Here is a 55,152-nt window from a genome sequence, read left to right as displayed (position 1 = left end):
GTGTAATCTTTTGTTGCTGGGTCGGTCTTGTCGCGGGGTGCAGCCCGTTTCAGTTGAAGCTGTTATTCACGCACGGCGCAGGTGCGCGCGCAAGGCCATGGTGGCAACCATCCGTGACAGGCCCATTGCCGGATTGGCCTTCAGCGACCCGAGAAGCGGGCAGGGCGCTTCTCGACGAAGGCGCGCACGCCCTCCGCCGCATCCTCGCTGTTGGCCAACTGCTTCTGCACCGGGATGAAATCGGCCACCGCGGCCGCCTGGCCCTGCTCGATGGCCTTGAGCACGTTGAGCCGGGTGGCCACCACGGCCATCGGGGCCTGGGCCTCGATGCGCCGGGCGATGGCCAGGGCTTCGTCAAGCACCTGGGCTGCTGGCACCACTTTCTGTACGAAGTTCAGGCGCAGCGCCTCGGCGCTGCCGAATTCGTCGGCGGTCAGCAGGTGCAGCAGGGCATTGCCGGTGCCGGCGCGCTCGGCCATGCGCAGCGTGGCGCCGCCCGTGGCCATGATGCCGCGCTGCACCTCCATCTGCGCAAAGCGGCAGTCATCCGCCGCAACCACGATGTCGGCGCCCAGCATGAGCTCGATGCCCACCGTGAAGCAGATGCCCTTGACCGCCACCACCATGGGCTTGGTGCGGCGCCGGTAGCCTGGCAGGCCGTAGTCGTGGGGCTCCACCATGCCTTCGGGAATGGCTTTTTCGCCGCGCTGCATGTAGGCGCTCACGGCCGGCAGGTCCAGCCCCGCCGTGAAGTGGTCGCCAAAGGCATGCAGCACACCCACGCGCAGTGCCGGGTCGTCGTCCAGCCGGGTATAGGCCTCGGCCAGCTGGCGGAACATGGGCGGTGTCCAGCCATTGCGCTTGGCCGGCCGGTTGATGCCGATCAGCAGGACATGGCCGAGCACCTGGGTATCGATGCAGCCTTCGGCCGGGGGCGTGGTGGGGGTGATGCTGGTCATGGGCGCGAATGTCTCCTTGCCCCTGATTGAAAACCCGATGGAATGGTTGCGCCGTCGCCGCGGGGACAGCGCGCCCGGGACCGTCAGTAGGTATAGACGCCCTGGCCCGTCTTGCGGCCCAGGCGGCCGGCGGCCACCATTTCCTTGAGCAGCGGGCAGGGGCGGTACTTGCTGTCGCCGAATTCGGTGAGGTAGACGTCCATCACGGCCAGGCACACGTCCAGGCCGATCATGTCGGCCAGCGCCAGCGGGCCGATGGGCTGGTTGCAGCCGAGCTTCATGCCGGCGTCGATGTCCTCGGGCGTGGCCAGGCCTTCGGCCAGCACGAAGAAGGCCTCGTTGATCATGGGCACCAGGATGCGGTTGACCACGAAGCCGGGCGCGTTCTTCACGGTGATGGGGCTCTTGCCAAGGGCTTCCGCCAGCGCCTTCACGGCGTCGTGCGTGGCATCGCTGGTCTGCAGGCCACGGATGATCTCCACCAGCGCCATCATGGGCACGGGGTTGAAGAAGTGCATGCCGATGAAGCGGTCCGCACGCGAGGTGGCGGCGGCCAGCTTGGTGATGGAGATCGACGAGGTGTTCGACGCGATCAGCACCTCGGGCGCCAACAGCGCATCCACCTGCTTCAAGATCTTGAGCTTGAGCTCGTAGTTCTCGGTGGCGGCCTCGATCACCAGTTGCGCTGCCTTGAGGTCCTCGTAGCTGGTGGAGACCTTGATGCGCGCCAGCGCCGCAGCCTTGTCGGCTGCCGTGATCTTGTCCTTCTTGATCAGGCGGTCCAGGCTGCCGGCCACGGTGGCCAGGCCTTTTTGCACTGCAGCATCGGAGATGTCCACCATCACCACGTCGATGCCCGAGACCGCGCAGGCCTGTGCAATGCCGTTGCCCATGGTGCCCGCGCCGATGATGCCAACCGTTTGAATCGTCATATAGAGAGCTCTCTTCAAAGTGAAACAGACGGGCAGCATGGTAAGCCGAATCGCACGCCCGTTCGGTTATGGTCTGTCGGGTCCCGGCGCGGCAAAGGCTTTGCGCAGGGCCTGGAGACAAAAACATGTTGTTCGACTACATCGTGATCGGGGGCGGCTCCGCCGGCTCCGTGCTGGCCGGCCGGCTCACCGAAGACCCCGCCGTGCGCGTATGCCTGCTCGAAGCCGGCCCCGCCGACAAGAGCGTGCTCATCCACTGCCCGGCGGGCCTGGCCGTGATGGCCAAGTTCGAGCTCAACGGCTGGGGCCAGAACACCACCCCACAGGCCGCGCTCAATGGCCGCCAGGGCTACCAGCCGCGCGGCAAGGTGCTGGGGGGATCGAGCTCCATCAACGCCATGGTCTACATCCGCGGCCAGCATGCCGACTACGACCACTGGGCTGCGCAGGGCAACCCCGGCTGGGGCTGGGAGGACGTCAAACCCTATTTTCTCAAGGCCGAGCACAACGAGCGCGGTACCGATGCCTGGCATGCACAGGGCGGGCCGCTCAACGTGGCCGACCTGCGCTCGCCCAACCGGTTCAGCCAGTTCTTCAACGAGGCCGGCGTGCAGGCCGGCCACCCGCACAACACCGACTTCAACGGCGCCACGCAGGAAGGCGTGGGCATGTATCAGGTGACGCACAAGAACGGCGAGCGCCACAGCGTGGCCAAGGGCTACCTCACGCCCCACCTGGCGCGCAGCAACCTGCAGGTGGTCACCGGCGCGCACGCCACGCGCATTCTGTTCGAGGGCCAGCGTGCCGTGGGTGTGGAGTACCGCCAGGCCGGGGCGCTGCACAAGGTGCGCGCCAGCCGCGAGGTGCTGCTCAGCGCCGGCGCGCTGCTCTCGCCGCAACTGCTCATGCTCTCGGGCGTGGGGCCAGGCGCGCACCTGCAGCGCCATGGCATCCCGGTGCTGCACGACCTGCCGGGCGTGGGCCAGCACCTGCATGACCATCCTGACGTGGTGCAGGTGTTCAATGCGCCAGAGCTCAAGGACCTGTTCGGCATTTCACCTGCGGGCATGTGGAGCCAGTTGCTCGGCGTGCTCGAATGGCGCCGCAGCCGCACCGGCATGCTGACCACCAACTTCGCCGAGGCCGGGGGCTTTATCAAGAGCGAGCCGGCCGAGACCGCACCCGACCTGCAACTGCACTTCGTGATCGGCAAGCTGGTGGACCATGGCCGCAAGACGGTGCTGGGCCATGGCTATTCAGCCCACGTGTGCCTGCTGCAACCGCGCAGCCGGGGCACGGTGGCGCTGGCGACCAAGGACCCGGTGGCCCTGCCGCTGGTGGACCCGCGCTTCCTGGAGGACGCGGACGACATGCAGCGCATGGTGCGCGGCTTTCAGCGCCTGCGCGACATCCTGGCGCAGCCGGCGCTGGCACGCTTCGGCGCGCGCGAGCTGCCGGCATCGGCCGGTGCGCAGACCCCCGCGCAGATCGAGCAGTTCATCCGCCAGTACGCCGACACCATCTACCACCCGGTGGGCACCTGCCGCATGGGGCCAGGGCCGCTCGATGTGGTGGATGCGCAGCTGCGCGTGCACGGACTGCAGGGCCTGCGCGTGGTGGACGCCTCCATCATGCCGCGCATCGTGAGCGGCAACACCAACGCGCCCACGGTGATGATCGCCGAGAAGGCCGTGGACATGCTGCGCGCTGCGGCGTGATGGATGTCACGCCCTGGATTGGCGCAGGGCGCTGAAAGCGGAAATTCTTCACAGGCGAAATCGCAGTGCTTTCCTAGACTTCTTTCATCGGCTGCGGATGCATGGTGCATCCGGCCGGACACCGCCAGAACTCTCCTGCAGGCGGTGTGGCAACGCCCCGCAAGGGCAGCATGAAAGAAGAGCAAAGCGATGAACATCGACCCCCGCGAAATCTCGGCCCTGATCTCGGCCCATACCGACCCTTCGGCACAACCCGGCGCGCCGCGCATGGACATGTATGCCGGCATCCACAAGGCCCTGCGCGCCGTGATGGCCCACACCCTGCTGGCCCTGGGCCGCATGGACGTGACCGATGAGGAGGAATTCGCCAGCCACTGCGAACGTGTGATGGACCTGCTGGACCTGTGCCGCTCGCACCTGCAGCACGAAAACACCTTCGTGCACACGGCCATCGAAGCCCGTGCACCGGGCGCGGCCCGCGTGCTCGAAAGCGAGCATGTTGAGCACGAGGCCGCCATCGCCGCATTGGCTGCTGGCATCACGCAGCTGCTGGGCTGTGCGCGTGCCGCGCGGCCCGTGGCCACCCAGGCGCTGTACCGCCAGCTGGCGCTGTTCATCGCCCACAACTTCGAGCACATGCATGCCGAGGAAACCGCCCACAACAGCGTGCTCTGGGCGCACTACAGCGACTCGGAACTGGTGGAGGTGCACAACGCCCTGGTCGCCTCCATCCCGCCCGAGGAGATGATGGCCATCCTGCGCTGGCTGGTGCCCTTCATGTCGCCGCCCGAGCGCACGGCCCTGCTGGCCGACATGCGCGCCCACGCCCCGGCACCTGTGTTCACCGGCGTGCTCCACAGCGTGAAGCCCCATCTCACGCCCTACGAATGGATCAAGCTGATGCGCAGCCTGGGCATGTCCTGCGAGATCGCGCCGCCGTACTGAGCCCGGCGGTGCGGGGCGGTCAGTCCGCTGCGGCTTCGGTCGGCGCGTAGCACCAGCGGTTGCGGCCGTTGCGCTTGGCCTCGTACAGGCCGGCGTCGGCGTGGGCGATCAGCTCATCCACGCCTCGCCCGTGGTCAGGGAAATGCGACAGGCCGATGCTGGTGCCGATGTCCGCGCCGCCGACGGCGAGCTGAAAGCGGTCGGTCAGCGCCGCCACCATGCGGTTTGCCACGCTCTGTGCGTCTTCGGCGCTGGCGCCGGGCAAGACGCACAGGAACTCGTCGCCGCCCAGGCGTGCCAGGGTGTCGCCTTCGCGCAGGCAGCCGCGCAGGCGCTGCGTCACCAGGCACAGCAGTTCGTCGCCCGCTGCATGGCCCATGGTGTCGTTGACATGCTTGAACTTGTCCAGGTCAAGGAACAGCACCGTGAGCAGCCCCTGGCGCGTGTTGGCATCGGTCAGCGCCTGGCGCAGCCGGTCGCGCGCAATCATGCGGTTGGGCAGGCCGGTCAGCGGGTCCAGGTTGGCGGCCTCCAACTCGCGGCGGGTCTCGTCCAGGTCGGAGATGCGGCATTCGAGTTCGAACTCGCGCGCCTCCAGCTTGACCACCATATGGGCGAAGGCCTCGGTCAGTCGGGCCTGAACGCTTTCCTCGGGGCGCTCGCCGGTCATGTCCATGAGCGGCCCGATGGCGCGCAGGTCCCCCTGCTGGGCGATGCGCTGCATGATGTCGCACAGGCGTTGCAGGAAGGCGTCGTCGGTCTCGGCAGGGGTCACAGGGTGTTCTCCTCGTGGCGGCAGGCAGCATGTGCGTGGCTGCTGCAGGCGCGTGCCAGCGCAAAAAATCACAGCAACAACGGCATGTTTGGGTGTTACAAAAAGCGCAAAGCGAGGCGCACAAACGACAGCCCCGCGACGGACACGATGATACGCTCGTACACTTGTTAACAATCTAGGGCCTGTCAGCAGGCCCTACCGTGACTGCGCCGCCCCAGCGGCCGGCAGGCAACGCGATACCGTGACCTCGTTGACCTCACCGTCGCGCCGATACTCGAAACGATCTGCCAACCTCTGCACGAAATGCACGCCCAGGCCACCTATGTCCCGATCATCGAGCGAGGCCCCCACGTCGGGCGCCGCCAAGGTGGTGGGATCGAATGCCCGCCCATGGTCGCGCAACACGGCCTGCAGCCGGGCCGGCGCATCAAAGCGCACATGCACCTCCACCAGGCCGCCCTGTCCCGCATAGCCATGCATGGCCACATTGGTCAGCAATTCGTCGAGCATCAGTCCAAAGGACGAAGCCAGGGGCATCGGCACCCCATTGTCATCCGCCCAGGCCTCCAGCCGCTCGAAGAAAAAGGGAAGCTCGGCAACGGTGCCGTGCAGGGTCTGCTGCCATTCGAGCGGTGGATTCATAGATGTCTGCGCGCTGAAACCTTGGGCTGCTTCTGCGGGCGCTGTCTGCGCCGCAGTCCGGTGGGTCGCCGAAGCATTGTGGCATGAGCCGGACCATGCCAACGCTTTCGTCGCCCTCAGCACCCCAGGCCGCCGGCACCGCCGTCGCGGCAAGGCCCACACTCGCTGCGCTGTGGGAACTCGCCGGACTGTGGCTGCTCATCGTGCTGGCCGGCATCGCACTGATCACCAGCCTGCTGCTGGACGTGCGCGCGCAAGAAGAAGCGCAGATAGAGCGCTCGCGCCTGTCGCTGACGCTGGTGGAACTGCAGGAGGCCATCGAGGGCGACCTCGGGCTGGGCTTTGACCTGCCCGACCACCGCGGCGTCCAGCCCCGGCTGGAGCGTGCCTTGGCCAGCGACACCCAGCTTTACGCCATCGACGTGGTAGACCGCGCGGGCATTGCCCTCTTCAGCACGGACCAGGGTGCCATCGGTGAGGCGCTACAGCCCCGTGCGGCACGCGCGGCCGAGGCCGGCGCGCGCCAGGACCGCATCTGGAGCGCAGCGCTCCCGGGAGAGGCCATCATGGGCCTTCCCCTGCACAACGCCTTCGGCGAGGTCGTGGGCCACATCAGCGCCACGTATGCGACCCAGCCCGTGCGCTTTCGGCTCGCGGTGTGGCAGCCCGATGGGCAAACCCTCACGCTGGGCGCCATCGCGGTGCTGGTGCTGGCCATCGCAGGCCTGCTGGGCTGGCTGGCCACGCTCTGGGCCCTGCAACCGCAGTCGGCCCGGTTGCGCATCGAATGCCAGCGCTCGCAGACGCGGGCACTGGGGCGCAGTGCCCAGGTTCGCCAGCGCATGGACGAATGCCTGGTGCGCCTGGACGAAAGCGAGCGCTCCGAATGACCGCGCGCCGCGCTTTCGACCCCGCGACCCGCCTGGGCATCGCGGCCTTGGTGCTGCTGCTGCTGGCTGCCTGCGTCCTGTCCATCTACACCTATGACCAGTTGCGCGACCTGCGGGCCGCAAGCGACCGAACGCGTTCGCAGCTGATGGCCCAGTCGCTGAGCGTGCGCATCAGCCACGCCGTCGAATCCGGCATCCCGCTGCGCGGCCTGGTGGGCGTAGAGGCGCTGTTCCAGCAGCGCATGGCGTCGCAGCCCGACATCCATGCCGTGGCACTGGTGCTGCCCGACGGCAAGGTGCTCTGGGAGGTCACGCGCGACGCAGCCGCGGCAGGTGCCACGGCCGAGGCGCCTGTGCAGGTCCGTGGCGCTTCCGTGGCCACCCTGCGCCTGGCTTTGCGCGACAGCGGTGCCGCCGCCTTCGCCCGTGCCACGGCCGCCCTGCTGCTGCCTGCCATCGGGGTGCTGGCACTGCTGGCCTATCTGGCCGCGCGCTTTTCGCAGGCCCAGGGCATCGAGCTGCGCAACCATGCCGCCTGGCGCGCGCGCCGCGCCATCGCCCAGGGTCGCTACGACAACACCGTGGTGCTGCCGCAACGGCGCGGGTTCGACCTGCGGGTGCAGCAATTGGGCCATGCGGTGCGCGAGGTGCACGAAGGGCTGGTGCGCGTGCGCCGCCTCATCGCCTCGCTGCGCCAGACCGAACCCCAGCACGCGCGGCGCGAACGCCTGGACCAGTTGCTGGCCAAGGCCGAGGCCCATGACCGCTTCGCCGAACACGGTATTGCCCAGGTGCGGGTGGTCGCAGCAGAAGCGCAGGCGTTCTGGATCGCCCTGCTCGTGGCCTTGAGCGCGCTGGCGCTGCAGACCCTGTGGCTGCGCAGCCTGCACCTGCAAGGCGAAACACCCTGGCAGTGGCAGGGCCTGGCACCGGCCACTGCCGCCAGCCTGGCCGCCTTCTTCGTGGCGGGCACGGCGGCCTGGTCCGTGACACGCTGGCGCCGCTGGCCAGCGCCCACCGTGGTGCTGCCCGCCTGCATCGCCCTGTTGGCTACAGCCATGGCCTGCGCCAGCGGCCTGCCAGCGAGCCTGCCCTGGACCTTCGCCATGGCGGCGGGTGCCTGGCATGGCCTGGTGGTGGGCGCCGTGCTGGCCGCCTGCCAGGCCGTCGAACACGTGCCACGCACCCGGCCCGAATACGCGCACGCCCGACCCCGCTGGCGCGCCGCGACCTGGAGCGCCTGGACCGTCGCTGCCGTCTGGCTGGGCCCGGCGCTGGGCAGCCTGGCTCTGGACGCCTTGGGCATGCTGCAGGGAGCCTATGCGCTGCTGCTGCCCGCCGTGTGCGCGGGCTTTTTTGTGGTGCGCTGGAACGGACCGCGCAGCCCCTGGCGCAGCCGCACGGGGGTGCACGGCAACGCCCTGCCCGCAGCGGCCCGGCCCGCGGCCGACCGCACCAGGGCATTGGGCCAGTCCGGTGCCGCCGGCTTGCTGCTGGGCCTGGCGCTGGCCGCACATGCGCTGGGGCAGCCCCCCATTTGGGCACCCCTGCTGGGGCTGGGCGTGGCGGCCGGGCTGTTCCTGCGCGGGCGCATGCCGTCCCCGAGCATCCTGACCGCCGTGGCCGCCGTAGCCACCCTGCTGGCCTTGGCCATCGCCTCGGGTTGGCTGCCCACGGGCTGGTATCTGCAGGATGCGGCGCTGGTGCTGGCCGCCCTGCTGACCGGCGTCGCGCTGGGCCGCCTGGCGCGCACAGCCGAGGGCCAGGGCCGGCTGCCCGAGCTGTCGGCGGCCCAATGGGCCGCGATGGGCCTCGGCGCCGTGGTTGCCAGTGGCGCTCTGGGCGCCCACCTGCACGGCGGCTGGCCCTTGCTAGCGGCCGCGTTGCTGCTGCTGGTTTGCAGCAGGCACGCTCAGCGCGCCGCTGCGAGTGCGGTCCGCGCCTGGGGGCACCATGCACCTTAAGCACCGGCTGATCGCCATCCTGCTGGCCGCCATGGCCATGTTGGTCGCAGCCTTCGCCACGATGGGCTGGCTCAGCGACCAGCGCTGGTCGCAGCGTTACGACGAAGTGCTGCTGCAGAACCAGCGCATCGCCTGGGACAAGCTGCAGAACGAAAACCTTGACCGCCAGGACGTGCTGGCCCAGCAGCTGCTGGAGGATGCTGCTATCCGCGACCTTGCAGCGCAGGGTGCCGGGGCCCGCATCGACGCGCTGCTGGCAGCCGCGACTCGGCGCGCACCGGGCTTGCGCATCGATGTCTTCGACCGCCAGGGCACGCTGGTGGCCACCACCGAGCCCGGCATCGATCCGCAGCCGATGGCCGAAGTCCGGTGGGTGACCACCGCCAGTGGCCAGACCGGCACCGTGCGCGGGCTCAGCCAGGTGGCGGTGCGCCAGTACCAGTGGGTGGTGGTGCGCGGCTTCGACGGCGGCGCGCTGGCCGTGGGCCAGGACGTCGCCCCCAAGCTGTCCGAGCTGGCCACCTACCTGGGAGGTGACATCTTCCTGGCCAACATGCGCGGCGCCGAATCCGTAGGCACCCACGCGGGCGTGCTGGCCGCCACCGAGACGCCGATCCCCGTGCGCTCCAACCAGGCCGTCACCGTGCAGCTGGAAGACCACAACCGTGAACCACGCGCCCTGCGCATCGTCAGCCAGCCCGTGCGCAACCCCGATGCGCGCATCGTCGGCGCTCTGGTCTGGATGCAGGACGTGAGCGACAGGCACTACGCCGACCAGCTGTTCTCGCGCACCGCGCTGGCGGCGGCGCTGGCCTTCGCAGCGATGCTGGCGGCAGGCCTCGTGGTCTACCTGCGCCACGCGATGGAGCCGCTGGCGCGCTCGGTCGGCGTGCTCAACGCGCTGGCGCGCGGCGCCACCGATGCCTCGCTGGACCAGGGCGAGGAAGACGCCGAGGACGAGTCCGGAGAGATCGCGCGCGGCGTGGTGGCCATCCGCTCGGAACTGCTGAACCTCGAAACCCTGCGCCAGGAGCGCATCCGCACCCGCCAGCAACAGGAGCGCCTGATCCGCGACCAACTGCGCACCCTGGCCGACAGCCTGGACCTGGCCTCGCGCGAGGAGATCCTCGCGGCGCTCGGTTCGAGCGCCGAAACGCCGGTCAGCCACGCCTCGGCCGATGCCAGTGCCACGCCAACCAACCATTTGGCCGAACTCGCGGGGATCCTGGGCCGCATGTCCGGCCTGGTCACCAACCAGCAAAGCCGCCTGCTCAAGCTGCTGCGCGAGCTGCAGGCGGCGGTGGTGACCCAGGCCACCCTGGCCAGCCTGCAACAGGAGCTGGAGATCGCCCGCCAGATGCAGCTGTCCATCCTGCCGCGTTCGGCGCCCGACGTGGGGGAGGTCGACATCGCGGCCACCATGATCCCGGCCAAGGAAGTAGGGGGCGACTTCTACGACTATTTCCCGATCGACGACGAGCACCTGGCGGTGGTCGTGGCCGACGTATCGGGCAAGGGCGTGCCGGCCGCATTCTTCATGGCGATCTCGCGCACCCTGCTCAAGAGCAACGCACTGTTCCTGCGCGAACCCGGTGCCACCATCCGGGCCCTCAACGACCAGCTGTGCGCCGAAAACGACCAGATGATGTTCGTCACCGTGTTCTACGGCGTGCTGCACCTGCCTACCGGGCGGCTGGTTTACGTGAATGCGGGCCACAACCCGCCGGTGCGCCTGACCGGCACCAGCGCCGCGCTGTTCCCGCGCGGCAGGAACATGGCGCTGGCCGTGATGGAAGAGCAGGAATACACCGAGGGCGAGGTCACGCTGGCCCCCGGCGAAACCGTGGTGCTCTATACCGACGGCGTGACCGAAGCGACCAATGCGGAGAATGCGCTTTTTGGGGACGCCGCCCTGCTTGCGGCCATGAAAGCCATTGTCAGCGACCCCCGAGAGGTGGTCACGGCGCGCATTCCCGAGCAGCTCGTGCGTGCCGTGCGCGGCTTCGAGAACGGCGCCGCGCAGGCCGACGACATCACGGTGGTGGCAATGACCTACCGGGGGCGGCGGTTGTGACCGAGATGGCGCGCGTAGCGCAACGACACCGCACCGTCGGGTGCGCGCACTTCGCCCACGCAGGCGTAGCCGGCCAGCGCCGCCGCGCGCAGGGCCTCGTAGTCCAGGCTGGGCAGCAGCAACTCCCCCTCGGCCGCAAAGTCCATGCCCTGCTCAAGATCGATCATGGCCACGTGGCGGTGCAGGCCGTCGATCATGCCGGTCCAGACGACACGCAGGCCCTGGCGCAGCATGTTGTGGCGGCTGCGGTGGTTGAGCAGGGAGACCAGGGCCATGCACAAGGGACGTCCGCAGGCCTGTGCCAGGCCCAGGCGCGCCGACAGCAGCGTGCGCTGCAACTGGCGACCACGCCACTGCGGCAGCACCATGCAGCTCGACAGATGCGCCACCATGCCCTGCTGTGCCGGCTCCAGGCCGATCACGTGGCCCAGGTTATGGGCCTCCTGTTCGCCCGGCAGTTCGATCATGGCGTAGGCGATCAGGGCGTCGTCCACAAACACCCCGATGACTTCGCCGCTCGGAGAGAGGTGGGCCTGGAAGAAGTTCTCCTCGTGGTCCTCGCGCACATAGAGGTCAGGGTCGGGCAGCGTGGCCAGCACGGTGTTGCGCAAGGCCACCCACGCCTCGAAATCTTGCGACTCCAACAAGCGGGTGTGCGCCTGGGGCAGTTGGCCCAGTCCCACTTCAGGCAGCAGGACGCGCGGTATGGGGGACAGGGAGCTGAGCACGGTGGACGGGGTGGCGCAAACAGCGCGCAACGGGTCGAAAGGGTTGAAAGGGTTCGTAACGACGCCCCGACTATAGAACAGCTCCATGACATTCGACGAAACCGGCATACCAAGGAAGCACTTCCATGACCGACACGACCAACCCCACGCCCGGCACCGAGATCGATGTGGCCGCACTGCAGCGACGCCTGCGGCGCGAATCCCTGGTATTCGCTGCGATCTTTGCGCTGGTTCTGTTTGGCCTGTCCCTGGTGCTGATCGCCTGGCGGACCGAGCAGTTGCTGACCCAGCTCACGCAGGACCGTACCGTGCGCCTGCTGCGCCAGGTGGCCGACGAGACCGAGTCCGGGCTGCGCTTCGGCGTTTCCGTGGCCGACCAGACCGTGCTTTCCGAGCGGGTCGCGCGCCTGGGCGCAGCGGGCAGCCCGCTGCGCGGGGTGTTCATCGACACCGATAGGGGCGAGGCCGTTTTGCGCTCGGGCGACCCTGAGCTGCATGCCACCATCGCGCCGCGCTGGCGGCAGGCGGTGATCGACGCCGGGCCGGGCCATGCCCCGGCGGTACGCAACACGGGCCGCTATGCGTGGGTTGGCGCGGCCATTTTCGATTCCACCGGCGTCCCGGCGGCCACCCTGTGGGGGGCGCTCGACCTGGCCGAGGTGCGCGCCCAGGCGCGGGGCGTCGCGCTGGACATGGTGCTGCGCGCCCTGCCGCTGATGCTGCTGGCCCTGTTGATCACCTGGTGGCTGCTGCTGCGCTGGAGCAGCCGCGTCATCACCTCCATGCGCGGCATCGGCAGTGGCGTTGGCGCACGGGCCATCCAGGGCTCCGCCAAACAACTCTGGCTGGCCGTGGTCTTCAGCGCGGTGGTGGCGCCCGCCGCGATGCTGTGGATCGCGCGCGAGGCAGCACGTCCGGCCGTCACGGCGCAGATCCAGGAAAACGCCGACGCTGTGGGCCGCGCGCTGTCGGGCCAGGTCGCGCGCGCGCTGTCGCTCGGCGTGCCCTGGAGCGCGATGAATGGGGTGGACGAACTGTTTCGGCAGCAGCTTGTCGAAGCGCCCGAGCTGAACTACCTGGCACTGCAGCCCCCCAGCGGCCCGGCGCAAAATGCCACCTGGAGCGGCGACGCGCCTGCGCAGGCACGCGAAGATGCGTCCGACTTCCCGCGGCGCAAGCTCACGGCCGGCGATGGCGCCGTGGTCGTCGGCTACCCGGCCGACTTCGTGGACCGCCAGCTCGCGGGCATGTTGATCGACCTGGTGCTGGCCCTGGTGATCGCCGCCGTGCTGGTGCGCGAACTCGCGCGCGGCCTGTGGCGCCGCTCGCTGCTGTTCCCGCTGGCCGCCTATGTGCAGGCCCGGTTGTGGCAAGGGCTGCAGCGGCGCTGGCAAAAAAACCACACCATCGACCAGGAAAGCGCCCAGGCCCATGAGCGCGACGCCGCCGAATGCCGGGCACAGCTGATTCGCGCTGCGCGCAGTGGCAGCGCCACGGCCGAAACGCCCCAGGTCGGCGCCCAGCTCACCTTGCTGCGCCTGACCGTGTTCCTGGTGGCCCTGTCCGAAGAGCTGCTGCGCCCCTTCTTTACCGTGTTCGCCAGCGAGGTGCGGCCCATCGATGCCGCCCTGTCGCCCACCATGGTGGCCGGATTGCCCGTCGCCGCCTTCATGGCCACGCTGGCCCTGGCCCAGCCCGCCGGCCCGGCACTGGCGCGGCGCTTCGACCTGCGCTGGAGCCTGATGCTGGCGGCCCTGGTCGGCACCCTCGCGCTGACCGCCACCGCCTGGGCGACCGACGCGTGGACCCTGATCGGCCTGCGCGCCCTGGGTGGTGCGGCCTACGGCCTGGCGCTGATCCTGGTGCAGACGGCCATCGTGCGCATCACGCCGCCGCAACAGCGCGCGCGAGGTCTGGCCGAAGTGGCTGCGGCCATTGTGGCGGCAGGCATCGTCGGCCCGCCCTTCGGCGGCATGATCGCCGCCCGCGCTGGCGACGGCATCGGTTTCCTGGCCTGCGCGCTGTGCATGGTCGGCGCCCTGCTGGCCGCCCTGCGCCTGTCGCTGCCGGTGCCCGAGGGCAGCGCCGCAGCCCAGCGCGGCCTGGCCACCTCCGGCGGCTGGCGCGGCTACATGGCGGTGCTGCGCGAGCCACGCGCCATCTGGGTGATCCTGGGTGCGGCCCTGCCGGGCCGCCTGGTGGCCGTGACCATTCTCTCGGTGGTGGTGCCCCTGTACATGAACGAGCTGCAGCAGCCGCCTGCGGTCGCGGGCCGGGTGCTGCTGCTGTACTTCCTGTGCTTTGCGCTCACCGCCTCGCTGGCGGCGCACTGGTCGGACCTGCTCGGGCAGCGCAAGCCCTTCATCGTGGCGGGCGGCGTGCTCAGCGTGCTGGCCTGCCTGTCGCTGCCGGCCCTGGGCGGCGTCTGGGGCATGGCCGCCTGCTGCGCCCTGCTGGGCTTTGGCCAGGCGATGCAGTCGTCACCGCAGATCGCGCTGACGACCGAGGCCTTCGAGGGCGTGGCTGCGAGCCGCGCGAGCGCCACACCCGAGCAGGCACTGGCCGCGTTCCGGCTGATCGAGCGCGGCGGCAGCATCGTTGCGCCCTTTGTCACGGCGGTCGCCGTGACCGCCTTCGGCTATGCCGGCGCAGTGGTGGCCGTGGGCCTGCTGCTGTCGGTGTCCACCTTGAGCCTGGCCGCCGGCCTGCGCAACCCCCGCACCCAGGCCGCTGCGGCGGCCTGATGACCCTCTGGAGAATTACGATGAATCTGCGCCGCATCCTCATCGCCGCCGGGGCCGCCTGCGCCCTGCTGGGCAGCTCGGCTGCCATGGCCCAGAGCGCCGCCAACGCGGCGGCCTCTGGCGTGGCGGCCGCCACCAAGCGCTTCACCATCGCCATGGTGCTGCCGCGCGACGACCAGAACATCGAGGCGGGCTTCACCGGCTACCTGCAGCGCCAGGACGTGCCCGTGCAGTACGTGAGCATCCGCTTCTCGGGCCGCAGTGAGGACATTCCCGAGCTGCGCGCCAAGGTGCGCGCGGCACGCCCGGACCTGATCTATGCCTGGGGCACACCCACCACCCTCGCCCTGGCGGGCCGGGATGACCAGGCAGGCAAAGACGATGCGATTCGCGACCTGCCCATCGTCTTCACCGAAGTGACCGACCCGGTGGGCGCCGGTCTGCTGCGCACGCTGGAGGGCCATGGCCGCAACGTCACGGGCGTGAGCCACGTGGCACCGCTGCCGGTGCAACTCAACGCCATCCGTGCCTACCGCCCTTTCACGCGCCTGGGCTACCTGCACAACCCGGCCGAGCCCAACTCCGGCCTGATCCGCGACCGGCTCAAGGAGCTGGCGCGCACGCAGAATTTCGAGGTGGTCGAGGCCAGCCTGCCCCTGCTGCCACAAGGCGGACCCGACCCCACGCAGATCGCCCCGCAGATCCAGACCCTGGCCGAACGCAAGGTCGACTTCCTCTATGTCGGCCCCATCACCTTCCTGGCCTTCACGCACCGCGACGCCGTCACCACCGCCGCGCTCCAGAACAAGCTGCCGACCTTCTGCGCAACCGAGAGCATCGTGCGCCAGTCGGGCTGCCTGTTCGGGCTGTTCTCCAATGGCGCCAACATCGGCCGCTATGCCGGCTCCATGGCGCGCCAGATCCTGGTCGAGAAAAAACCGCCCCAGGCCATCGCGGCCTCTACGCTGCAGCGCTTCTCGCTGCTGGTCAACATGCGCACGGTGCAGGCGCTGGACCTGTATCCGCCCATGCTGCTGCTGAATGTGGCCGAAGTGATCAACGTGCCCAAGCAGGCCGCCGCCAACTGAAGCGCCGGCCGCGAACTGCGGTGCGGCCCCTACAATGGGCCGAACCGGAGTTCCAGGACTCCTTTTCTACAGCCACGATTCCAAGGATTGCGCCCATGAACCTCGAACAGGAGCGCCGCGACGACATCTTGATCCTGCGCCCACGCGGCCGCCTCGACAGCAACAGCTCGCCCGAACTCGAGCGCGTGGTCGCCGAGCAGCTCGAAGCGGGCACGCAGCGCGTGGTGTTTGACCTCTCTGCTCTAGACTACATCAGTTCCGCCGGACTGCGCGTGGTGCTGCTCGCGGGCAAGAAGCTGCGTGCCAGCAAGGGCAAGCTGGTGCTGGTCGGCCTGAGCGACATGGTGCGCGAGGTGTTTGACATGAGCGGCTTCCTGACCCTGTTCGCTGTGACCCATACCCTGGACGAAGGACTGGCCAAAGTCTGATTGGTCCACCGCCCTGGGTTTAGCTGCGAAAGCGCCGCCGCGTCAGCGCCAATGCCACCCAGAAGGCCGCCACCGTGGTCACCACCAGCACCAGGCCATGGCGCAAGGGGTGGGCGGGCCACTGGTCCATGAACAGCGGGCGCACCAGCTCGACAGCGTTCGTCAATGGCAACCAGTCGGAGATGGCGCGCACGATGGGCGGCAACTGCTCGCGCGGGAAGAACACGCCCGACAGGAACATCATCGGCGTGAGCACCAGTGTGAAATAGTAGGTGAAGAAGTCGTAGCCCTTGGCCAGCGCGTTGAAGATCAGCGCGATGCTCGAGAACATGATGCCCACGCCCAGCAGCACGGGCCAGGCCACCAGCAGCTTGGGGCTGTGGCTGATGCCCAGCGCCAGCATCACCCCGAGGATGGCCGTCACGGTGAACAGGGCCTTGAAGGCGGCCCAGAGCATTTCGGCCAGTACCACGTCGTCGAGCCGCACGGGCGCGTTCATGATGCCGTCCCAGGTCTTTTGCACGTGCATGCGCGAGAAGGCCGAGTACAACGCCTCGAAACTCGCCGCATTCATGGCGCTCATGCAGATCGATCCGCTGGCCAGGAACAGGATGTAGGGCACCTTGGTCATGCCACCCTCTGCGGCCACGTTCACCTGGCCCACCAGCGCGCCCATGCCGTAGCCGAAGGCCACCAGCCACATCAGCGGTTCGGCGATGTTGCCCACCAGGCTGGGGATGGCCAGCTTGCGCCAGACCAGCAGATTGCGCAGGAACACGGGCCACCAGCGCGAGGACAGCGAAGGCGGCATCCATACGGACGGGGTGGGTGGCGGCGCCTGGGGCGAAGGGGGAGCGGTTTGCATGGCCCTATTGTGCTGCGGCTTGCCCGGGCATGGCCATTGCTTGCGCCCTGGCGCATGTCCGCCAGCGCACTGCACCTGCCCCCCAACGCCCCCGCCCTCTGGCGCGAGCGGCTGGGCCTGTTGCTCGAATCCACGGGCGAGGGCGTGTTCGGCATCGATCTGGCGGGCGATTGCGTCTTCATCAACCGGGCCGGCGCGCGCATGCTGGGGCTGGCCACCGGGGAGGTGATGGGGCGCAACATGCATGCGCTGACCCACCACTCCCACCCCGACGGCAGCCCCTATGCCGACAGCGACTGCCCGATCTTCAATGCCTTCCGCTCGGGCCTGCCTTGCCGGGTGGACAGCGAGGTCTTCTGGCGCGCGGACGGCACGGCCTTTGCCGTGGAGTATTCGAGCCACCCCATCGTCGAGGCCGGCCAGGTGCAGGGCGCGGTGGTCACCTTCGTGGACATCACCGAGCGCCGGCGCGCGGCCGGCGAACTGCAGCGCGCGCACGACGAACTGGCCCGCGCCAACGACGAACTGGAGCGCCGGGTGGCCGCGCGCACACAGGAGCTGTCACAGGCGCTGGGCCAGTTGCGCGAACTCTCGGCGTATTCCGAGCAGGTGCGCGAGGATGAGCGCACGCGCATCGCGCGCGAGGTGCACGACGAGCTGGGCAGCCTGCTCGTGGCTTTGAAGATGGACGTCAACTGGCTGCACAAGCGCCTGGGCGAGCAGGGCGAGCGCGCCCCCGAGGCGGCCATAGACATGCGCCAGCAGATGCGCTGCAAGTGCCAGAACATGAGCCGCCTGATCGAGAATGCGGTGGACAATGTGGGCCGCATCATCACCGACCTGCGCCCGAGCATCCTGGACCACCAGGGCCTGTGGGCGGCGCTGGAGTGGCAGGCGCAGGAGTTCGTGCAGTCGGCAGAATTGCAGCTCCACTGGCAGATGGAGGTGCCCGAGGCGCTGCACCTGCCCGAGCCAGCCGCCATCGCGGTGTTCCGCATCTTCCAGGAGATGCTGAGCAACGTCGGGCGGCATGCACAGGCCAGCGCTATTCGCATCGACATCGACATCAAGGACGATCACTTGCAGTTGCGTGTGCAGGACAACGGGGTGGGCGCCACGCGCCAGGCGCTTGAGGCGCCCACGGCCTATGGCGTCATGGGCATGCGCGAGCGTGCGCGGCAACTTGGTGGCCACCTGCACATCAGCAGCGAGCCCGGCGATGGCTCGTGCCTGAAGTTGCGCATCCCGCTGGAGGCTACGCCATGAGCGCTCCGGTGCGCGTGCTCATTGGCGACGACCACCGCATCGTGCGCGAGGGCCTCAAACAGGTGCTGGGCGACCCGGCCAACGGCCTGCCCGACATCGTGGTGGCAGGCGAGGCCACCCATGGTCAGGAGGTGCTCGACCAGGTGGCGGCGCTCTCCGGTCCGGCCGGCATCGACCTGGTGCTGCTCGATATCGCCATGCCGGGCATGGATGGCCTGGAGGTGCTGCAGGCCCTGCGCAAGGCCTGGCCGGTGCTGCCGGTGCTGATGCTCAGCACCTACCCCGAGCGGCAGTACGCGGTGCGCTGCATCCAGATGGGCGCGGCCGGCTACCTGCACAAGAGCGCCGACCCCGACGACATGGTGGCTGCCGTGCGCAAGGTGGCTGCCGGTGGCCGCTACCTCACGGAGGCCACGGCCCAGGCGCTGGCGGGCGCGGTAGAGCGCACCGGGGTGGTGCGGGTGACCCAGCAGGGCATGCCAGCCGGGGTGGACGCGCTATCGTACCGGGAGCACCAGGTGTTCCGATTGCTCACGGCGGGGCAGAGCGTGGGCGAAATTGGTGCGCAGCTCAAGCTTGCGCCCAATACGGTGAGTACCTACCGCGCGCGCATCCTCGAAAAAACCGGCGCGCGCAACGACGTGGAGCTGGCGCTGCTGGCACGCGGCACGCCGGCGGAGTGATTTCCGGGCAATGCAGGCCCGGTTTGTAGTGCTGCCCCTACATGCTGTAGACATCGCCCCCACGAATTCATGGCGGCGGGGCGGGTGAGGGTGCAACTGGCCCGCGCTTTGCGTAGTGCATGGCATCAACTTCTCCGAGGTGTGCCATGTCCGAATTCTTCTCGCCTTTCGATGCCGACCGCCCGTTGATGCTCAAGTGCAGCTGCGGCCGCGACCATACGGCCGCAGACCACCATGCCGAGGTGTCGGCCGACGCTGCCGCCGCCACCCTGCGCCAGCGCAGCCTCACCAGCGAGTTCGAGGCCTACAGCAACGAATTCATCGAAGCCACCCTGGTCAAGGCGCTGTTCCCGCAGGACGCGGTGCGCCGGCGCTTCATCAAGGCGGTGGGCAAGGGGACGGCCATGGCGGCCATTGCCAGTGTGCTGCCAGTGGCCAGCATGCAGGCCATGGCACAGGAGAAAGGCGCGCTGGAGAAGACCAATCTCAAGATCGGCTTCATTCCGATCACCTGCGCCACACCGCTGATCATGGCCCACCCGCTGGGCTTCTACAGCAAGCAGGGCCTGACCGTGGAGGTCACCAAGACGGCCGGCTGGGCGCTGATCCGCGACAAGATGATCAACAAGGAGTACGACGCCACGCACTTCCTGTCGCCCATGCCGCTGGCGATCTCGATGGGCCTCGGCTCCAACGCCACGCCGATGAATGTGGCCACCATCCAGAACGTGAACGGCCAGGCCATCACGCTGGCCCTGAAGCACAAGGACAACCGCGACCCGAAGAACTGGAAGGGATTCAAGTTCGCGATCCCCTTCGAGTACAGCATGCACAACTTCCTGCTGCGCTACTACCTGGCCGAGGCAGGGCTGAACCCCGACACCGACGTGCAGCTGCGCGTGGTCCCGCCGGCCGAGATGGTGGCCAACCTGCGCGCCGGCAATATCGACGGCTTCCTGGGCCCCGACCCGTTCAACCAGCGTGCCGTGTTCGAGGAGGTGGGCTTCATCCACCTGCTCACCAAGGACCTGTGGAACGGCCACCCCTGCTGCGCCTTCGGCACCAGCACCGAGTTCATCCAGAAGAACCCCAACACCTTCGCCGCGCTGTACCGCGCCGTGCTCACCTCGGCCGCCATGGCGCGCGACCCGGCCAACCGCGAGCTCATCGCCAAGGTGATCGCGCCCCAGGCCTACCTGAACCAGCCCGAAGCCGTGATCAACCAGGTGCTCACCGGCAAGTTCGCCGACGGCCTGGGCAAGATCCAGAACGTGCCCGACCGCGCCGACTTCGACCCCATGCCCTGGCAGAGCATGGCCGTGTGGATGCTCACGCAGATGCAGCGCTGGGGCTATGTCAAGGGCGACGTGGACTACAAGCAGATCGCCGAGAAGGTCTTCCTGATCACCGACGCCAAGAAGCAGATGAAAGCGCTGGACCAGAAGGTGCCCGAGGGCGCCTACCCCAAGTTCAAGATCATGGGCCGCGAGTTCGATGCCGCCAAGGCCGCCGAGTACGCGAAAAGTTTCCCGATCCGCAAGGTGACATGAAATGAAGCACCCCCTGAGTCGCTTCGCGCCTTCACCCCTCTCTCGCATTGCTGCGCAGTGCGGGAGGGGGACGCCCCCAGCGCACGCCAGCGAAGCGCCGCCTACGCGGGGTGGCGGCCCTTGCGCGGGGGCGCTGGCTTCGGCCCTGCCCGTTTCGCGGGCTGGTGGATTTGTGAAGCAAGGAGATTTGACATGACAAGTTCCAAGAGTCTGAACCTGCGCGCGGGCCTGTTGTCCGTGCTGATCTTCCTGGCCATTCTGGGCATCTGGTATGCGGCCACGGCGTCGTCGGGCCCCGCCAACAGCACGGCGGGCATGACGGCGGAGCAGATCGAATACGCCAAGATGATGGGCAAGGACCCGGGTGCCAGCACCAAGAGCAGCGGTTTCCCCTCGCTGGGCGAAATGGGCGCCACGGTGTGGAGCCATATGTCCAACCCGTTCTACGACAACGGGCCCAACGACAAGGGCATCGCCATCCAGCTGGCGCATTCGCTGGGCCGCGTGGCGCTGGGTTTTGGCCTGGCCTGCCTGGTGGCGATACCGCTGGGCTTCATCATCGGCATGTCGCCATTGCTGCGCCGTGCGTTCGATCCGTTCATTCAGGTGCTCAAGCCCATCAGCCCGCTGGCGTGGATGCCGCTGGCGCTCTACACCATCAAGGATTCGTCGATCTCGGGCATCTTCGTGATCTTCATCTGCTCGGTGTGGCCCATGTTGGTGAACACGGCCTTCGGCGTGGCCTCGGTCAAGCGCGAATGGCTCAACGTCTCGGCCACGCTGCAGGTCAACCCGCTGCGCAAGGCTTTCCTGGTGATCCTGCCGGCTGCGGCGCCCACCATCCTCACAGGCATGCGCATCAGCATGGGTATCGCCTGGCTGGTGATCGTGGCCGCCGAGATGCTGGTGGGCGGCACGGGCATCGGCTACTTCGTGTGGAACGAGTGGAACAACCTGTCGCTGACCAACGTGATCTTCGCCATCCTGGTGATCGGCGTGGTCGGCATGTTGCTCGACCTGGCCTTCGGCCAACTGCAGAAGGTGGTGACCTATGTGGAGTGATGTCGCCCAGCGCCCGGCCGCCACTGCCCCCGACGCCCCGCAACGAAAGGCCTCCCCTGTGACCTCCGGTTTTCTCCAGATCGATCGTCTCAGCAAGGCCTATGTGGCCGCCAAGCCGGTGTTCGCCGACGTGTCGTTCACGCTCGACAAGGGCGAGTTCGTCTGCATCATCGGCCACTCGGGCTGCGGCAAGACCACCATCCTCAACGTGCTGGCGGGGCTCGACACGGCCACCTCGGGCACCGTCATCATGGACGGCCGCGAAGTGGCCGGCCCCAGCCTGGACCGGGGCGTGGTATTCCAGAGCCATGCGCTCCTGCCCTGGCTCACCGTGCGCCAGAACATCGCCTTTGCCGTCAAATCACGCTGGCCCGACTGGAAGAGGCCCCAAGTCGACGCGCATGTGGAGAAGTTTGTCGCGCTGGTGGGCCTGTCGCCGGCCATCGACAAGAAGCCCTCGCAGCTGTCGGGCGGCATGAAGCAGCGCGTGGGCATTGCGCGCGCCTTCTCCATCCAGCCCAAGATGCTGCTGCTCGACGAGCCCTTCGGCGCGCTCGATGCGCTCACGCGCGGCACCATCCAGGACGAGCTCATGGCCATCGTGCGCCAGACGCAGCAGACGGTGTTCATGATCACCCACGACGTGGACGAGGCCATCCTGCTGGCCGACCGCATCCTGCTCATGAGCAACGGCAACGAGTCACCCGCGGGCTACCACCCGGGCGGCATCGCCGAGGTGGTGGTGAACCCGCTGCCGCGCGAACGCACGCGCAGCAGCCTGCACCACCTGGACGGCTACTACGCGCTGCGCAACCACATCGTGGACTTTCTCGTGACCCGGGCCAAGGCCCACTGACCTCGCCAGAGACCACCCCGCCGGGTCGCCTGCATGGGTGGCCGGGGAGATCTGCACCCTGAATTTTTGCCCCCTGTTCCAACGTCCAAACCCAAAGGAGCCAACATGAACCGCAACGACGTCACCGAAAAGATCATCAGCACCAAAGTTTCGAAGGGCCTGCAATGGGATGCCATTGCCAAGAAGGTCGGCCAGTCCAAGGAGTGGACCACCGCCCTGTGCCTGGGGCAGATGACCGCATCGCCCGAGCAGGCCAAGGTGCTGGGCAAAATCTTCGGCCTCACGGCCGAAGAGCAGAAGTGGCTGCAGGTCGTGCCCTACAAGGGTTCGCTGCCCACGCCCGTGCCCACCGACCCGCTGATCTACCGCTGGTACGAGATCGTGAGCGTCTACGGCACGACCATCAAGGAGCTGATCCACGAGGAGTTCGGCGACGGCATCATGAGCGCCATCGACTTCAGCATGGACATCACGCGTGAAGCCGACCCCAAGGGCGACCGCGTCAATGTGGTTCTCTCGGGCAAGTTCCTTCCCTATAAGCAGTACTGAGTCTGCTCGCTTCGCCGGCAGCAGCGCTCAGAGTACCTGGACGGCCCGGCCGATGAACTGGATAGGCCCTGTTGGCTTGCCGATGGGCGAGCCCGTGGGTGGCTCCAGCGTCAGCTCGAAGAGCTGGTTGGGCTGCAGTGGCGGCAGCTTGTCGAGGGCCAGTTGCAGCGGCTGGCCGGGCTTGACCAGGCCCAGCGAGACGGGGCCGTTCCAGCCGTCGGCCTTGGTCCAGAACTCGAGCGCCTTGTCGGCCGGCACTTCGGCCACGCCCAGCGGTATCAGGCTGATCTGCCGGGTCGAGCTGGCCTGCACCACCCAGCCGGGCGCCTTGTCCTGCGGCGCCACCAGCACGACCATGAATTTCGGTGGTGCTGCCACCGGTGCCGTGCGGGTGACCAGCACCGCTGCCAGCACGGCCGCCATGGCAAAGCCCGACCCCGCGAGCGCGCGCCACAGGCCCAGGTGGTTCCACCAGCCACCGGAAGTGTTGCGCGGGCGCATTGTTGCTGCAGGTGCGGCCGGCGCCCTGGCCTGCTGGCGCGTGCCCTGTAGCGATGCCTCGATGCGAGAAGCCAGGTGCGCAGGCAGTGGCACGGGCTCGGCCAGTTGGGTCAGCGGCAGCAGCCGATCCTCCCAGTCGTTCACCGCCTGCTGCAGCGCAGGCTCGGTGGCCAGGCGCTGAGAGACGGCCAGGCGCTCGGCTGCGGGCAACGTGCCCAGCACGTACTCGCCGGCCACCACCTGCAGGTCGTCGTTCGGGTCTTCGGGGTAGGGCGTGCTCATGCCATGCACTCCCGCAGCGAGGTCAGGCTGCGCCGTATCCAGGCCTTCACGGTGCCCAGGGGCGCGCCCAGGCGTTCGGCGATCTCGCCGTGCGAGCAGCCTTCGACATAGGCATGCAGCACGCAATTGCGGCGCGCCGGCTCCAGTGCCTCCAGGCAGTGCTGCAGGCGGCCCAGGCTGGTGTTCAGCTCGAAGCTGCTGGCGGCGTCATGGAAGGCCTGCACGGACATGTCGGCCTCCAGGGTGTGGGTGGTTTCCTCGTCGATATCGACGTGGCGGCGCGCGTTGCGCACGGCGTTCAGCGCCAGGTGGCGCACCACGCTGTAGATCCAGCCGCGCGCACTGCCGCGCGCCGCGTCGTAGCCCGTGGCCCGGCTCCAGATGTTCACGCAGGCGTCGTGCACGATGTCCTCGGCCAATGCCCGCTGGCGCACGATGCGCAGCGCTACGCCCAGCATGCGTGGGCCCTCGTGCTCGTACAGCCGGCGCATGGCCTGGCGGTCGCCGGCAGCGCAGCCGGCCAGGGCCGCTTCGTAGTCAAAATCGCCAGGGGTGTCAGGCACAGGTTGCGAGGGGCTTGGCACGGTCGGTTCTGTGGCTGGGCACCGCGCAGCGCGCGGGCCCAGAGCGTGGATGCATCGTAGCCGAGAAGCTACTGAATCCACGCGCAATCCCCTGTGTCCCAGGGGATTGCGTACACGCCTGCAATGGCAGGCGGCGTCTTACGCTGCCTTCCAGAAGATGTAGTCGGCCTGGTACTTCACGATCTGGCGCTCGCCCTTGTTGGCGGCGCTGCAGGCGGCAGCGGGTGCCGCGCCGCCCTTCAAGGCCACACGCTGGATGTAGGTCACGCCCGTCATGGCGCCCGAACCCATGGCCGGGTTGGCCTTGACCAGTTGGTAGGGGATGTTGCCGGCACCGGCCGGGGCCACGGCCACCTGCGTGGCGGTCAGCTTGGAGCCGTCCTTCGACTCCCAGGTGGCAGGTGGGCCGTAGTAGGTGCCCACTTGCTTGCCGGCGCGGTCGTTGAGCACGGCCTTGGGGCCCACGAAGAACCATTCGGTCTGGCCGGGCGCGTTGGCCTTGTCGCGGCATTCGTAGGTGATCTCGCCCACGCCCACGGTTTCCATGGCGACCTTGTTGCCGCCGGGCACCTTCACGGTGTCGGGCAGGCTGTCCTGCGAGAACATGGGCCCGCTGCTGGAGCCCATCATCGAGCCGCAGGCCGTCAGCAGGGCTGCGGCGGCGAGGGCGCCGGCCAGGGGGATGAGGCGGGAGATCGTTGGCTGGGTGGTCGTCATGGCGTTCCTCTTCTTCAAATGGGTTGAATGGACAGCAGCAAAAAAGTGGGCTGCTGCAGGTACTACCCACGAGGACGCCGTTTGGATGCAGGCCCGCAGAAAAATAGTTGAAATATTTTTTGCGTGCCCGGGTTTCACCGATCAGAGGCTCATGGGCCAGGAGCTGGTCTTGACCCGGATGGAGGCGGGCCGGGGCTCATACGGCACATCGCCCGCCCCGGCAATCGCCGCCGCGATGGTGCGCGCCTGCCGGGCGATGGGCTCGATGAAGCGGCTGGCCTGCCCGCCGATGGTGATGCAGTCGCCCAGGGCGTGGATGCCCTGGACGCTGGTCTGCAATTGCGCGGGTGTCACGGCAATGCCGCCATCCCAGGCCAGGCCGGCACTCTGGGCCAGGCGCGGCGGGGTCTGCAGGCCGGCGGCCACGATCACCTGGTCGGCCGTGAACTGCCGGCCGTCGGTGGTGGTCAGCTGCAGGGCTCCGTCCGGACTGTGCACTGCGAGGGGATCAAGCGAAGCCACGCGCACGCTACCCACGAACGCGATGGGCAGCTGCCCCCATGCCGCCAGCAGTTCACTGGCGCGGGCTTCGCCAGCGCAGCGCGCCAGCGGCAGGGGCTCGGTATCGAGCAGGGTGATGCTGTGGCCGCCCAGCGCCAGGTCGTTGGCCAGTTCGCAGCCGATCAGACCGGCGCCCACGATGAGCACCCGGCGCGGGCTGTGTCCCAGTGCGGCGCGCAGGCGCTGGTAGGCCTGCAGGTGGTTGATGCGCCAGCACAGCGCGGCCGGCAGCCCCGGGGGCAGGGCAGCGCGCGCGCCATGGGCCAGCACCAGGTGCTGGTAGCGCAGCGGGCCGCGCGTGGTGCGCAACGTGCCACCGTTCGCAGATGTGTCGATGCGCACGGCATGCGTGTGTGCCAGCAGCCGCAGGTTCAGGCGCGCCGCCGCGGCGGTGCCGGTTTCGCGCACCAGGCGCTCGGCGGGCAGGTGCTTGGCCATGGCGATGGACAGCTGCGGCTTGTCGTACAGATCGCCGCTGCAGTCCGTCACCAGGGTGATGGGGCGCTGCGCGTTCAGGGCGCGCAGGGCTTCGGCGACCAGCCAGCCGGCCCGGCCCGCGCCAACGATGACCACGCCAGGGGCCGCATGGCGGCTGACCGCGGGGGCGCTGGCCGTGCGGCTGCGGGCCTGGGCCTGGAGCGCCTCCAGGCTGGGTGCCAGGTAGGGCTCGAAATCGCCCTTGGTCACGCCGCACAGCGGGCAGGCCCAGTCCTCGGGGATGTCGGCAAACCGTGTACCGGGCGGCAGGCCGCCGTCGGGGTCGCCCTGTGCCTCATCGTAGATGTAGCCGCAGGCGTGGCAGATGTACTGCAGCCAGGGGTCGTCGGCCAGCGTGGAGTGGGTGATGGCGGCAGCGCTCATGCCGGCATCTCCTCGGTGGACAGGCGCGCGATCTCCTTGCGCAAGTGCTTGATGGCCGGGGTGACGATGGCCACGAAGTGCGATTCGCGCACCCGGCGCTGCACGTCCGAGCTCATGAGATAGCCGCGCGCGCCCTGGTGCATCAGGGCCGACTGGGCTGCGCGCAGGCACAGCTCGGCGCCATGGGCGCGGGCGTCCAGCACGTCGATGAAGAAATCGGTGCGGGTGTCGAAGGGCGTCTCGGCCAGCCGCATCACGCGCGCGGTCAGCGCGTCGAGTTCGGCCTGCAGGGCGTCGGGCCGGTCTTCGAGGAACTGATTCACGTGGCCGAGCTGGGCCTCCACGGCCCACATCGAGTCGATGGCCCCCTGCGTGACGCCCACGGCCATGCCGCACTGCAGCATGACAAAGGCGGCGCGGATGCGCGCGATGGTCGGCCGTGTCGGGTCGGCCAGGGTGTTGTCCGCACCGACGAAGTGGTCCTTGAGGCGCAGCGCATAGGTACCCGTGCCCTCCATGCCCGAGAAGCTCGGGCACTCGCGCATCTCCACACCCGGCGCGCCGCAGCGCAGCAAAAACATCAGCTCGCGCGGCGCGCTTCCTTCGGGCTGGGCGATGGCGGCCACGGCCCCGCAGTAGTGGTCGGGCCCCAGGTTGCTGACCCAGGGCAGGGTGCCATTCACCAAGTAGCCGCCGTCCACCGGCGTGGCCTTGAGCAGCAGGGCCTCGATCTGGGCATAGCTCTTCATGGGGTTGGACAGGGCCGTGCCGCCCAGGCCGACCCCGCTGGCATGGCGCTGTAGCACCTCGCCCATCAGCGCGGGGTTGCCCGAATGCTGCAGGTACAGCCCGCACACTGCCTGGCACCACAGCATGAAGCCAGTGGCGCCGCACACGCGCGAGACCTCGGCCATGGCGCGGATGGCCAGGCCGTAGTCTGCTGGGCCGGCCGTGCTGTCTAGGTGCACCCCCATCGCGCCCACGGCGCCCAGTTGCTGCAGCTCGGCGCGCGGGTAGTAGCCCACGCGGTCGATGGCCTCGGCCTGCGCGGCCAGCGGGCCCTGGGCGATGGCGCGCACGGCGGCGAGCAGTGCATCGCCCTGCAGGGCGCCTTCCAGGTGGAGTTGGGGAGGGAGGTCGGCGGGTTTCATGGGGCGAGGTCCTTGGGTGTGCGCGGCTGGGCCAAGACGGGGACGGGCGGGCAGTTCAGTCGGCCAGGCTGATCTCGAACGGGATCGGGTTGCGCATGCTGTTGGCCACGGGCGAGTAGAAGTTGGCGTGCTGCACGATCTCGTCGAGCACTTCGCGCGGTGCGTCGCCCTCGATCAGCACCTTCACGCGGATCGCCTGGAAGCCCATCTCGGGGGGCAGCTTCTGCAGCGCGCCCCCGGCGCCCCAGGCAGCGGGGTTGCCGATGTCGCCCTCCATGAAGATCTCGATCTTGCTGAGCGTGACCTGCTTCCAGGTGGCCACGGCGGTGATGCCCACGGCCAGGCAGCCGCCCAGGCCCGAGAGCACGATCTCGCCCGGGGCGGGTGCCGTGTCCTGGCCGAACAGGTGCAGTGGCTCGTCCACCACCACCGGCGTGTGCTGGCCCACGGTGCTCAGCGAGCGGTACTGCCCCTCCATCACCGTGTGGACCTTGTTGGTGCCGCGGCTGGCGGGGTTGTTGCGGCCTTTTTCGGCAAAGGCCATCAGGCCATCGCGGTCGATGGGACGCAACGCGGTGTGGACGGTGGTGACGGGGGCGGTGGGTTCCAGCAGGTCGGTGGACATGGGTTTCCTTGGTGCAGTGATGAAAGATGGAGAAATGAGAAGGGGCACATGGGGGCGCCCGCCAGTGCCTCAGGCGGCCAGGGCCAGCGCGGGTTTGCGCGCCGTGCGCAGCAGGGGCAAGCCGCTTTCGATGGGCAGCTTGTCGTCACGCGACCATTCGTTCCACGAGCCGAAGTACATGCGCACGTCGGCAAAGCCGGCCTGCTTCAGGGCCAGGAAGGTGTTGGACGCACGTGCGCCCTTGAAGCAGTACAGGTACACCGTGTCGCTCGGGGCAATGCCTGCGGTGGCGCACTCGGCGCGCACCTCGTCCGGCGATTTGAAGACCGGGCCTTGCGCTGAGGGCTTCATGAAGCGGTACCACTCCACCCACTTGGCGCCCGGCAGGCGGCCCTTGCGCGGTGCGAAGTCCTTGCCGTAGGGGCTGGAGCTTTCGCCGATCCACTCGTCCACGTCGCGCACGTCCAGCAGCACGGTGTCGGTGCCCAGGGCCTCGGCGACGTTGTCCTTGGTCAGCATCACATCGGCGGTGGCCAGGCTGGTCGGGAAGATCGCGGGAGTGGGCACCACGGCTTCGGTGGAAACCGGCAGCTCGGCCGCCTTCCAGGCCGAATAGCCGCCGTTCAATACCTTGACCTTGGGGTAGCCCAGCCAGGTCAGCAGGTAGTAGCCGCGGCAGGACTGGCCGTAGCCGCTGTTCAGTGCGTCTTCGTAGAACACCGCCGTCTCGGCGCCCGACAGGCCGATGGCCCCCAGGTGCGCGGCAAAGGTGTCCTTGAGTTCCTGCAGGCCTTCGGGGCTGGAGGTGGCCAGGAAGGTGAAGGTCTCGCGCAGGTTCACCGCACCCGGGATGTGGCCCAGGGCATAGGTGTCGGCGTCGCGGGTGTCGATCAGGACGACGGGCTCTGCGGCCTGCAGGGCCTGCAATTGGGTGGGCGAGATCAGGACGGCGTCGGAATCGGTGCTCATGGGAAACCTTTCGATGCGGTGGTGGGCAGGATGGCCTGCTTCCCTTACTGCAACAGGTGTGCCAGCGCGGCCGATTCAGCGTGAAATCCCATGAAGTCGTTTCCCATGCTATTTCGGGTGCTACTCAATAGATAGCAAAAATGGGCTTCATGGCCTCGATTGCAGGGACTGTTGGCGACTGCCCTGAACACTGTGTCGACAAATTGTCGACACAGTGGCGGGCCTGCCACCAGCCTCAGCGCAGACCCGCCTTGCGCAGGCGGTAGCTGAACTGGCGCAACGTGAGCCCCAGGCTTTGCGCCGCGCGCGACTGGTTGCCGTGGTGCTCGGCCAGGGCCGCCTGCAGGGTGTGGGCGCTGTGGGAATGCGCCGGGGCGTAGTCGCGCACCAGGGGCGCCTCGGCTGGCGCCTGCGCCGGGGGGGCTGCCACGGGGGCCGGCTGGGTGGCCATGGCGCCAGGAAGGAAGCGGTCCAGCTCCGCACCGGTCACCAGCGTGCCTTCGGCCAGCAGCACCATCCGTTCGATCAGGTTGCCCAGTTCGCGGATGTTGCCGGGCCAGGGGTGGGCCTCCAGCCGCGCCAGGGCATCTGCCGCCAGGTTCACGTTGCGCTGGTGGGCCTGGTTGGCGCGGCTCACAAAGTGCAGCGCCAGTGCGCGGATGTCCTCGCGCCGCTCGGCCAGCGAGGGCAGGCGGATCGGGATCACGTTGAGCCGGTAGTACAGGTCCTGGCGGAACTGCCCGGCCTCCACTTCGCGCGCCAGGTCGCGGTTGGTGGCGGCCACCAGGCGCACGTTGACCTTCACCTCGCGCTGCCCGCCCAGGCGCACCAGCGTGCCCTCCTGCAAGGTGCGCAGCAGCTTCGATTGCATGGCCAGCGGCAACTCGCCGATCTCGTCGAGGAAGATGGTGCCGCTGTCGGCCTGCTCGAACCAGCCCGCGCGCGCGGTGCTGGCGCCCGTGAAGGCGCCCCGCTCGTAGCCGAACAGCTCCGACTCGAACAGCGCATCCGGTATGGCCGAGCAGTTGACCTTGATGAAGGGCCGGTCGCGCCGGCCGCTGGCCAGGTGCACGGCGCGCGCGAACAGTTCCTTGCCCGTGCCCGACTCGCCCAGCAGCAGCACCGTGGCCTGGGTCTGCGAGACGCGTTCGAGCTCGCCCAGCGCCTGCAGCAGCGGCGGCGAGTTGCCGATCAGCCCGTAGCGCGCGCTCTTGGTGTTGAGCGCGTTGGCCAGCACGGCGTTGCGTGCCTCCAACTGGCGCGTTTGCTCGGCCACCAAGGCCTCGAGCTGCAGCAACTGGCCTACCAGCGTGGCCAGCACGCGCAGCACGGCCAAGTCGTCGTTCAGGTGGCGCTGGCGGCTGCGGATGCGGTGGCAGGCCAGCACGCCGATGGGCGCGTGGTTGAGTTCGATGGGCAGGGCGATGAAGGCTACCGTCTCGGGCGGCAGGTGGCTGCGCTGCACCGCGCGCGCCAGGAACAGCGGCTCGGCATCGATGTCCTGCACGATGGCGGGTTGCCCTGTAGACAGCACACGCCCGGTGATGCCCTCGCCCCAGGCGTAGCGCCCGCGCTCCACCTCGGCCTGTGTGAGGCCATAGGCGTGCTGGATGGAGGAGGTGCGCGCGGCTGAAGGGGAGCTGCTGGCGGCGCCATCCACCAGCACGATGCGGCCACGGTTCAGGCCCAGCAGTTCGCTCATCAAATGCAGCATTTCGCGCAGCACCAGGCCTGGCGCCAGGCTGCGGCCAATCAAGCGCATCACCTCGCGCATCAGCAGCAGCTCCTGCGCGTGCCAGTCGGGCGTGCCCTGGGTGCGGGGCTTGCCGGGGGAGAGCGGGGCGGTCATGCCCGGGGTACTGCAAGTTCTGCGCCACGCGGACTGAGTCCGGGTGCATTAAAGTCGGCACCCACGGGCCGCCCTGCGGGCGGCAAAACCCTCCACCTTCTGTCGAAAGCAACGCCATGACCACCTTCGGAACCCCCTTGTCCCCCCATGCCACCAAAGTCATGCTGCTGGGCTCGGGCGAGCTCGGCAAGGAGGTGCTGATCGCGCTGCAGCGCCTGGGCGTGGAGACCATCGCCGTCGACCGCTACGAGAACGCCCCCGGCCAGCAGGTGGCCCACCACCGCCGCACCATCACCATGAGCGACCCGGCACAGCTCAAGGCCCTGATCGAGGCCGAGCGCCCCCACCTGGTGGTGCCCGAGATCGAGGCCATCGCCACCCCCATGCTCGAAGAGCTGGAAGCCGCCGGCACCGTGCGCGTGATCCCCACGGCCCGCGCCGCGCGCCTGACCATGGACCGCGAAGGCATCCGCGTGCTGGCCGCCGAGACCCTGGCCCTGCCCACCAGCCCCTACCAATTCTGTAACTCGCTGGAAGAACTGCAGGCTGCCATCGATGGCGGCATCGGCTACCCCTGCATCGTCAAGCCGGTGATGAGCAGCTCGGGCAAGGGCCAGAGCAAGATCGACGGCCCCGGCGACGTGAAGACCGCCTGGGACTACGCCATGGCTGGCGGGCGGGTGAGCCACGGCCGCGTCATCGTCGAGGGCTTCATCGACTTCGACTACGAGATCACCCAGCTCACCGTGCGCGCCGTGGGCGCCGATGGCCAGATCGAGACCCATTTCTGCGACCCCATCGGCCACGTGCAGGTCAGCGGTGACTACGTGGAAAGCTGGCAGCCCCACCCCATGCACCCGGCAGCGCTCGAAAAATCGCGCCAGATCGCCAAAGCCGTGACCGACAACCTGGGCGGCCAGGGCCTGTTCGGGGTGGAGCTGTTCGTCAAGGGCCAGGACGTCTGGTTCAGCGAAGTGAGCCCCCGCCCGCACGACACCGGCCTGGTCACCCTGTGCACCCAGAACCAGAGCGAGTTCGAGCTGCACGCCCGCGCCATCCTGGGCCTGCCGGTGGACACCAGCCTGCGCAACCCCGGCGCGAGCGCCGTGATCTACGGCGGCGTGGACGCCGTGGGCATCGTCTTCGATGGTGTGGAGGACGCCCTGCGCGTTCCTGACACCGACCTGCGCCTCTTCGGCAAGCCAGAGAGCTTCACCAAGCGCCGCATGGGCGTGGCCCTGGCCCGCGCTGCGGACGTGCACACCGCGCGAGACAACGCCAAGCTGGCCGCCAGCAAAGTCAAGCCACGGAAGGCTTGATCCCGTTCAACCATCCTCGCGAATCTGCCGGCCGGTGAGCTTGAGGAACAGATCCTCCAGGTTGGCAGGCCGGTGCAGGGTGCGCAGATGCGGGTGCGCACCCAGCGCGTGCAGCAGCGGCTGGGCATTCTGGGTGTAGAAGAACACCGTTTCGCCGCTGACTTCCACGCGCGCCGCCAGGCTGCGCAGCGCGGCATCTTCGGCCAGCGCCACGGCGCCCACCCCGAAAACCTCCACCACGTCGGGCTCCAGGTGCTGGGCGATGAGCTCGCGCGGGCGGCCTTCGGCGATCTTCTTGCCATGGTCGAGCACCAGCAGGCGCGAGCACAGACGCTCGGCCTCGTCCATGAAGTGGGTGGTCAGCAAAATGGACTTGCCCTGCTGCAGCAGCAATTGCAGCCGCTCCCACATCAGGTGGCGGGCCTGGGGGTCGAGGCCCGTGGTGGGTTCGTCCAGCAGCAGCAGGCGCGGGTCATTGACCAGGGCGCGCGCCAGGCTCAGCCGCCGCTTCATGCCGCCCGACAATTCACCGGGTTTGGCGTTCGCCTTGTGCGTGAGGGCCGCGAATTCGAGCAGTTTGGGCACGCGCTCGTCCATGGCCGGGCCCTTGATGCCGAAGTAGCGGCCGAATACGCGCAGATTTTCGTAGCAGGTGAAATCCGGGTCCAGCGTGTCGAACTGCGTCACCACCCCGATCTGCGCCTTGATGGCCAGGGCGTCGTGCGGCATGTGCAGGGGCGCGGCACCAGCGGTGGGGTAAAAGCGCACGCTGCCGCTGTCGGGGTTGGCCAGGCCCAGGCACATGCGGATGGTGGTGGTCTTGCCCGCCCCGTTGGGGCCGATCACGCCCAGGCATTCACCGGGGGCGATGGCGAACGAGACGTCGTTGACCACCGTGGTTTCGCCATAGCTTTTGCGCAGATCGCGCACTTCGAATAGATCCGTCATGCACCGATTGTGTGCGATACCGGAATACGGGGTGCGCTCAGGGGCTGGGAGTTTTTTGGCCGTGTCCGAGGGGCGCGCCAGAACGCCCTGGATCTAGGCGCAAAGCACAGCCATAGCTCGTGCTATGGCGAGCATTTGCTTTCGACGAGCCGGGGTGTTTTGGCGTGCAAGGCGGGCATGGACGAAAGACTCTCAGCCTCTCAGGCCTCGACCATGCGGCCGCGGCCTTGGGCCTTGGCCAGGTAGAGCGCGGCATCGGCCCGGGCCATCAGGTCCGGCAGGCGCGTTTCCGCAGGCAGCAGCACGGCCATGCCGGCGCTGTAGTCAAGCGTGAAACCCAGTTCGGCGGCGCTGGCGTCGTGCAGGCGCGTGCGCAGGCGGCGGTCGAAGGCAAGTCCCGCAGGCGCGCTGTTGTGCAGCAGCAGCACGCCGAATTCCTCGCCGCCGAGCCGCCCGACGAGGTCACCGGTGCGGCAGGTTTCTTCCAGCAGGCGGGCGAAGAGTTTCAGCGCCCGGTCGCCCCTCTCATGGCCGTGGGTGTCGTTGATCTGCTTGAAATAGTCCAGGTCCAGCACCAGTGCCGTGAGCGGCAGGTGGTGGCGCCAGGCGTGCGAGAGCATGTTCTCGGCCTGCTTGGTGAAGCCGCGTCGGTTGAGCACGCCGGTGAGCCCATCGGTCATGGCCAGCGCGCGCAGCTTCTGCTCGGCCTCGGCACGCCAGGCCACCAGCAGGGCCACGGTGCCCAGCACCAAGCAGACATTGGTGGCCACGGCCGCCGCCAGGTTCACGGGGTGGGGGGTGCGAAAGCTCGGGTACTGGTCGGTGAAGGCGCCCAGCATGCCGCGCGCCAGGGTGAACGCCGCCGAGGTGACCAGGCAGGCCATCAGCAGGCGCCGCCAGCGTGGGTCGGCATAGCGTGCAGGGTAGAGCGTGGCGCGTGCCACGATGAGCAGGATGGCGGCCATCAGCAGGTTGGCCCAGCCCACGCGCCAGGCATAGTCGCCAAAGGCGAGCGTGTAGCCCAGCGGGGTGATCACCACCAGCACCAGCAGCAGGGACTTCAAGGGCCGCTCGCCCAGCCATTCGCCCAAAGCGCGGTACAGCATCCACTGCGCCAGCGCGTTGCAGGCCACCGACAGGGTGGACAGGGCCTGGTCCCACCAGTAGCCAGCCGCGATGATGGCGGCCCAGGCCGTGGCCTGCAGCAGCATGCTGGCCTGCACGCAGCGGGCCGCCGGGCTCACCCCGGGGCCCATGATCAGCGGCAGGGCGGCCGAGATCATGAACAGGTTGGCGGCCATCACCGCCATCAGTGTCAGAAAGTCCAGTGGCATGGATGGGTGCGCCGCCGTGTGGCGGGGATGGTATTACTGGAATGCCACCTCGGCAAAGCTGCGCAGCTTGCGGCTGTGCAGGCGGTGAATGCCGCCCTCGCGCAGGATCTCGATGGCGCGCATGCCGATGCGCAGGTGCTGGTCCACCCGCTCGCGGTAGAAGTGGTTGGCCATGCCGGGCAGCTTGATCTCGCCGTGCAGCGGCTTGTCGCTCACGCACAGCAGGGTGCCGTAGGGCACGCGAAAGCGGAAACCGTTGGCCGCGATGGTGGCGCTTTCCATGTCCAGCGCCACGGCGCGGCTCTGGCTGAAGCGGCGCTGGGGCATGTTGTCGGGCAAGAGCTCCCAGTTGCGGTTGTCGGTGCTGGCCACGGTGCCGGTGCGCATGATGCGCTTGAGGTCGGCTTCGGCGATCTGGGTCACGTCGGCCACGGCCTGCTCCAGCGCCACCTGGATCTCGGCCAGCGCCGGGATCGGCACCCACAGCGGCAACTCCTCGTCGAGCACGTGGTCTTCGCGCACGTAGGCATGCGCCAGCACATAGTCGCCCAGTTGCTGGCTGTTGCGCAGGCCAGCGCAGTGGCCCAGCATCATCCAGGCATGCGGGCGCAGCACGGCGATGTGGTCGGTGATGGTCTTGGCGTTGGCCGGGCCCACGCCGATGTTGACCATGGTGATGCCGCTGCGGTCCTGGCGCACCAGGTGGTAGGCGGGCATCTGCGGCAGGCGCGGCGGGGCCACGCCCAGGGCGTCGGCCTCCGCCGCCGGCAGGCCGACGCGGCGCGTGATCACGTTGCCCGGCTCGATGAAGGCCACGTACTCGCTGTCGGGTTTGGCCATCTCGGCATGGCCCAGGCGCACGAACTCGTCGATGTAGAACTGGTAGTTGGTGAACAGCACGAAGTTCTGAAACCACTCGGGTGCCGTGCCCGTGTAGTGGCGCAGGCGGTGCAGCGAGTAGTCCACACGTGGCGCGGTGAACAGCGACAGCGGCTGTGCCTCGCCCTGGCGCGGCGCCCAGGTGCCGTTGGCGATGCCGTCGTCCATGGCGGCCAGATCGGGCAGGTCGAACACGTCGCGCATCAGCATGCGGCGCTCCTGCGTCAGTGTGCCTTCGATGTGGTCGTGCTCGGCGAACGAGAAGTGGATCGGAATGGGCTGTGCGCTGGTGCCCACTTCCAGTTCCACGTTGTGGCTCTTGCGCAGCAGGCGGAACTGCTCGGCATAGTAGTGGCCAAACAGGTCCGGGCGGGTCAGCGTGGTCTCGTAGCGGCCGGGCCCTTCCACGAAGCCATAGGCCAGCTTGGTGTCCGCCCGTGCCACCGTGGTGGTGTGGATGCGCACGAAGGGGTAGAAGGCGCGTACATGCCCCGCCGGCGTATCGCCGGACACGAACTGGTGCATGGCCTCGCGCAGGTGGCCGATCTGCTGCTGGTAGATGCGCTGCACCTGGGCCAGGGCCTCGGCCGGGTCGGTGTGGCGGGTGGGGGCGATGAAGTCGGGAATCAGGGGCATGGCCCTATTGTCCACATGCGGCGGGGTGGTGGGGATGACAGCTACCTGCACTGCACCAGAAATTCACGGGAAACCGCCCTGTCGGACCCTCTCCCGGGGCCGGTGTGGCGTTCAGGCCGCAGTTTGCGCGCCCTGGCCCAGCAGCCACTGGCGGATGGCAGGGGCGTCCAGGGGCACGGAGATCAGGTGTCCCTGGATCAGGTCGCAGCCCAGGCTGCGCAGCAGGGCCATCTGCTCGGCAGTCTCTACCCCCTCGGCCACGGTTTGGAGCTGCAGGCTGCGTCCCATCTGCACGATGGCGGTGACGATGGCCACATCGTCGGCGCTGCCTGGGGTGTCCATCACGAAGGAGCGGTCGATCTTGAGCTTGTCGATGGGGTAGCGCTTGAGGTAGGCCAGCGACGAGTAGCCGGTGCCGAAATCATCGATGGAGATGCCCACGCCCAGGTCCTTGAGCGCTTGCAGCGTATCGAGCACCTGGCCGTTCTGGTGCATCAGCACCGATTCGGTCAGCTCGATCTCCAGGTACTGCGGTGCCAGGCCCGTGGCCGTGAGGGCGGCGGCGATCTCGCCGGCCACATCGCGCTGGCGAAACTCCAGGGCCGACAGGTTCACGGCCACCGGCACCAGGGCCAGCCCCTCGTCCTGCCAGGCCTTGAGCTGGCGGCAGGCCTCGTGCAGCACCCAGCGGCCAATCGGCGTGATGAGCCCGCGCGACTCGGCGAAAGCGATGAAATCGGTGGGGCCCACCAGACCGCGCACCGGGTGGTTCCAGCGCACCAGGGCCTCGAAGCCCCGGAGCGTGCCGTCCTTCAGGCAGATCTGCGGCTGGTAGTGCAGCACGAAGGCGTTGTCTGCGATGGCCTCGCGCAGCAGGCGCTCCTGCTGCAGCACTTCCATGGCGCGCAGGTCCATACCGGGCTGGTAGAACTGGCGGTTGCCGCGGCCGCTGTCCTTGGCCTGCTGCATGGCCGCGTCGGCGCAGCGCAGCAGCGCGTCGCCGGTGGCCCCATCGTCCGGGAACAGGCTGATGCCGATGGACGGCGACATGGTCAGCGGCAGGTGGCCTACCGTGAAGACAGTGCGCATGGCCTGCAGCACGGCGTCGGCCACCCGGGCCGCATCCTCGGGCGCGTGGATGCTGGTGAGCACCAGCACGAACTCGTCGCTGCCCAGGCGGGCCACCACGTCGGCTTCGCCCACAGCGTGGCGCAGCCGGTCGGCCACTTCGCGCAGCAGCTGGTCGCCGGCGTGGTGGCCGAGCGAATCGTTCACGGTCTTGAAATGGTCCAGGTTCACGAACAGCACCGCCATCTGGCCCTGGCGGCGGGCCAGCGCCTTGGCCAATCGGTCCATCAGGTGGCGGCGGTTGGGCAACTGCGTGAGCGAGTCGTGCAGGGCGTTGAAGGCCTCGCGCTCCTGCGCCTGCTTGCGCGCCGTGATGTCGCGCACCACGACGATGCGGTAGTCCGCATGGTGGAACGGCATGGTCTTGCCCACCACCTCCACCGGGATGGCATGGCCATCCTTGTGGCGTATGGTGACCTCGTAGGGGTCTTCGCGGCCGCTGCGCGTGTAGTCGAGCGCCACGGCGCGCCATTCGGGGCTGATGAAGTTGAAGATGGACAGGCCCACCACCTCATGCAGCGCATAGCCGGTGAGCCGGTACAAGGCCTCGTTGCCGTCGGAGATCAGGCCGTCGCGGTGGAACACGATGGCCTCGTCCGTGGCTTCGGTGAACTTGCGCATGCGCTCTTCGCTCTCGCGCACCGAGCGCTCGGCACGCCAGCGCTCGGTGATGTCGGTGATCAGCACGAAGGAGCCCAGTTGCCGATCCTTTTGCGCGCCTTCGAAGTGCGGGATGAGATTCACTTCGATCATGCGCACTTCGCCATTGGGCAGGGTCTGCTCGCGCGCGTACTTGACGTGCTCGCCCCGGGTGGAGCGCTCCACATGGGGCTGTATGGCCTGCCAGGCCTTGTCGCCAATGGCTTCCTGCACCGTGAGGCCGAGGATGGATTCGGTGGAATGGCCGTTGTAGGCCGCATAGCCCTGGTTGGCGAACAGGCAGTGCAGGCCGGGCAGGTCGAAATAGGCCATCAGCGCGGGCACGGAGTCCGCGATCAGGCGCAGCAGCAGGTCGCTGGAGCGGCCCTGCTCGGCGGTGCTGGATGCGTTGATCGTTTCTGGCATGTACCACCCGGTTCCTGCGCTGTATTCCGTTATAGCCGATTCACCTGACGCCGGCGTAAGGTAGTTCTCCCTATGCACATGGCAGGGCAAATAGGTCTTTTCCGACTCGCCCCGGATAATCGGGGCCATGACCTCCAAAGAAAACCAAGCCGGCACTGACTTCAGCACGCTGGCCCTGAGCCCCGCTACGCTGGCCAATCTGCAGCAGCTGGGCTACACGCAGATGACCCCTATCCAGGCCGCCAGCCTGCCGCCCGCCCTGCTGGGCAAGGACCTGATCGCCCAGGCCAGCACCGGCAGCGGCAAGACGGCGGCCTTCGCCCTGGCCCTGCTGGCCAACCTCAACCCGCGCCGCTTTGCCGTGCAGGCGCTGGTGCTGTGCCCCACGCGCGAGCTGGCCGACCAGGTGACCACCGAGATCCGCCGCCTGGCGCGGGCCGAGGAGAACATCAAGGTCGTCACCCTGTGCGGCGGTGTGCCGCTGCGCGGCCAGACGGTGAGCCTGGAGCACGGCGCCCACATCGTGGTCGGCACGCCCGGCCGCGTGATGGACCACCTGGAGCGCCAGCACCTGTCGCTGGAAGCGCTCAACACCCTGGTGCTCGACGAGGCCGACCGCATGCTGGACATGGGTTTCTTCGACGACATCGCCACCGTGGCGCGCCAGTGCCCCAAGGAGCGCCAGACCCTGCTGTTCTCTGCCACCTACCCCGAGGGCATCGCCAAGCTGAGCCAGCAGTTCATGAAGGCGCCCGAGCAGATCACCGTGCAGGCCCAGCATGCCGAGGGCAAGATCGAGCAGCGCTGGTACGAGGTGAAGAATTCCGAGCGCCTGCACGCCGTGTCGCAGATCCTGGACCACTTCCGGCCCGAGTCCTCGCTGGCCTTTTGCAACACCAAGCAGCAGTGCCGCGACCTGGTGGCCGTGCTGCAGGCGCAGGGTTTCAGCGCCCTGGCGCTGTATGGTGAGCTGGAGCAGCGCGAGCGCGACCAGGTGCTGGTTCAGTTCGCCAACCGCAGCTGCTCGGTGCTGGTGGCCACCGACGTGGCCGCGCGCGGCCTCGACATCGCCAACCTGGCAGCGGTAATCAACGTGGACGTGACGCCCGACGCCGAGGTGCACATCCACCGCATCGGCCGCACCGGCCGGGGTGATGCCGAGGGCCTGGCGCTGAACCTGGCCAGCATGGACGAGATGGGCAGCGTGGGCAAGATCGAGCAGCTGCAGGGCCGCGAATCGCGCTTTTACCCCTTGGCCGAACTCACGCCCACGGGCAGCGGCCCCTTGGTGCCGCCCATGGCCACCATCCAGATCATCGGTGGCCGCAAGGAAAAGATCCGTGCCGGCGACGTGCTGGGCGCGCTGACCGGCGAGATGGGCTTCACGCGCGAGCAGATCGGCAAGATCAATGTCAACGAGTTCTCCACCTACGTGGCGGTGGACCGCACCGTGGGCCGCCAGGTGGCCGACCGCCTCAACAGCGGCAAGGTCAAAGGCAAGTCCGTGAAGGCCCGCCTGGTCACCGACTGACCAGCATCTGCACCATGGCATCGTAGCCCCGCTGCTTTGCCAGTTGCAGCGGCGTGTTGCCCTGCCGGTCGGTCAGCGCCTGGCTGGCCCCCGCCTTGACCAGGGCCTTGAGCGTGGCCTGGTGGCGTGCCCCGCCGTTGCCCAGCACGATGGATTCGATCAGCGCCGTCCAGTGCAGGTTGTTCACATGGTCCAGCGGTGCGCCGGCCGCGATCAGCTGGCGTACCACGCCGTCGTGCCCCAGGTGGGCGGCGGCGATCAGGGCCGTGCCGTCGTAGCGGCTGGTCACCTGTTTCGCGCTGGCACCCAGCGAGAGGAGCAGGGCCAGGGTTTCCTCGTCGTCGGCCACGGCGGCGATCGTCACCGCGTCGTAGCGGTCGTTCTCCAGCAAATCCAGGCCGGCGCCGGCCTTGGCCAGTGTTCGGATGGCGTCACGCTGCTGGGCAAACGTGGCCACGTGCAGCGGCGTGCGCCCATGGGCGTCGCGGGCATTGGCCAGTGCCGCGGCACTCGGGCCTGCGAGCAGGCGCTGCAGGGCGGCAGTGTCGCCCTGTGCCGCAGCGGCATGCACGCCCTGGTAGGCCGCCAGTTCCGCCGGGTTGGGCGGAACCTGGGCCTGGGCCGGCTGCAGGGCAGCGAAGGCCAGGGTGGCGGCAATGGCGCACAGCGCACGCGCCGTGCTCGAAAAAGAAGGGGCGGTGCGGTGGGCCATGGCTCTTTCCTGGTCGGTCAGGTGTGGCTTACTTGAGCAGGTCCTGCACCTTGGCGATGCCGGCCACAGCGCACTGCTCGTCCAGGTGGCCGCCGGGCGCACCGCCCACGCCCACGGCGCCGATGACTTCGTTGCCCACCTTCACGGGCACGCCGCCGCCCAGCAGCAGGTAGCCGGGGATGTTGACCAGGTTGGCGGCAGCGGGGTTCTTCTGGGCGCCTTCCATCATGGCCAGCGTGGTGTTCTTGGCCGATGCCGAGGTGTAGGCCTTCAGGCGGCTGGCTTCCAGCGTGTGCGGGCCGGCATTGTCGGCGCGGTGCACGGCGCGCACGGTGCCGGCGCGGTCCACCACGGTGGCGGTCACGGCATAGCCGTTGGCGGTGCAGGTGGCCACGGTCTGGGCGGCGATCTGCGTGGCCAGGTCCAGCGAGATATTCTTTTCGGTGCGCACGCCTTCAGCGCTGGCAGCGGTGGCGATGAAGGCGAGGGCGATGGCGGCGGTCTTGAAGTGGCGTTGCATGGTGTGTTCTCCGGTGGTTTGGAAGGCCGGCCTGGCAGGTCGTCAGGCCGTGGGAGAACTGTAAAAAATGCGGGCCGCCGGCACCATTCGTGCGGCTACGCGCGGGCCTCCGTAGAACTACGGAGCGCCGTCCACCAGCGCGGCGTAGCGCCTTATCAACTGGGCCAGCGACTCGGCCCCGAGCTTGGCAAACAGATTGGCGCGGTGGGTTTCCACGGTGCGCGGCGAGAGTTCGAGCGCACGGCCGATCTCCTTGTTGGTCAGGCCTTCGACGATCAGGCCCAGCACCTCGCGTTCGCGTGCCGAGAGCTGGGCATGGCGCTCGCGCGCCTGGTGGTCTGCCTGGTGGCGCTCGCGCGAGCGCACGTGCTGGCGCACCGCGTTCTGCAGGGCCTCGATCAGCACCTCGTCGTCCACCGGCTTTTCGAGGAACTCGGCGGCCCCGGCCTTGAATGCGCGGCGGCACATGTCCACCGTGCCATGGCCTGTGAGCATGATCACGGGCTGGTCCACGCCCTGCTTGAGCAGTTGCTCCAGCAGGGCCAGACCGCTGGTGCCCGGCATGCGCACGTCGAGCACGATGGCACCGATGCTGGCGCGGTCAAAGCCCGCGGCAAAGGCCAGCGGGTCGGCCCAGGCCTGCACGCGCAGGCCCACGGTGCCGATCAGCAGGGCGAGGCCCTCGCGCACGGCGGCATCGTCGTCCACCAGGTGGATCAGCGGGGACAGGGGCGTGGCATGGTCGGTCATGGAAGCACCGGGGTGTGGAGGGGGGCAGCCGGGTGGGCTGCAGCGGGGGCCTGCGCCGTGACCGGCAGCACCAGCACGAAGGCCGCGCCCCGGCCTGCAGCGGGTGCCAGCCACAGCTGCGCACCCATGGCCTGGGCCAGGCTTTCGCACAGCGTGAGGCCCAGGCCCAGGCCGCCTTCGCGCGTGGTGTAGAAAGGCTCGAACAGGCGGTCGCGCGCCTCGGCCGGTATGCCCGGGCCATGGTCGCGCACGGTCAGTGCCACCTGGCCCGTGTCCTGCCGGTCCAGGTGCAGCTCCAGCCGGCGCTCGGCGGCCGGCACCTGCTCCATGGCCTGCAGGGCATTCATCACCAGGTTGTGCACGATCTGCTGCAGGGCCACGGGTTCGGCCAGCACTGCAGGCAGGTCGGGTTCCGCCTCCAGGACCAGTGCCACGCCGCGCTGCTGCAGTTCGGGCTCCACCAGGTGCAGAACGTCCTGCACGGCGGCGGGCAGGGCCAGCGGATGGGCCTGCCCGGCCAGGTCGGGGCGCTCCACCAGGCGGCGCAGCCGACCCACCACGGCCGATGCGCGACGCGCCTGCTCCACGGCACGGCCCATGGCGTCGAAGGCGGTGTCCAGGTCGGGAGGCGATTCGCCCAGCAGGCGCTTGGCGGCCTGGGTGCTGGCCAGCAAGGCCGTGAGGGGTTGGTTGAGCTCGTGCGCCATGCCGGCGGCCAGCTCGCCCAGGGTGTTGAGCCGGGCCACCTGGCCCAGGCGCAGCAGCTCTTCGGCCCGCTGGCGTGCCACGCGCTGGCGCCACCAGGCCAGCGCGCCGGCCCACAGGGCTGCCGTGAGCACGCACCAGCCCAGCATGGCCCACCAGGGCAGCTCGGCCGGGGTCACGGTGCGCTCGGCCACCACGTCCAGGGGCTGGCTCGGCGATGCCAGCAGCTTGTGCACGCTGAAGTGCCAGCCCATGCGGTCCAGCCGGCGCCCTGGCTGCACGACGAAGGACTGGCCAGCCCGGTCCAGCGCCACGCGCACCGGGCTGGTCACCGGGTTCATGGGCCATTCGTCCAGCGGCACGGTGGCCGCCAGGTCGATCTGCAGCGCATAGCTGGCCGGTGTGCCGGCGAGCACCAGGTGGTAGCGGCCGGCGGCCAGGTCGGCCAGGGCCATCTCGGCGCGCCCGGAGCGGCGCGAGGCCGCCTCGGCTGCATCCAGCGCGGCCTTCTGCGCAGCGGGCCAGGCACCCGCAGCCGGGCGCTGCAGCACGGCCAGGATCTGGGGGTAGACGGACGGCAGGCGAGGCAGGGTCGACGCCGCCGCCGTGTCGGCCACAGCGCCCGGCACCGGGGGCTGCAGCAGCGCCAGCGTGGCCATCACCGCATCGTGCTGCACCACGCGCTGGCTCAGCAGCCGGTGCACGATGCGCGCATCCGTATCGAAGGCCGCGCGCAGCTGTTCCACGCGCGCATGCGCCAGCCAGCCGGCACCGGCAGCCGCCACGAGGGCCCACAACAGCAATCCTGCGAGGCGGTGACGCCATGCCTTGGTCATGGGGCGGATTCTGGCACGGCCGGGTCTGTTGTAATCCTGTCCGAACGCCTCCACCCGCCCATGCCCCCCACTGCCTCCACCCTGCACCCCTGGTTCACGCCGCGCAACCTGCTGTGGGCGTCCGTGGCCGTGGCGCTGGTCACCATCGTTCTCAAGACGCTGGCCTGGTACGTGACCGGCTCGGTGGGGCTGCTGTCGGACGCCCTGGAGTCCTTCGTCAACCTGGCCAGCGCCATTTTTGCCCTGGCCATGGTCACCGTGGCGCAACGCCCGGCGGACGACAACCACCCGTACGGCCACCACAAGGCCGAGTATTTTTCATCCGGCTTCGAAGGCATCCTGATCGTTGGCGTGTCGTTGGGCATCTTCTGGGCGGCCGGGCATCGGCTGTTCGACCCGCAACCCCTGGAGCAGGTGGGTTGGGGCCTGGTGCTCTCGGCGGTGAGTTCCGGCCTCAACGGCCTGCTGGCATGGTTCATGTTCCGGTCCGCCCGTGCGTACCGCTCGATTGCGCTGGAAGCCGATGCCCGCCACCTCGTCACCGACGTGTGGACTTCGGCCGGGGTGCTGGTCGGCATTGCCGGTGCCGCGCTCACTGGCTGGCTCTGGCTCGATGCCGTGGCCGCCATCGCCGTGGCGATCAACATCCTCAAGGAAGGCGTGTCGCTGGTCTGGCGCTCATCCCAGGGGTTGATGGACGAGGCCGCCCCGCCCGCGGTGCAGGCCCGCATTGAAGCCACCCTGCAGCAGTTCGTGCAAGGGCAGGCACCGGGGGTGCTGCGCTTTGACCATGTGTCCACACGCCGGGCCGGCCAGCGCCAATTCGTCGATCTGCATCTGCATGTGCCAGCCATTTGGACCCTGGGCCAGGCCGCCGAGTTGCGTGGCCAGGTGGAGCGGGCGCTGATGGCCGCCGTGCCTGGCCTGCGTGCGACCATCGAACTGCTGCCCACCGATGTGGAAGCCCATTTTGACGACCCCAAGGACGTGACGTGATCAGTGTCTTGCAACGCGTGCGCGAAGCCCGCGTGGATGTGGATGGAACCACCGTGGGCGCTATCGGCGCCGGCCTGCTGGTGCTGGTGTGCGCCGAGCGCGGCGATACCGAGGCCGAGGCCGACAAACTGCTGGCCAAGCTGCTCAAGCTGCGCATCTTTGCCGACGACGCCGGCAAGATGAACCGCAGCCTGCAGGACGTGGCCGGCGGGCTGCTGCTGGTGAGCCAGTTCACGCTGGCCGCCGACACGACGGGCGGCAACCGCCCGAGCTTTACCCAGGCGGCAGCACCCGACGATGGGCGGCGCCTGTTCGACTACGTGGTGCAGCAGGCGCGTGCGCTGCACCCGGTGGTGGCCACCGGCCGCTTCGCCACCGAGATGCAGGTGCACCTGGTCAACGATGGGCCGATCACCATACCGCTGCGCATTGCGCCGGCCGCACCGACGCCATAGCGCAGGCGTTCAGGCACCGACCAGTTTCTGGAACGAGCCAAGCACGGCCGGGCCGTTGAACGGCTTGACGATCCAGCCGCGGATGCCGGCGGCCTTGCCGCGCTCCTTCATCGCGGGCGAGTTCTCGGTGGTCAGCATCACGATGTTGACCCCGGTGTTCCTGAGTTCGCTGCGCACTTTTTCGGCCATGGTCAGGCCGTCCATGTGGGGCATGTTCACGTCGCAGACCACGAGCTTGATGCGCGGGTCCTGCTGCAGCTGGGTCAGGCCGTCGCGGCCGTCCACTGCGAAAGCGACGTCGAAACCGTTCTTCCCCAGGAAGCCGCCGACTTCGTTGCGCACGGTGCTGGAGTCGTCGACGACGAGGATGTTGGCCATGGTGCGAGTCCTTCAAAAGTGGTCAGAAAAATTCCAGTTCGCCCGCGACCTGTTCTACCTCGGGCGGCTTCCAGTGGAAGTCCATGGGGGTGTAGGCACGGGCGCACAGGGTGGCATGCAGCGGCAGGGCGCCGGGCAGGTCAATGCGGAAATGCTGAAGATGGTCGGTGCCGATCTGCGCCATGTGCGGCAGGCTGCGGATATCCAGGATCTGCGGGGTCGACAGCCCTAGGCAGTCGTAGAAGGCGCCCAACTCGCGGTTCATCGCGCCGCAACACATGTTGCCGATCTCGCAGATGGCGTCGATGAATGGCTGCGGGCCCATCTCGCGCTCGTCCTGCCCGACCACGCCCGCAATCCATGCACGCGTGCGCGCATCGTGCGCAAAGTGCAGTGCCGCGATGACGCGAAACGAATAGGAGGCGATCGACAGCACCGCCATGTGGGTGAGCGAGTCCTGCTCCACCGCAGGCACGGTGCGGATCTGCATCTTCGAATGCTGCGGCCCCATGCCCTGGCGCAGGCCTGCGATCATCATGCTGTCCAGGCTGTCCCTGGCGCGTTGGCTCAACGTCATGGCGGCTGGCTCAGGCAGACAGGGCGGCCTGGATCTTGCGATTGGTCAGCGCGAGCCCCATGGACGCATTGATGATCATCTTGCCGCCGGCCTGCATGTCCTGGAAGGTGGTGGTGGCGATCAGGTCGTTCTTGTAGAGGTTGTCCCGGTAGTGCTTGGACAGGGCCTCGGCATTCACCGACAGTGTGCGCATCTCGTTGGCCACCACGGCGAAGCCGCGGCCCGCGCCGCCCGCGCGGGCTGCCTCGATCGATGCGTTGAGCGCCACGATCACCATCTGGCGCACGATGCGTGCGAACTCGTCGTTCTTCTCGTGCATGTCCTTGTTGTGGGCCACGAGCTTGCTCATGTCGGCATGCCAGCGCTCGAAGGTCTTGCTGATGCCCTGCAGATCGGCCAGTGCCTTGGCCAGCGTCTGGCTGTGGCCCATGGCACCCTGCACCACGGCCTGCACCACGGCTTGCGTCTGCTGGCCGGCACTGTGCTCGATCAGGCGCTGTTCCTGCTCCCACTGCCCAATGGCGTTCTGCATGTTGGCCTGTGCCTGCTGCAGCGAGCTTTGCAAGTGATCGACCTGGGACTGGAGCCGGGCATTCTCGTTCTCCACTTCCCATTGCGCATCCCTGCCGACGTCTTCGGTCTGCCATGCGGCCTTGCGCAGCGTGCGGCCACACAGCCACCAGCCGGCTACAGCACCGAGGGCGCAACCGCACACCAGAATCAACACTTCCATCATTGCGCTTCCTTCTCGGCATGTTCCGCCGGTGCGCGGCGTGCCACGCCGTACTGGGCAGGCAGGTGGATCACGGTGTGGAACGGCGCGTGGCCTGCCTGCCCAGTGGTCGGCTGGAGTTCCAGCGCGATGCTGCCGCCCACGGATTCGATGAAAGCCTTCACCGCGTCCATGCCCACCCCGCGTCCCGAGATGGCGGTCACTTCGCTGGCCGTGGAAAAACCGGGTGCAAAGATCAACTGCGCGGTCTCGGCCGGAGCCAAAGCGCTGTCTTCCTGTACGAGGCCCGATGCAATGGCTTTTGCGCGGATGCGGTCCAGGTCCAGGCCCCGGCCGTCATCGGAAAGCCGCAGCGTGATCTGGCCATCCGCCTGGTCCATGGCGATCTCGATCCGGCCCTGTGGCGCCTTGCCTTGCGTGGCGCGGTCCGGTGGGGCTTCGATCCCGTGGTCGAGCGCGTTGCGCAGCAGGTGCATGAAGGCGTTGCGCAACACGTCGGTCACCTGGGTGCGCAGAACGATGCCGCCATCGGAGATGACGACCCTGGGCGCCTGCTTGCCCAGTTCCTGCGCCAGGTCGGGCAGCGAGTCCACCACCGTCTCCAGCACGTCGTGCAGCGTGTGGGTGCCCAGCAGCTGCAAGGCGTGCTGTACCTGTTCCAGCATGGCACGCGTGGCATGCAGGCCGTTGCTGCCGTGAAGGGCGCTGCTCGCCGCGTGCAGCAGTTCGTCGATGCGTTCGCGCGGCACCATCAGGTACTTCTCCACGCTGCCGCGGCGCCCGGGGCCCTTGCGGCCCAGCTTGGTGTCGTTGATGTGCGCGTAGCTGTCCAGCGATGCGCGCACCGCCTGCAGCTCGGCATCCAGTGCCGCGCTGTCCCAGCCAGAGAGGTCCTGGCGCAGCGCGTCGTAGCGCTGCTCGGCCGCGTGCGCCAAGTCGGCCAGCTGCAGCAGGCCGTAGGTGCGGGCATTGCCCTTGATGGTGTGCATGTTGCGAAACAGCTCTGCCACGGCGGCCGCGCGGGCTGCCGCATCGGTGGCCGAGCCATCCAGCAGGCGCTGGTTGTGCAGCACGAAGGAGGCCGAGCTGTCCACGAAGTCGTGGAACTTTTCCTGTTGCACGGCGAGCACCTCGCCGATCATTGCCAGCTCCTGCTTTTGCGCCTGCGCGGAGCGTGCCAGCTCGCGCAGTTCGGTCACGTCGCGCACGCACAGCATCAGGCGCTCGGTGCTGCCGTCGCCCGAGGCGATGGGCGACCAGGTGAGGTCCAGCACCTTGGTCTTGCCATCCGCGAAGCGCACGCTCACCTCGCCCGGCAGCAGGTGGGCATTGAAGTCGAAGTTCATGGCGTCTTCGCCGATGCAGGCATCGATGGCCGTCGTCGCTTGCGACAGTGCATCCGCGCCCAGGTCGGTATGGGCCAGCAGCACATCGGTCACACTGCGCCCCGCGAGATCGCTGGTTTCCACGATGCTGGCCAGGTGGTCCGAGTATTCGGGGTGGATCACGCCGCCGGCCTGCAGGGTCATGATGCCCTGCGGGATGGTGTGCAGCATGACCTGGATGTCGGCCGTCTTCTGGCGCACGAGTTCCGTGCTTTCCTGGATCTTCTCCACCATCAGGTTGAAGGCCGTGAGCGAGCGCCCGATCTCGTCCATTCGGGTGACCGGCACTCGGTGCGAGAAGTCCTGGCTGGTGGCGATCTCGGTCATCTTGTGCTCCATCTCGCCGATGGGGCGCACGATCTGGCGGTACAGCATGAAGCCGATGCCCGCCATGCCCAGCACGGCGATGACCGTGATCGTGGTGAGCGTCGTCGTGGTCTGGGTCAGGTTGGCGTTCAGCGAGGCGATGGCCTGGTCCTTGCCGCGGCGCTTCTCGACCTGCACGGCCTCGATCATCTGGCCCTGCTCGCGCAGGTACTGGTCCACGGTGGCGGCCATGGTGGCCTCCGCGGCCTCCTGCTGGCCGGCGAGCTTGAATTGGGCCGTGTCGTCGATGGCCTGGAAGTAGTTCTCCAAGCTCATCTCTGCCTCTTTGATCAGGCCGCGCTGCGCATCGCTGTCGGCCTGGCGCATCTGCGAAGCCAGGGCTGCCTTGAGTTCGCTTTTGCGCGAGCTCAGCGCCTCGTAGGTGGTCTTGGCGCTCTCCCCGTCGGGTGCCGACACCATGGCCATGGTGGCTATGTGCACGTCCTTGAGCTGCCCCATCATTTCCACCGACTGGATGGTGCTGGGCACCACCCCCTCGGTCACGGCCTTGACCTGCTGCGCACCGCGGGACGACTGGTAGAGCGCGAAGCCACCGATGGCGCACAGCGCCAGGAAGGTGAGGGTGATGAGCAGGATGATGCGCAGGCGAACGGTCATGGGAGGGACTGGCTGCTGAACCAATGTAACAATTTGATTCAACTGTCGGCGACGTCCGTGGCGCCTTCATGACATTTCCCCCGGGCCTTCGAGGGGCAAGGCGGCGCAGGCCTGCGCGGTCCGCGCTTTTCGTGGCGCGGTCGGCTGCGGCTATTGCAGCGTCAGCGCCAGTGCGATGGGCAGGAACACCAGGGCTGCCAGGTTGCCGATCAGCACCATCGAGGCCACCTTCTCGGGTTCCTGCCGGTAGCGTTCGGCGAGGATGAAGTTGATCACCGCAGGGGGCAGGGCGCCGAACACCAGCAGCAAGCCCTGCTCGCGCGGTGCCAGATCCATGCCCCAGGCCACAGCCCAGGCGATGGCCATGCCCGTCACCGGGCGCAGCACGGCGCCGAAGACGCCGAAGCCGACGGACTGGATGTGCGAATCCGCCAGGCGCGCACCCAGCGCGAACAGCATCAGTGGAATGGACACATCGCCCACCATGCGGATGGCCGTGAGCAGCGGCGGCCACAGCGCCATGCCCCCCATGCCCACCGCCAGCCCCGCGATGGCGGCCAGGATGGAGGGCGAGGTCCACATGGTGCGCAGCCGCGCCTGGTGGTCCAGCAGCCAGATGCCGAAGGAGAACTGCAGCGCGTTGGACACCACGAACATCGCAATCGCCGGGGCCAGCGCCTCCTGGCCGAACGCCAGCACCGCCAGCGGCAGGCCCAGGTTGCCGCAGTTGTTGAACATCATCGGCGGCACCAGCGTCTTGGGCTCCAGGCCCAGCGCGCGGGCCACCAGCCAGCCCACCACGCCCGTGCCGGCGATCAGCGCCAGCGTGGCCAGCAGCAGTGGCAGGTGGTCCTGCACACGGAAGTCCTTGCCCGCCATGGCCCCGAACACCAGTGCGGGCACGAACACCGCCAGGTTGAGCTGGTTGGCGGTCGAGAGATCGGGCTTCATGCGCCGTCCGACGGCATAGCCCAGGGCGGCAATGGCGAACAGGGGAAACAGGATGGAGAGGATGCGCAGTAGCATGGGGACCGAAGAACGAACGTCCGAGCTTAAGGCAGGTCGGCACGTGCCTTGTCGAGGGTTGGCCGGTGGAGCGCAACGGCCCGCCGCATCGGCCTTGGCGTGGGGCCTTGGGTGCTTTGCGTTAAAACAGCGTTGGCGGCTGGACACATGCCGGCGCCACCCCTCCCACACCCGCACAAAGCCCATGCGCAGCATCTACTTCATCAGCCACCCCGACGTGGTGATCAGCCCCCTGGTGCCGATCACGCACTGGCCCTTGTCCGAACGCGGGCGCGCACGCATGGCCGCAGCGCTGTCGCAGCCCTGGGTGCCGGGTATCTCGGCCGTGTACTGCAGCACCGAGCAAAAGGCCATCAATGGTGCGCAGATACTGGCGGAGCACCGGGGACTGGCGCCCACGCAGGTGGCTGCGCTCGGGGAGAACGATCGCTCGTCCACCGGCTACCTGCCACTGGCCGAGTTCGAGACCGTGGCCGACGCCTTCTTTGCGCAGCCTAAGCAGTCGGTGCGCGGGTGGGAGACTGCGGCGCACGCCCAGGCGCGCATCGTGGAGGCCGTGGCATCCATCGCCGCAGCCGATACCTCTGCCGGGGCACTGGCCATCGTCTCGCATGGGGCGGTGGGTGCGCTGCTGTACTGCCACCCCACCGGGCAGCCCATCTCGCGGCAATGGGACCAGCCCGCCAATGGCGGTGGCAACTACTTCAGCATCCAGTGGGGGCCAGAGCCCCGCGCGCTGTCGTGGTGGCTGCCGGTCGATGGAGTCGGGCCCTCTCCCTAACGTTTGCGCGTCTTGGCGGGCTTCGATGCCACCGGCTTGGCGTCGTACGGATCGGCAAAGCCCAGCTCCTGCAGGATGGCGGTCTCGTAGGCTTCCATCTCGTCGGCATCGGCCGCGCTGGTCTCGTGGTCCCAGCCCTGGGCGTGCAGGGCGCCATGCACCAGCATGTGGGCGTAGTGCTCTTCCAGGCTCTTGTTCTGCTCCTTCGCCTCGTGTTCGATCACCGGGGCGCACAGCACCAGGTCGGCCGTGACCAGGGGTTCCTGCGTGTAGTCGAAGGTCAGCACGTTGGTCGCATAGTCCTTGCGGCGGTAGTCGTTGTTGAGCTGCCGTCCTTCCTCGGCGTCGACGATGCGCACGGTGATCTCGGCGTCGGTGGCCAGGGCGTGGCGTATCCAGCGCGTGACCTTGTGGCGCGGCAGCACGGCGCGGTGCGCGGCGGCGCCATCGAATCGGCCGAACTGCAGCGACAGGGAGAGTTGGTTCAAAGGCATGGGGAATGTCTTGTCAGGGGCTGCTCACGCGCGGGTGCGCGTGGCTACCGCACGGCGGGGTGCGTCGTAGGCGTCCACGATGCGCGCCACCAGCGGGTGGCGCACCACGTCGGCGCTGGTGAAGTGGGTGACGGCGATGCCCTTGACGCGCTTGAGCACGCGCTCGGCATCGACCAGGCCGCTCATGGCACCCTTGGGCAGGTCGACCTGGCTCACGTCACCCGTGACCACGGCGCGCGCGCCGAAGCCGATGCGTGTGAGGAACATCTTCATCTGCTCGGGCGTGGTGTTCTGGGCTTCGTCCAGGATCACGAAGGCATTGTTCAGCGTGCGCCCGCGCATGAAGGCCAGCGGCGCGATCTCGATGGCGTTGCGTTCGAAGGCCTTCTGCACCTTGTCGTTGCCCATCAGTTCGTACAGCGCGTCGTACAGAGGGCGCAGGTAGGGGTCGACCTTCTGCGCCAGGTCGCCGGGGAGGAAGCCCAGGCGCTCGCCGGCCTCCACCGCCGGGCGCGTCAGCACGATGCGCTGCACGTTGCTGCGCTCCAGGGCATCCACCGCACAGGCAACGGCCAAGTAGGTCTTGCCGGTGCCGGCCGGGCCGATGCCGAAGGTGATGTCGTGCGTGGCGATGTTCTGCAGGTACAGGTTCTGCGTGGGCGTGCGCCCGCGCAGGTCCGGGCGGCGCGTGCTGAGCACGATGGCGTCGTCCGGTGCCTCCAGCAGCTCGCTGTCGCCCGCCAGCATGAGCTGGATGTGGTCCTCGGGGATCGGGCGCTCGGCCATCTCGTACAGGGCCTGAAGCAACTCCATCGCCTGCGTGGCCTTGGCCTTGGGGCCGTCCACCTTGAATTGTTCGTGCCGGTGCGCGATGCTCACCTGCAGCGCCACCTCGATGGTGCGCAGGTGCGCATCGGCCGGGCCGCACAGGTGCGTGAGCCGGGTGTTGTTGTGGGGAGTGAAGGTGTGGCGCAGGATCACGCTGATAATTCCCGTCAGGCAATGGAACAGAACGCAAGAGCGACGGCGCTGCTTGTCACGCCAGCGACGGCAAAGGACATCAATGATAGGCAAATTGACCGGCACCCTGCTGGAGAAGAATCCCCCCGAGGTGCTTTTGGACTGCCACGGGGTGGGCTACGAGGTGAATGTGCCCATGAGCACCTTCTACAACCTGCCCTCCGTGGGGGAGCGCGTGAGCCTGCTCACGCAGTTCATTGTGCGCGAGGATGCGCAATTGCTGTACGGCTTTGCCACTTCCGAGGAGCGCCAGGCCTTTCGCGAGCTGATCAAGATCTCGGGCGTGGGCCCGCGCACGGCGCTGTCCATCCTGAGCGGTATGGGCGTGGGCGACCTGGCACAGGCCATCACGCTGCAGGAGGCGGGGCGCCTGGTCAAGGTGCCCGGCATCGGCAAGAAGACCGCCGAGCGCCTGCTGCTGGAGCTCAAGGGCAAGCTGGGCGCCGACATGGGGGGGGCGCGCAGCCACGCCACCAGTGATGCACAGGCCGACATCCTGCAGGCCCTGCTGGCCCTGGGCTACAACGACAAGGAAGCGGCCGCTGCCCTCAAGGCCCTGCCGGCCGACGTGGGCGTGAGCGACGGCATCAAGCTCGCGCTCAAGTCGCTGGCCAGGTAGGTCCGAACGGGCGCCTACTGGGCCTCGCGCACCAGGCGGCCATTGGTCGGCTGCACCGGCCGCGCATTGGGCGGCGAGATGCGCGCCAGCAGGCGCAGCTGCTCCAGGCCCACGCTCACCGGGGTCTTCATCACGATGCGCAGCACGCCCTCGGTGCAGGGCGGCGAGGTCAGCGAGCCCGCGTACTGGTAGTAGTGCCGGTCCTGCGGCAGCAGCTCGCCCACCGAGAGCACCGGCTGCGGCAGGCGCACGCGGTCCTGTGCGTCCAGGGGCATGTGCGTCCAGAGGCGGGTGATGAAGGCATTGGGGCTGCCCAGTTGCATGGGCACGCTGACCACGGCCATCTGGCCGCTCGGGCCCTGGTACACCAGCTCGGTGGCCATGGGGTAGCTCTGCAGGTGCACGCGCTCCTCTGCGGGGTGGCGGAACTGCAGGCGCAGGAGCCGCCAGGGGGCTCCGCGCAGGGGCAGGATGCTGGTGCCTTCCACCTCCAGCGCGAGGCCATGCCCCGTGTTCCACACCGTGCCGCCGAAGAACTGGTTGCCGAACGGCAAGGGGTCCGCCGGGCCGAGCGCCACGTCCTGCGGGGTGATGTGGATGGGCGACTGGCGCGTGCCCTGGCTGCAGGCCGAAAAATCCGGGTGCAGGCCGCCCCAGGCCTCGGGTCCCTTGTCGCCGCTGGCATGGTCCCAGCGCACCGTGCGCGGGTCGGCTGGCGGTGGTGGGGGCGCAGGCGGCGCGGCAGCAGCCAGTTCGGCGGCCCGCGACTGGATGTAGCGGCGGCTGGCGCCGGCGTCCGGCACGGTCGACCGGGGCGGTGTCGGTGGGCGTGCTTCGGCCGGGGCCGGCTTGCGCGGGCGGTCGGGTGGCACGCGCACTTCCACGCTGGGGATGGGGCCGGCGTTCTTGCGCGCACCGGGTTTGGCCGGCGCGGCGTTCTTGTCCTTGGCGCGCTGGATGGCCTCGTCGATCCGGGTGGCCAGGGTGGCCTTGTCCTGCGGGTTCTCGATGCGGATGGCGCCGGTGGCGGCCCGGCCGGGAGGGGGCGCGGTCTGGGCAGTCGCGGTCAGTGCGGCTGCGCCACTGGCGGCCAGCGCGGCCAGCAATTGCAGTGGCCGTGGCAGGCGGGTGGGCGCAGGCATCATCTCTTTCATGGTGTGCTTCATGTATCGGCACAGTACCCACTTACTTTACCCCCTGGGAGGGCGCCCGGGCTATATAGTTCCAGTCGGCCCGCCCGCGCGGGTATTCGACCCCGGACAGAACCACCGTGACCATCCAGACCGACGACTTCGCCCCCATACCGCCCAAGCGCGTGGTGTCCGCCGCGCCCGCCTCGCCGCAGGAGGAGGCCATCGAGCGCGCCCTGCGCCCCAAGCTGCTGCAGGAGTACGTGGGCCAAGCCAAGGCGCGCGAGCAGCTCGAGATCTTCATCGGCGCGGCGCGCAAGCGCGGCGAGGCGCTGGACCATGTGCTGCTGTTCGGCCCGCCGGGCCTGGGCAAGACCACGTTGAGCCACATCATCGCGGCCGAGCTGGGCGTGAACCTGCGCCAGACCAGCGGCCCCGTGCTCGAAAAGCCCAAGGACCTGGCCGCATTGCTGACCAACCTGGAAAAGAACGACGTCCTTTTCATCGACGAGATCCACCGCCTCTCGCCCGTGGTCGAGGAAATCCTGTACCCGGCGCTCGAGGACTACCAGATCGACATCATGATCGGCGAGGGGCCGGCCGCGCGCAGCATCAAGCTCGACCTGCAGCCCTTCACCCTTGTGGGGGCCACCACGCGCGCCGGCATGCTCACCAACCCGCTGCGCGACCGCTTCGGCATCGTCGCGCGGCTGGAGTTCTACACCGCGCAGGAGCTCGCGCGCATCGTGCAGCGCAGCGCCGGCCTGCTCGACGTGCCCATGGACGAAGTGGGTGGCTTCGAGATCGCCCGCCGCTCGCGCGGCACGCCGCGCATCGCCAACCGGTTGCTGCGCCGCGTGCGCGACTATGCCGAGGTCAAGGGCGACGGCCGCATCACCCTGGATATCGCCAACCGCGCCCTGGCCATGCTCGACGTGGACCCGCAGGGATTCGACGTGATGGACCGCAAGCTGCTCGAGGCCGTGATCCACCGCTTCGATGGCGGCCCGGTGGGCCTGGACAACATCGCCGCCAGCATCGGCGAGGAGGCGGGCACCATCGAGGACGTGATCGAGCCCTACCTGATCCAGCAAGGCTTTCTGCAGCGCACCACGCGCGGCCGCGTGGCCACGTTGGCCGCCTACCGGCACCTGGGCGTGACCCCGCCCAAGACCGGCGGGCAGGACCTGTTCGAAGCCTGAAGCACAAGGGAGCTGTCCGATGGCCCGCTCCAACCGCCGCCGCAAGAACCCGCGCGAGAGCGCCGCCAAGGCGGCGCCCGTGCGCCGGGGCCCTGGGGTGAACTGGACGCCGGCCTTGCGGGCCCAATGGGAGGCGCTCGCGCCCGGGCGCAGGTTCATGGGTTCCTGCGGCCTGGCCCTGGTCGTTGGCA

52 protein-coding genes (1 of these 52 running past the window's edge) are annotated in these 55,152 nt (G+C 68.4%); 22 read left to right on the top strand and 30 right to left on the bottom strand.

The annotated features are described in order from the left end of the window. Positions 1–140: 140 nt before the first annotated feature. Together ACSQ9E_RS26255 and ACSQ9E_RS26250 are read right to left on the bottom strand one after the other, a co-directional pair. Positions 141–959: a crotonase/enoyl-CoA hydratase family protein gene (locus ACSQ9E_RS26255; protein WP_057266473.1), complete on the bottom strand. Its 819-nt coding sequence runs from the start codon at positions 957–959 to the stop codon at positions 141–143. 83 nt (positions 960–1,042) lie between these two features. Further along, the gene (locus tag ACSQ9E_RS26250; RefSeq protein ID WP_436219587.1) at positions 1,043–1,891 is read right to left on the bottom strand and encodes a 3-hydroxybutyryl-CoA dehydrogenase; all 849 of its coding nucleotides are present in this window, start codon (positions 1,889–1,891) and stop codon (positions 1,043–1,045) included. 125 nt (positions 1,892–2,016) lie between these two features. Between ACSQ9E_RS26250 and ACSQ9E_RS26245 the strand changes: the two genes are divergently transcribed. Both ACSQ9E_RS26245 and ACSQ9E_RS26240 read left to right on the top strand, forming a co-directional pair. Continuing rightward, a complete protein-coding gene (locus ACSQ9E_RS26245) occupies positions 2,017–3,609 on the top strand; it encodes a GMC family oxidoreductase (RefSeq protein WP_436219586.1) in 1,593 nt (530 codons plus the stop codon). Between the two features lie 189 nt (positions 3,610–3,798). Next, complete coding sequence (locus ACSQ9E_RS26240; protein WP_436219585.1) at positions 3,799–4,554, top strand: hypothetical protein; 756 nt, start codon at positions 3,799–3,801, stop codon at positions 4,552–4,554. Between the two features lie 19 nt (positions 4,555–4,573). On the opposite strand, the gene ACSQ9E_RS26235 is transcribed toward ACSQ9E_RS26240, so the two are convergent. Then, positions 4,574–5,329 carry a GGDEF domain-containing protein gene (locus ACSQ9E_RS26235; protein ID WP_057266470.1) on the bottom strand — a complete coding sequence of 252 codons (756 nt, stop codon included), beginning with the start codon at positions 5,327–5,329 and terminating at the stop codon, positions 4,574–4,576. Between the two features lie 195 nt (positions 5,330–5,524). Beyond that, positions 5,525–5,971 carry an ATP-binding protein gene (locus ACSQ9E_RS26230; RefSeq protein ID WP_179683620.1) on the bottom strand — a complete coding sequence of 149 codons (447 nt, stop codon included), beginning with the start codon at positions 5,969–5,971 and terminating at the stop codon, positions 5,525–5,527. A gap of 95 nt (positions 5,972–6,066) precedes the next feature. Here ACSQ9E_RS26230 and ACSQ9E_RS26225 point away from each other — a divergent pair, with 95 nt between their 5' ends. Genes ACSQ9E_RS26225 through ACSQ9E_RS26215 form a run of 3 tightly spaced genes read left to right on the top strand, consistent with a single transcriptional unit; the run spans position 6,067 to position 10,899 of the window. Continuing rightward, entirely contained in the window at positions 6,067–6,861 is a 795-nt protein-coding gene (locus tag ACSQ9E_RS26225; protein WP_436219584.1) for a hypothetical protein, read from the top strand. Continuing rightward, positions 6,858–8,825, top strand: a complete 1,968-nt coding sequence (locus tag ACSQ9E_RS26220) for a hypothetical protein (RefSeq protein ID WP_436219583.1) — start codon at positions 6,858–6,860, stop codon at positions 8,823–8,825. Before ACSQ9E_RS26225 ends, ACSQ9E_RS26220 begins: the two co-directional genes overlap by 4 nt. After that, positions 8,815–10,899: a PP2C family protein-serine/threonine phosphatase gene (locus tag ACSQ9E_RS26215; protein WP_436219582.1), complete on the top strand. Its 2,085-nt coding sequence runs from the start codon at positions 8,815–8,817 to the stop codon at positions 10,897–10,899. The genes ACSQ9E_RS26220 and ACSQ9E_RS26215 overlap by 11 nt, the downstream gene beginning before the upstream one ends. Here the strand turns inward: ACSQ9E_RS26215 and ACSQ9E_RS26210 are convergent. After that, a complete protein-coding gene (locus ACSQ9E_RS26210) occupies positions 10,878–11,627 on the bottom strand; it encodes a GNAT family N-acetyltransferase (protein WP_436219581.1) in 750 nt (249 codons plus the stop codon). The two genes, ACSQ9E_RS26215 and ACSQ9E_RS26210, sit on opposite strands and share 22 nt — an antisense overlap. A gap of 125 nt (positions 11,628–11,752) precedes the next feature. Between ACSQ9E_RS26210 and ACSQ9E_RS26205 the strand changes: the two genes are divergently transcribed. The 3 genes from ACSQ9E_RS26205 (at position 11,753) to ACSQ9E_RS26195 (ending at position 15,887) form a co-directional block, all read left to right on the top strand. Next, complete coding sequence (locus ACSQ9E_RS26205) at positions 11,753–14,371, top strand: MFS transporter (protein ID WP_436219580.1); 2,619 nt, start codon at positions 11,753–11,755, stop codon at positions 14,369–14,371. A 20-nt stretch (positions 14,372–14,391) separates the two neighbouring features. Further along, positions 14,392–15,459 (top strand): ABC transporter substrate-binding protein, encoded by a 1,068-nt coding sequence (locus tag ACSQ9E_RS26200; RefSeq protein ID WP_057199918.1) that lies wholly within the window; start codon positions 14,392–14,394, stop codon positions 15,457–15,459. A gap of 95 nt (positions 15,460–15,554) precedes the next feature. Continuing rightward, complete coding sequence (locus ACSQ9E_RS26195) at positions 15,555–15,887, top strand: STAS domain-containing protein (protein ID WP_057266465.1); 333 nt, start codon at positions 15,555–15,557, stop codon at positions 15,885–15,887. 19 nt (positions 15,888–15,906) lie between these two features. On the opposite strand, the gene ACSQ9E_RS26190 is transcribed toward ACSQ9E_RS26195, so the two are convergent. Then, complete coding sequence (locus tag ACSQ9E_RS26190) at positions 15,907–16,752, bottom strand: ABC transporter permease (RefSeq protein WP_428002653.1); 846 nt, start codon at positions 16,750–16,752, stop codon at positions 15,907–15,909. Between the two features lie 54 nt (positions 16,753–16,806). Here ACSQ9E_RS26190 and ACSQ9E_RS26185 point away from each other — a divergent pair, with 54 nt between their 5' ends. From ACSQ9E_RS26185 to cynS, 6 genes are all read left to right on the top strand, one after another. Beyond that, a complete protein-coding gene (locus tag ACSQ9E_RS26185; protein WP_428002652.1) occupies positions 16,807–18,018 on the top strand; it encodes a PAS domain S-box protein in 1,212 nt (403 codons plus the stop codon). After that, positions 18,015–18,701: a response regulator gene (locus ACSQ9E_RS26180; protein WP_057266462.1), complete on the top strand. Its 687-nt coding sequence runs from the start codon at positions 18,015–18,017 to the stop codon at positions 18,699–18,701. The genes ACSQ9E_RS26185 and ACSQ9E_RS26180 overlap by 4 nt, the downstream gene beginning before the upstream one ends. A 146-nt stretch (positions 18,702–18,847) precedes the next feature. Next, entirely contained in the window at positions 18,848–20,251 is a 1,404-nt protein-coding gene (locus tag ACSQ9E_RS26175) for a CmpA/NrtA family ABC transporter substrate-binding protein (protein WP_057266461.1), read from the top strand. 192 nt (positions 20,252–20,443) lie between these two features. Further along, positions 20,444–21,313, top strand: a complete 870-nt coding sequence (ntrB, locus tag ACSQ9E_RS26170) for a nitrate ABC transporter permease (protein ID WP_436219579.1) — start codon at positions 20,444–20,446, stop codon at positions 21,311–21,313. Next, positions 21,303–22,169: an ABC transporter ATP-binding protein gene (locus tag ACSQ9E_RS26165; protein ID WP_436219578.1), complete on the top strand. Its 867-nt coding sequence runs from the start codon at positions 21,303–21,305 to the stop codon at positions 22,167–22,169. The genes ntrB and ACSQ9E_RS26165 overlap by 11 nt, the downstream gene beginning before the upstream one ends. A 105-nt stretch (positions 22,170–22,274) precedes the next feature. Next, positions 22,275–22,718, top strand: coding sequence for a cyanase (cynS, locus tag ACSQ9E_RS26160; RefSeq protein ID WP_057199926.1), 444 nt, complete (start codon positions 22,275–22,277; stop codon positions 22,716–22,718). A 27-nt stretch (positions 22,719–22,745) separates the two neighbouring features. Here the strand turns inward: cynS and ACSQ9E_RS26155 are convergent, their stop codons facing one another. From ACSQ9E_RS26155 to ACSQ9E_RS26120, 8 genes are all read right to left on the bottom strand, one after another. Then, the gene (locus ACSQ9E_RS26155; protein WP_057200230.1) at positions 22,746–23,501 is read right to left on the bottom strand and encodes an anti-sigma factor; all 756 of its coding nucleotides are present in this window, start codon (positions 23,499–23,501) and stop codon (positions 22,746–22,748) included. Further along, positions 23,498–24,064 (bottom strand): sigma-70 family RNA polymerase sigma factor, encoded by a 567-nt coding sequence (locus tag ACSQ9E_RS26150; protein ID WP_057199927.1) that lies wholly within the window; start codon positions 24,062–24,064, stop codon positions 23,498–23,500. The genes ACSQ9E_RS26155 and ACSQ9E_RS26150 overlap by 4 nt, the downstream gene beginning before the upstream one ends. A gap of 159 nt (positions 24,065–24,223) precedes the next feature. After that, complete coding sequence (locus ACSQ9E_RS26145) at positions 24,224–24,802, bottom strand: DUF3455 domain-containing protein (protein WP_436219577.1); 579 nt, start codon at positions 24,800–24,802, stop codon at positions 24,224–24,226. Between the two features lie 141 nt (positions 24,803–24,943). Then, positions 24,944–26,224, bottom strand: coding sequence for an FAD-dependent oxidoreductase (locus ACSQ9E_RS26140; RefSeq protein ID WP_436219576.1), 1,281 nt, complete (start codon positions 26,222–26,224; stop codon positions 24,944–24,946). Beyond that, entirely contained in the window at positions 26,221–27,375 is a 1,155-nt protein-coding gene (locus ACSQ9E_RS26135; RefSeq protein ID WP_436219575.1) for an acyl-CoA dehydrogenase family protein, read from the bottom strand. Before ACSQ9E_RS26135 ends, ACSQ9E_RS26140 begins: the two co-directional genes overlap by 4 nt. Positions 27,376–27,430: 55 nt before the next feature. Beyond that, the gene (locus ACSQ9E_RS26130; protein ID WP_436219574.1) at positions 27,431–28,000 is read right to left on the bottom strand and encodes an OsmC family protein; all 570 of its coding nucleotides are present in this window, start codon (positions 27,998–28,000) and stop codon (positions 27,431–27,433) included. A 69-nt stretch (positions 28,001–28,069) separates the two neighbouring features. After that, positions 28,070–28,969, bottom strand: coding sequence for a sulfurtransferase (locus ACSQ9E_RS26125; RefSeq protein WP_057199932.1), 900 nt, complete (start codon positions 28,967–28,969; stop codon positions 28,070–28,072). 235 nt (positions 28,970–29,204) lie between these two features. Beyond that, entirely contained in the window at positions 29,205–30,818 is a 1,614-nt protein-coding gene (locus ACSQ9E_RS26120) for a sigma-54 interaction domain-containing protein (protein ID WP_436219573.1), read from the bottom strand. 116 nt (positions 30,819–30,934) lie between these two features. Here ACSQ9E_RS26120 and purT point away from each other — a divergent pair, with 116 nt between their 5' ends. Further along, positions 30,935–32,137, top strand: a complete 1,203-nt coding sequence (gene purT, locus ACSQ9E_RS26115; protein WP_057266452.1) for a formate-dependent phosphoribosylglycinamide formyltransferase — start codon at positions 30,935–30,937, stop codon at positions 32,135–32,137. Between the two features lie 6 nt (positions 32,138–32,143). Here the strand turns inward: purT and ACSQ9E_RS26110 are convergent, their stop codons facing one another. The 4 genes from ACSQ9E_RS26110 to ACSQ9E_RS26095 all read right to left on the bottom strand — a co-directional run bounded on the left by ACSQ9E_RS26110 (position 32,144) and on the right by ACSQ9E_RS26095 (position 38,127). Continuing rightward, positions 32,144–33,085, bottom strand: coding sequence for an ATP-binding cassette domain-containing protein (locus ACSQ9E_RS26110; RefSeq protein ID WP_436219572.1), 942 nt, complete (start codon positions 33,083–33,085; stop codon positions 32,144–32,146). Between the two features lie 200 nt (positions 33,086–33,285). Continuing rightward, positions 33,286–34,419: a GGDEF domain-containing protein gene (locus ACSQ9E_RS26105; protein ID WP_436219571.1), complete on the bottom strand. Its 1,134-nt coding sequence runs from the start codon at positions 34,417–34,419 to the stop codon at positions 33,286–33,288. Positions 34,420–34,452: 33 nt separating this feature from the next. After that, positions 34,453–35,934, bottom strand: coding sequence for an AMP nucleosidase (locus tag ACSQ9E_RS26100; protein ID WP_057199937.1), 1,482 nt, complete (start codon positions 35,932–35,934; stop codon positions 34,453–34,455). 111 nt (positions 35,935–36,045) lie between these two features. Next, positions 36,046–38,127 (bottom strand): putative bifunctional diguanylate cyclase/phosphodiesterase, encoded by a 2,082-nt coding sequence (locus ACSQ9E_RS26095; RefSeq protein WP_436219570.1) that lies wholly within the window; start codon positions 38,125–38,127, stop codon positions 36,046–36,048. A gap of 127 nt (positions 38,128–38,254) precedes the next feature. On the opposite strand from ACSQ9E_RS26095, the gene dbpA reads away from it, so the two are divergent. Next, entirely contained in the window at positions 38,255–39,658 is a 1,404-nt protein-coding gene (dbpA, locus tag ACSQ9E_RS26090) for an ATP-dependent RNA helicase DbpA (RefSeq protein WP_179682263.1), read from the top strand. Here the strand turns inward: dbpA and ACSQ9E_RS26085 are convergent. The 4 genes from ACSQ9E_RS26085 to ACSQ9E_RS26070 all read right to left on the bottom strand — a co-directional run bounded on the left by ACSQ9E_RS26085 (position 39,648) and on the right by ACSQ9E_RS26070 (position 43,181). Next, positions 39,648–40,370: an ankyrin repeat domain-containing protein gene (locus tag ACSQ9E_RS26085; protein ID WP_436219569.1), complete on the bottom strand. Its 723-nt coding sequence runs from the start codon at positions 40,368–40,370 to the stop codon at positions 39,648–39,650. The two genes, dbpA and ACSQ9E_RS26085, sit on opposite strands and share 11 nt — an antisense overlap. Before the next feature lie 28 nt (positions 40,371–40,398). After that, positions 40,399–40,890, bottom strand: coding sequence for a GlcG/HbpS family heme-binding protein (locus ACSQ9E_RS26080; RefSeq protein ID WP_428002641.1), 492 nt, complete (start codon positions 40,888–40,890; stop codon positions 40,399–40,401). Between the two features lie 117 nt (positions 40,891–41,007). Next, complete coding sequence (locus ACSQ9E_RS26075; protein ID WP_428002640.1) at positions 41,008–41,640, bottom strand: response regulator transcription factor; 633 nt, start codon at positions 41,638–41,640, stop codon at positions 41,008–41,010. Further along, positions 41,637–43,181, bottom strand: a complete 1,545-nt coding sequence (locus ACSQ9E_RS26070) for a sensor histidine kinase (RefSeq protein ID WP_436219568.1) — start codon at positions 43,179–43,181, stop codon at positions 41,637–41,639. The genes ACSQ9E_RS26075 and ACSQ9E_RS26070 overlap by 4 nt, the downstream gene beginning before the upstream one ends. Positions 43,182–43,241: 60 nt before the next feature. Here ACSQ9E_RS26070 and ACSQ9E_RS26065 point away from each other — a divergent pair, with 60 nt between their 5' ends. Together ACSQ9E_RS26065 and dtd are read left to right on the top strand one after the other, a co-directional pair. Further along, a complete protein-coding gene (locus ACSQ9E_RS26065; RefSeq protein WP_428002638.1) occupies positions 43,242–44,177 on the top strand; it encodes a cation diffusion facilitator family transporter in 936 nt (311 codons plus the stop codon). After that, positions 44,174–44,632: a D-aminoacyl-tRNA deacylase gene (dtd, locus tag ACSQ9E_RS26060; protein WP_057266442.1), complete on the top strand. Its 459-nt coding sequence runs from the start codon at positions 44,174–44,176 to the stop codon at positions 44,630–44,632. The genes ACSQ9E_RS26065 and dtd overlap by 4 nt, the downstream gene beginning before the upstream one ends. Positions 44,633–44,641: 9 nt before the next feature. Here dtd and ACSQ9E_RS26055 read toward each other — a convergent pair whose 3' ends face one another. The 5 genes from ACSQ9E_RS26055 to ACSQ9E_RS26035 all read right to left on the bottom strand — a co-directional run bounded on the left by ACSQ9E_RS26055 (position 44,642) and on the right by ACSQ9E_RS26035 (position 49,715). Beyond that, on the bottom strand, positions 44,642–45,010 hold the full coding sequence (locus tag ACSQ9E_RS26055) for a response regulator (protein ID WP_057266441.1): 369 nt from the start codon (positions 45,008–45,010) through the stop codon (positions 44,642–44,644). Between the two features lie 22 nt (positions 45,011–45,032). Next, positions 45,033–45,587: a hypothetical protein gene (locus tag ACSQ9E_RS26050; protein WP_057266440.1), complete on the bottom strand. Its 555-nt coding sequence runs from the start codon at positions 45,585–45,587 to the stop codon at positions 45,033–45,035. Positions 45,588–45,597: 10 nt separating this feature from the next. After that, positions 45,598–46,323: a methyl-accepting chemotaxis protein gene (locus ACSQ9E_RS26045; protein WP_428002637.1), complete on the bottom strand. Its 726-nt coding sequence runs from the start codon at positions 46,321–46,323 to the stop codon at positions 45,598–45,600. Beyond that, positions 46,320–48,689 carry an ATP-binding protein gene (locus ACSQ9E_RS26040; RefSeq protein WP_436219567.1) on the bottom strand — a complete coding sequence of 790 codons (2,370 nt, stop codon included), beginning with the start codon at positions 48,687–48,689 and terminating at the stop codon, positions 46,320–46,322. Before ACSQ9E_RS26040 ends, ACSQ9E_RS26045 begins: the two co-directional genes overlap by 4 nt. A gap of 150 nt (positions 48,690–48,839) precedes the next feature. Beyond that, on the bottom strand, positions 48,840–49,715 hold the full coding sequence (locus ACSQ9E_RS26035; RefSeq protein ID WP_057199949.1) for an AEC family transporter: 876 nt from the start codon (positions 49,713–49,715) through the stop codon (positions 48,840–48,842). A gap of 184 nt (positions 49,716–49,899) precedes the next feature. Between ACSQ9E_RS26035 and ACSQ9E_RS26030 the strand changes: the two genes are divergently transcribed. After that, entirely contained in the window at positions 49,900–50,496 is a 597-nt protein-coding gene (locus tag ACSQ9E_RS26030) for a histidine phosphatase family protein (protein WP_436219566.1), read from the top strand. Here the strand turns inward: ACSQ9E_RS26030 and ybeY are convergent. Then, entirely contained in the window at positions 50,493–50,990 is a 498-nt protein-coding gene (gene ybeY, locus ACSQ9E_RS26025; RefSeq protein WP_436219565.1) for an rRNA maturation RNase YbeY, read from the bottom strand. The two genes, ACSQ9E_RS26030 and ybeY, sit on opposite strands and share 4 nt — an antisense overlap. Before the next feature lie 24 nt (positions 50,991–51,014). Next, positions 51,015–51,971 carry a PhoH family protein gene (locus ACSQ9E_RS26020; protein ID WP_057266435.1) on the bottom strand — a complete coding sequence of 319 codons (957 nt, stop codon included), beginning with the start codon at positions 51,969–51,971 and terminating at the stop codon, positions 51,015–51,017. Between the two features lie 82 nt (positions 51,972–52,053). On the opposite strand from ACSQ9E_RS26020, the gene ruvA reads away from it, so the two are divergent. Then, a complete protein-coding gene (gene ruvA / locus ACSQ9E_RS26015; protein WP_057199954.1) occupies positions 52,054–52,629 on the top strand; it encodes a Holliday junction branch migration protein RuvA in 576 nt (191 codons plus the stop codon). Between the two features lie 14 nt (positions 52,630–52,643). Here the strand turns inward: ruvA and ACSQ9E_RS26010 are convergent, their stop codons facing one another. Then, complete coding sequence (locus ACSQ9E_RS26010) at positions 52,644–53,783, bottom strand: carbonic anhydrase family protein (RefSeq protein ID WP_436219564.1); 1,140 nt, start codon at positions 53,781–53,783, stop codon at positions 52,644–52,646. Between the two features lie 116 nt (positions 53,784–53,899). Between ACSQ9E_RS26010 and ruvB the strand changes: the two genes are divergently transcribed. Both ruvB and ACSQ9E_RS26000 read left to right on the top strand, forming a co-directional pair. Continuing rightward, entirely contained in the window at positions 53,900–54,961 is a 1,062-nt protein-coding gene (gene ruvB, locus ACSQ9E_RS26005; RefSeq protein WP_057199956.1) for a Holliday junction branch migration DNA helicase RuvB, read from the top strand. A gap of 19 nt (positions 54,962–54,980) precedes the next feature. Continuing rightward, a protein-coding gene (locus ACSQ9E_RS26000) for a hypothetical protein (protein WP_436219563.1) crosses the window boundary here: on the top strand, positions 54,981–55,152 show its 5' end (the start). The gene runs 737 nt beyond the window's last position; the window shows 172 of its 909 coding nt (coding positions 1–172); it begins with the start codon at positions 54,981–54,983; its stop codon lies beyond the right edge, outside the window.

Source organism: Acidovorax sp. LjRoot118, assembly GCF_964253575.1.
Lineage (GTDB): Bacteria > Pseudomonadota > Gammaproteobacteria > Burkholderiales > Burkholderiaceae_C > Acidovorax.
The sequence above is the reverse complement of the archived record's forward strand: the minus strand, read 5'-3'. Positions and strand labels throughout refer to the sequence as shown.

Coding starts and splice junctions, on each gene's coding strand:
- ACSQ9E_RS26255 (WP_057266473.1), bottom strand. CDS start 959: ATGACCAGCATCACCCCCACCACGCCCCCGGCCGAAGGCTGCATCGAT.
- ACSQ9E_RS26250 (WP_436219587.1), bottom strand. CDS start 1,891: ATGACGATTCAAACGGTTGGCATCATCGGCGCGGGCACCATGGGCAAC.
- ACSQ9E_RS26245 (WP_436219586.1), top strand. CDS start 2,017: ATGTTGTTCGACTACATCGTGATCGGGGGCGGCTCCGCCGGCTCCGTG.
- ACSQ9E_RS26240 (WP_436219585.1), top strand. CDS start 3,799: ATGAACATCGACCCCCGCGAAATCTCGGCCCTGATCTCGGCCCATACC.
- ACSQ9E_RS26230 (WP_179683620.1), bottom strand. CDS start 5,971: ATGAATCCACCGCTCGAATGGCAGCAGACCCTGCACGGCACCGTTGCC.
- ACSQ9E_RS26225 (WP_436219584.1), top strand. CDS start 6,067: ATGCCAACGCTTTCGTCGCCCTCAGCACCCCAGGCCGCCGGCACCGCC.
- ACSQ9E_RS26220 (WP_436219583.1), top strand. CDS start 6,858: ATGACCGCGCGCCGCGCTTTCGACCCCGCGACCCGCCTGGGCATCGCG.
- ACSQ9E_RS26215 (WP_436219582.1), top strand. CDS start 8,815: ATGCACCTTAAGCACCGGCTGATCGCCATCCTGCTGGCCGCCATGGCC.
- ACSQ9E_RS26205 (WP_436219580.1), top strand. CDS start 11,753: ATGACCGACACGACCAACCCCACGCCCGGCACCGAGATCGATGTGGCC.
- ACSQ9E_RS26200 (WP_057199918.1), top strand. CDS start 14,392: ATGAATCTGCGCCGCATCCTCATCGCCGCCGGGGCCGCCTGCGCCCTG.
- ACSQ9E_RS26195 (WP_057266465.1), top strand. CDS start 15,555: ATGAACCTCGAACAGGAGCGCCGCGACGACATCTTGATCCTGCGCCCA.
- ACSQ9E_RS26190 (WP_428002653.1), bottom strand. CDS start 16,752: ATGCAAACCGCTCCCCCTTCGCCCCAGGCGCCGCCACCCACCCCGTCC.
- ACSQ9E_RS26185 (WP_428002652.1), top strand. CDS start 16,807: ATGTCCGCCAGCGCACTGCACCTGCCCCCCAACGCCCCCGCCCTCTGG.
- ACSQ9E_RS26180 (WP_057266462.1), top strand. CDS start 18,015: ATGAGCGCTCCGGTGCGCGTGCTCATTGGCGACGACCACCGCATCGTG.
- ACSQ9E_RS26175 (WP_057266461.1), top strand. CDS start 18,848: ATGTCCGAATTCTTCTCGCCTTTCGATGCCGACCGCCCGTTGATGCTC.
- ntrB (WP_436219579.1), top strand. CDS start 20,444: ATGACAAGTTCCAAGAGTCTGAACCTGCGCGCGGGCCTGTTGTCCGTG.
- ACSQ9E_RS26165 (WP_436219578.1), top strand. CDS start 21,303: ATGTGGAGTGATGTCGCCCAGCGCCCGGCCGCCACTGCCCCCGACGCC.
- cynS (WP_057199926.1), top strand. CDS start 22,275: ATGAACCGCAACGACGTCACCGAAAAGATCATCAGCACCAAAGTTTCG.
- ACSQ9E_RS26155 (WP_057200230.1), bottom strand. CDS start 23,501: ATGAGCACGCCCTACCCCGAAGACCCGAACGACGACCTGCAGGTGGTG.
- ACSQ9E_RS26145 (WP_436219577.1), bottom strand. CDS start 24,802: ATGACGACCACCCAGCCAACGATCTCCCGCCTCATCCCCCTGGCCGGC.
- ACSQ9E_RS26140 (WP_436219576.1), bottom strand. CDS start 26,224: ATGAGCGCTGCCGCCATCACCCACTCCACGCTGGCCGACGACCCCTGG.
- ACSQ9E_RS26135 (WP_436219575.1), bottom strand. CDS start 27,375: ATGAAACCCGCCGACCTCCCTCCCCAACTCCACCTGGAAGGCGCCCTG.
- ACSQ9E_RS26130 (WP_436219574.1), bottom strand. CDS start 28,000: ATGTCCACCGACCTGCTGGAACCCACCGCCCCCGTCACCACCGTCCAC.
- ACSQ9E_RS26125 (WP_057199932.1), bottom strand. CDS start 28,969: ATGAGCACCGATTCCGACGCCGTCCTGATCTCGCCCACCCAATTGCAG.
- ACSQ9E_RS26120 (WP_436219573.1), bottom strand. CDS start 30,818: ATGACCGCCCCGCTCTCCCCCGGCAAGCCCCGCACCCAGGGCACGCCC.
- purT (WP_057266452.1), top strand. CDS start 30,935: ATGACCACCTTCGGAACCCCCTTGTCCCCCCATGCCACCAAAGTCATG.
- ACSQ9E_RS26110 (WP_436219572.1), bottom strand. CDS start 33,085: ATGACGGATCTATTCGAAGTGCGCGATCTGCGCAAAAGCTATGGCGAA.
- ACSQ9E_RS26105 (WP_436219571.1), bottom strand. CDS start 34,419: ATGCCACTGGACTTTCTGACACTGATGGCGGTGATGGCCGCCAACCTG.
- ACSQ9E_RS26100 (WP_057199937.1), bottom strand. CDS start 35,934: ATGCCCCTGATTCCCGACTTCATCGCCCCCACCCGCCACACCGACCCG.
- ACSQ9E_RS26095 (WP_436219570.1), bottom strand. CDS start 38,127: ATGCCAGAAACGATCAACGCATCCAGCACCGCCGAGCAGGGCCGCTCC.
- dbpA (WP_179682263.1), top strand. CDS start 38,255: ATGACCTCCAAAGAAAACCAAGCCGGCACTGACTTCAGCACGCTGGCC.
- ACSQ9E_RS26085 (WP_436219569.1), bottom strand. CDS start 40,370: ATGGCCCACCGCACCGCCCCTTCTTTTTCGAGCACGGCGCGTGCGCTG.
- ACSQ9E_RS26080 (WP_428002641.1), bottom strand. CDS start 40,890: ATGCAACGCCACTTCAAGACCGCCGCCATCGCCCTCGCCTTCATCGCC.
- ACSQ9E_RS26075 (WP_428002640.1), bottom strand. CDS start 41,640: ATGACCGACCATGCCACGCCCCTGTCCCCGCTGATCCACCTGGTGGAC.
- ACSQ9E_RS26070 (WP_436219568.1), bottom strand. CDS start 43,181: ATGACCAAGGCATGGCGTCACCGCCTCGCAGGATTGCTGTTGTGGGCC.
- ACSQ9E_RS26065 (WP_428002638.1), top strand. CDS start 43,242: ATGCCCCCCACTGCCTCCACCCTGCACCCCTGGTTCACGCCGCGCAAC.
- ACSQ9E_RS26055 (WP_057266441.1), bottom strand. CDS start 45,010: ATGGCCAACATCCTCGTCGTCGACGACTCCAGCACCGTGCGCAACGAA.
- ACSQ9E_RS26050 (WP_057266440.1), bottom strand. CDS start 45,587: ATGACGTTGAGCCAACGCGCCAGGGACAGCCTGGACAGCATGATGATC.
- ACSQ9E_RS26045 (WP_428002637.1), bottom strand. CDS start 46,323: ATGATGGAAGTGTTGATTCTGGTGTGCGGTTGCGCCCTCGGTGCTGTA.
- ACSQ9E_RS26040 (WP_436219567.1), bottom strand. CDS start 48,689: ATGACCGTTCGCCTGCGCATCATCCTGCTCATCACCCTCACCTTCCTG.
- ACSQ9E_RS26035 (WP_057199949.1), bottom strand. CDS start 49,715: ATGCTACTGCGCATCCTCTCCATCCTGTTTCCCCTGTTCGCCATTGCC.
- ACSQ9E_RS26030 (WP_436219566.1), top strand. CDS start 49,900: ATGCGCAGCATCTACTTCATCAGCCACCCCGACGTGGTGATCAGCCCC.
- ybeY (WP_436219565.1), bottom strand. CDS start 50,990: ATGCCTTTGAACCAACTCTCCCTGTCGCTGCAGTTCGGCCGATTCGAT.
- ruvA (WP_057199954.1), top strand. CDS start 52,054: ATGATAGGCAAATTGACCGGCACCCTGCTGGAGAAGAATCCCCCCGAG.
- ACSQ9E_RS26010 (WP_436219564.1), bottom strand. CDS start 53,783: ATGAAAGAGATGATGCCTGCGCCCACCCGCCTGCCACGGCCACTGCAA.